This window comes from Microtetraspora sp. NBRC 13810, assembly GCF_030268685.1.
In the GTDB taxonomy this organism is placed as follows: Bacteria; Actinomycetota; Actinomycetes; order Streptosporangiales; family Streptosporangiaceae; genus BSRQ01.
In genome coordinates this window covers 53,190-108,857 of the sequence record NZ_BSRQ01000004.1, presented here as the reverse complement: position 1 = coordinate 108,857, position 55,668 = coordinate 53,190, and the positions used below count along the sequence as shown (strand labels likewise).

Annotated in this window: 56 protein-coding genes and 1 pseudogene (2 of these 57 running past the window's edge); 28 read left to right on the top strand and 29 right to left on the bottom strand. The window is 71.6% G+C overall.

Translation table 11 applies throughout. The features are described 5' to 3' along the window. The 5 genes and pseudogenes from QSK26_RS10140 to QSK26_RS10120 form a co-directional block, all read left to right on the top strand. A protein-coding gene (locus QSK26_RS10140) for a monodechloroaminopyrrolnitrin synthase PrnB family protein (protein WP_285774784.1) crosses the window boundary here: on the top strand, nt 1-191 show its 3' end. It extends 964 nt beyond the left edge of the window; the window shows 191 of its 1,155 coding nt (coding positions 965-1,155); its start codon lies beyond the left edge, outside the window; its stop codon occupies nt 189-191. Continuing rightward, the gene (locus QSK26_RS10135) at nt 176-1,420 is read left to right on the top strand and encodes an FAD-dependent monooxygenase (protein ID WP_285774783.1); all 1,245 of its coding nucleotides are present in this window, start codon (nt 176-178) and stop codon (nt 1,418-1,420) included. Before QSK26_RS10140 ends, QSK26_RS10135 begins: the two co-directional genes overlap by 16 nt. Further along, entirely contained in the window at nt 1,417-3,126 is a 1,710-nt protein-coding gene (locus tag QSK26_RS10130; RefSeq protein WP_285774782.1) for a type I polyketide synthase, read from the top strand. Before QSK26_RS10135 ends, QSK26_RS10130 begins: the two co-directional genes overlap by 4 nt. Further along, the gene (locus QSK26_RS10125) at nt 3,116-3,970 is read left to right on the top strand and encodes a cytochrome P450 family protein (RefSeq protein ID WP_285774781.1); all 855 of its coding nucleotides are present in this window, start codon (nt 3,116-3,118) and stop codon (nt 3,968-3,970) included. Before QSK26_RS10130 ends, QSK26_RS10125 begins: the two co-directional genes overlap by 11 nt. Nucleotides 3,971-3,991: 21 nt before the next feature. Further along, nucleotides 3,992-4,342, top strand: a pseudogene (locus QSK26_RS10120) (cytochrome P450); the annotation flags it as partial. Nucleotides 4,343-4,492: 150 nt separating this feature from the next. On the opposite strand, the gene QSK26_RS10115 reads toward QSK26_RS10120, so the two are convergent. Genes QSK26_RS10115 through QSK26_RS10105 form a run of 3 tightly spaced genes read right to left on the bottom strand, consistent with a single transcriptional unit; the run spans nt 4,493 to nt 6,964 of the window. Further along, nucleotides 4,493-5,311: an SDR family oxidoreductase gene (locus tag QSK26_RS10115; RefSeq protein ID WP_285774780.1), complete on the bottom strand. Its 819-nt coding sequence runs from the start codon at nt 5,309-5,311 to the stop codon at nt 4,493-4,495. A gap of 57 nt (nt 5,312-5,368) precedes the next feature. Next, nucleotides 5,369-6,325 (bottom strand): magnesium and cobalt transport protein CorA, encoded by a 957-nt coding sequence (locus QSK26_RS10110; RefSeq protein WP_285774779.1) that lies wholly within the window; start codon nt 6,323-6,325, stop codon nt 5,369-5,371. A 45-nt stretch (nt 6,326-6,370) separates the two neighbouring features. Further along, the gene (locus QSK26_RS10105) at nt 6,371-6,964 is read right to left on the bottom strand and encodes an NADPH-dependent FMN reductase (RefSeq protein ID WP_285774778.1); all 594 of its coding nucleotides are present in this window, start codon (nt 6,962-6,964) and stop codon (nt 6,371-6,373) included. A 143-nt stretch (nt 6,965-7,107) separates the two neighbouring features. On the opposite strand from QSK26_RS10105, the gene QSK26_RS10100 reads away from it, so the two are divergent. Next, on the top strand, nt 7,108-7,578 hold the full coding sequence (locus QSK26_RS10100) for a pyridoxamine 5'-phosphate oxidase family protein (RefSeq protein ID WP_285774777.1): 471 nt from the start codon (nt 7,108-7,110) through the stop codon (nt 7,576-7,578). 116 nt (nt 7,579-7,694) lie between these two features. Here the strand turns inward: QSK26_RS10100 and QSK26_RS10095 are convergent, their stop codons facing one another. The 4 genes from QSK26_RS10095 to QSK26_RS10080 form a co-directional block, all read right to left on the bottom strand. Then, nucleotides 7,695-8,519 (bottom strand): MBL fold metallo-hydrolase, encoded by an 825-nt coding sequence (locus QSK26_RS10095; RefSeq protein WP_285774776.1) that lies wholly within the window; start codon nt 8,517-8,519, stop codon nt 7,695-7,697. Between the two features lie 194 nt (nt 8,520-8,713). Next, complete coding sequence (locus tag QSK26_RS10090) at nt 8,714-9,961, bottom strand: MFS transporter (RefSeq protein ID WP_285774775.1); 1,248 nt, start codon at nt 9,959-9,961, stop codon at nt 8,714-8,716. Between the two features lie 61 nt (nt 9,962-10,022). Beyond that, the gene (locus tag QSK26_RS10085) at nt 10,023-10,796 is read right to left on the bottom strand and encodes an SDR family NAD(P)-dependent oxidoreductase (protein WP_285774774.1); all 774 of its coding nucleotides are present in this window, start codon (nt 10,794-10,796) and stop codon (nt 10,023-10,025) included. Between the two features lie 18 nt (nt 10,797-10,814). Then, a complete protein-coding gene (locus QSK26_RS10080; RefSeq protein WP_285774773.1) occupies nt 10,815-11,285 on the bottom strand; it encodes a MarR family winged helix-turn-helix transcriptional regulator in 471 nt (156 codons plus the stop codon). Nucleotides 11,286-11,413: 128 nt separating this feature from the next. Between QSK26_RS10080 and QSK26_RS10075 the strand changes: the two genes are divergently transcribed. From QSK26_RS10075 to QSK26_RS10065, 3 genes are read left to right on the top strand one after another with little or no spacing between them, the layout of a single operon-like run. Continuing rightward, complete coding sequence (locus QSK26_RS10075; RefSeq protein ID WP_285774772.1) at nt 11,414-14,638, top strand: efflux RND transporter permease subunit; 3,225 nt, start codon at nt 11,414-11,416, stop codon at nt 14,636-14,638. Between the two features lie 56 nt (nt 14,639-14,694). After that, nucleotides 14,695-16,125, top strand: a complete 1,431-nt coding sequence (gene purB / locus QSK26_RS10070; protein ID WP_285774771.1) for an adenylosuccinate lyase — start codon at nt 14,695-14,697, stop codon at nt 16,123-16,125. Beyond that, nucleotides 16,122-16,853, top strand: coding sequence for a GNAT family N-acetyltransferase (locus QSK26_RS10065; RefSeq protein ID WP_285774770.1), 732 nt, complete (start codon nt 16,122-16,124; stop codon nt 16,851-16,853). The genes purB and QSK26_RS10065 overlap by 4 nt, the downstream gene beginning before the upstream one ends. A 14-nt stretch (nt 16,854-16,867) precedes the next feature. On the opposite strand, the gene QSK26_RS10060 is transcribed toward QSK26_RS10065, so the two are convergent. Beyond that, the gene (locus tag QSK26_RS10060; protein ID WP_285774769.1) at nt 16,868-17,371 is read right to left on the bottom strand and encodes a GbsR/MarR family transcriptional regulator; all 504 of its coding nucleotides are present in this window, start codon (nt 17,369-17,371) and stop codon (nt 16,868-16,870) included. Nucleotides 17,372-17,558: 187 nt separating this feature from the next. Here QSK26_RS10060 and QSK26_RS10055 point away from each other — a divergent pair, with 187 nt between their 5' ends. Then, nucleotides 17,559-18,569 carry a DUF4037 domain-containing protein gene (locus QSK26_RS10055; protein ID WP_285774768.1) on the top strand — a complete coding sequence of 337 codons (1,011 nt, stop codon included), beginning with the start codon at nt 17,559-17,561 and terminating at the stop codon, nt 18,567-18,569. Nucleotides 18,570-18,592: 23 nt separating this feature from the next. Here QSK26_RS10055 and QSK26_RS10050 read toward each other — a convergent pair whose 3' ends face one another. Next, the gene (locus QSK26_RS10050) at nt 18,593-18,931 is read right to left on the bottom strand and encodes a DUF3817 domain-containing protein (RefSeq protein WP_285774767.1); all 339 of its coding nucleotides are present in this window, start codon (nt 18,929-18,931) and stop codon (nt 18,593-18,595) included. Between the two features lie 49 nt (nt 18,932-18,980). Then, nucleotides 18,981-19,763 (bottom strand): MerR family transcriptional regulator, encoded by a 783-nt coding sequence (locus QSK26_RS10045; RefSeq protein ID WP_285774766.1) that lies wholly within the window; start codon nt 19,761-19,763, stop codon nt 18,981-18,983. Between the two features lie 144 nt (nt 19,764-19,907). On the opposite strand from QSK26_RS10045, the gene QSK26_RS10040 reads away from it, so the two are divergent. The 3 genes from QSK26_RS10040 to QSK26_RS10030 are packed head-to-tail and all read left to right on the top strand — an operon-like array spanning nt 19,908 to nt 21,537. After that, nucleotides 19,908-20,207 (top strand): helix-turn-helix domain-containing protein, encoded by a 300-nt coding sequence (locus QSK26_RS10040; RefSeq protein WP_285775088.1) that lies wholly within the window; start codon nt 19,908-19,910, stop codon nt 20,205-20,207. A 54-nt stretch (nt 20,208-20,261) separates the two neighbouring features. Further along, the gene (locus tag QSK26_RS10035; protein ID WP_285774765.1) at nt 20,262-20,846 is read left to right on the top strand and encodes a sensor histidine kinase; all 585 of its coding nucleotides are present in this window, start codon (nt 20,262-20,264) and stop codon (nt 20,844-20,846) included. A 46-nt stretch (nt 20,847-20,892) separates the two neighbouring features. Beyond that, entirely contained in the window at nt 20,893-21,537 is a 645-nt protein-coding gene (locus QSK26_RS10030; protein ID WP_285774764.1) for a response regulator, read from the top strand. Nucleotides 21,538-21,572: 35 nt separating this feature from the next. On the opposite strand, the gene QSK26_RS10025 is transcribed toward QSK26_RS10030, so the two are convergent. The 6 genes from QSK26_RS10025 to QSK26_RS10000 all read right to left on the bottom strand — a co-directional run bounded on the left by QSK26_RS10025 (nt 21,573) and on the right by QSK26_RS10000 (nt 25,344). Continuing rightward, a complete protein-coding gene (locus QSK26_RS10025) occupies nt 21,573-22,631 on the bottom strand; it encodes a tyrosine-type recombinase/integrase (RefSeq protein ID WP_285774763.1) in 1,059 nt (352 codons plus the stop codon). A 173-nt stretch (nt 22,632-22,804) separates the two neighbouring features. Next, nucleotides 22,805-23,173: a peptidase inhibitor family I36 protein gene (locus tag QSK26_RS10020; protein WP_285774762.1), complete on the bottom strand. Its 369-nt coding sequence runs from the start codon at nt 23,171-23,173 to the stop codon at nt 22,805-22,807. A 60-nt stretch (nt 23,174-23,233) separates the two neighbouring features. Continuing rightward, a complete protein-coding gene (locus QSK26_RS10015) occupies nt 23,234-23,599 on the bottom strand; it encodes a hypothetical protein (protein WP_285774761.1) in 366 nt (121 codons plus the stop codon). A 236-nt stretch (nt 23,600-23,835) separates the two neighbouring features. After that, nucleotides 23,836-24,465, bottom strand: coding sequence for a hypothetical protein (locus QSK26_RS10010; protein ID WP_285774760.1), 630 nt, complete (start codon nt 24,463-24,465; stop codon nt 23,836-23,838). A gap of 130 nt (nt 24,466-24,595) precedes the next feature. Then, the gene (locus QSK26_RS10005; protein WP_285774759.1) at nt 24,596-24,772 is read right to left on the bottom strand and encodes a hypothetical protein; all 177 of its coding nucleotides are present in this window, start codon (nt 24,770-24,772) and stop codon (nt 24,596-24,598) included. Between the two features lie 179 nt (nt 24,773-24,951). Next, complete coding sequence (locus QSK26_RS10000) at nt 24,952-25,344, bottom strand: PPOX class F420-dependent oxidoreductase (protein ID WP_285774758.1); 393 nt, start codon at nt 25,342-25,344, stop codon at nt 24,952-24,954. Nucleotides 25,345-25,394: 50 nt separating this feature from the next. On the opposite strand from QSK26_RS10000, the gene QSK26_RS09995 reads away from it, so the two are divergent. The 4 genes from QSK26_RS09995 (at nt 25,395) to QSK26_RS09980 (ending at nt 29,812) form a co-directional block, all read left to right on the top strand. Continuing rightward, entirely contained in the window at nt 25,395-26,357 is a 963-nt protein-coding gene (locus QSK26_RS09995) for an aldo/keto reductase (RefSeq protein WP_285774757.1), read from the top strand. Between the two features lie 161 nt (nt 26,358-26,518). Beyond that, nucleotides 26,519-27,763, top strand: a complete 1,245-nt coding sequence (locus QSK26_RS09990) for a cytochrome P450 family protein (protein WP_285774756.1) — start codon at nt 26,519-26,521, stop codon at nt 27,761-27,763. A 44-nt stretch (nt 27,764-27,807) separates the two neighbouring features. Beyond that, the gene (locus QSK26_RS09985; RefSeq protein ID WP_285774755.1) at nt 27,808-28,785 is read left to right on the top strand and encodes an aldo/keto reductase; all 978 of its coding nucleotides are present in this window, start codon (nt 27,808-27,810) and stop codon (nt 28,783-28,785) included. 34 nt (nt 28,786-28,819) lie between these two features. Beyond that, complete coding sequence (locus QSK26_RS09980; protein ID WP_285774754.1) at nt 28,820-29,812, top strand: isopenicillin N synthase family dioxygenase; 993 nt, start codon at nt 28,820-28,822, stop codon at nt 29,810-29,812. A gap of 56 nt (nt 29,813-29,868) precedes the next feature. On the opposite strand, the gene QSK26_RS09975 is transcribed toward QSK26_RS09980, so the two are convergent. Next, nucleotides 29,869-31,212: an MFS transporter gene (locus QSK26_RS09975; RefSeq protein WP_285774753.1), complete on the bottom strand. Its 1,344-nt coding sequence runs from the start codon at nt 31,210-31,212 to the stop codon at nt 29,869-29,871. A gap of 265 nt (nt 31,213-31,477) precedes the next feature. Between QSK26_RS09975 and QSK26_RS09970 the strand changes: the two genes are divergently transcribed. Genes QSK26_RS09970 through QSK26_RS09960 form a run of 3 tightly spaced genes read left to right on the top strand, consistent with a single transcriptional unit; the run spans nt 31,478 to nt 33,979 of the window. Continuing rightward, the gene (locus QSK26_RS09970; protein ID WP_285774752.1) at nt 31,478-32,407 is read left to right on the top strand and encodes an ABC transporter ATP-binding protein; all 930 of its coding nucleotides are present in this window, start codon (nt 31,478-31,480) and stop codon (nt 32,405-32,407) included. Nucleotides 32,408-32,410: 3 nt separating this feature from the next. Next, nucleotides 32,411-33,169, top strand: coding sequence for an ABC transporter permease (locus tag QSK26_RS09965; RefSeq protein ID WP_285774751.1), 759 nt, complete (start codon nt 32,411-32,413; stop codon nt 33,167-33,169). Between the two features lie 9 nt (nt 33,170-33,178). Continuing rightward, nucleotides 33,179-33,979, top strand: coding sequence for an ABC transporter permease (locus QSK26_RS09960; protein ID WP_285774750.1), 801 nt, complete (start codon nt 33,179-33,181; stop codon nt 33,977-33,979). A gap of 13 nt (nt 33,980-33,992) precedes the next feature. Here QSK26_RS09960 and QSK26_RS09955 read toward each other — a convergent pair whose 3' ends face one another. Next, nucleotides 33,993-35,051, bottom strand: coding sequence for an aminotransferase class V-fold PLP-dependent enzyme (locus QSK26_RS09955; protein WP_285774749.1), 1,059 nt, complete (start codon nt 35,049-35,051; stop codon nt 33,993-33,995). A 53-nt stretch (nt 35,052-35,104) separates the two neighbouring features. On the opposite strand from QSK26_RS09955, the gene QSK26_RS09950 reads away from it, so the two are divergent. After that, nucleotides 35,105-36,106: a radical SAM protein gene (locus QSK26_RS09950; protein ID WP_285774748.1), complete on the top strand. Its 1,002-nt coding sequence runs from the start codon at nt 35,105-35,107 to the stop codon at nt 36,104-36,106. A gap of 67 nt (nt 36,107-36,173) precedes the next feature. Here QSK26_RS09950 and QSK26_RS09945 read toward each other — a convergent pair whose 3' ends face one another. From QSK26_RS09945 to QSK26_RS09925, 5 genes are all read right to left on the bottom strand, one after another. Further along, nucleotides 36,174-37,313, bottom strand: a complete 1,140-nt coding sequence (locus QSK26_RS09945; protein ID WP_285774747.1) for a L,D-transpeptidase — start codon at nt 37,311-37,313, stop codon at nt 36,174-36,176. 287 nt (nt 37,314-37,600) lie between these two features. Beyond that, nucleotides 37,601-39,832 carry an SF1B family DNA helicase RecD2 gene (gene recD2, locus QSK26_RS09940; protein ID WP_502888689.1) on the bottom strand — a complete coding sequence of 744 codons (2,232 nt, stop codon included), beginning with the start codon at nt 39,830-39,832 and terminating at the stop codon, nt 37,601-37,603. A 118-nt stretch (nt 39,833-39,950) separates the two neighbouring features. Then, nucleotides 39,951-40,622: a hypothetical protein gene (locus QSK26_RS09935; protein ID WP_285774746.1), complete on the bottom strand. Its 672-nt coding sequence runs from the start codon at nt 40,620-40,622 to the stop codon at nt 39,951-39,953. Nucleotides 40,623-40,628: 6 nt separating this feature from the next. Beyond that, nucleotides 40,629-41,516 (bottom strand): WXG100-like domain-containing protein, encoded by an 888-nt coding sequence (locus tag QSK26_RS09930; RefSeq protein WP_285774745.1) that lies wholly within the window; start codon nt 41,514-41,516, stop codon nt 40,629-40,631. Beyond that, entirely contained in the window at nt 41,507-41,830 is a 324-nt protein-coding gene (locus QSK26_RS09925) for a hypothetical protein (RefSeq protein ID WP_285774744.1), read from the bottom strand. The genes QSK26_RS09930 and QSK26_RS09925 overlap by 10 nt, the downstream gene beginning before the upstream one ends. A gap of 87 nt (nt 41,831-41,917) precedes the next feature. Here QSK26_RS09925 and QSK26_RS09920 point away from each other — a divergent pair, with 87 nt between their 5' ends. The 3 genes from QSK26_RS09920 (at nt 41,918) to QSK26_RS09910 (ending at nt 44,291) form a co-directional block, all read left to right on the top strand. Further along, nucleotides 41,918-42,307, top strand: a complete 390-nt coding sequence (locus QSK26_RS09920; protein ID WP_285774743.1) for a YbaB/EbfC family nucleoid-associated protein — start codon at nt 41,918-41,920, stop codon at nt 42,305-42,307. A 10-nt stretch (nt 42,308-42,317) separates the two neighbouring features. Continuing rightward, a complete protein-coding gene (locus tag QSK26_RS09915; RefSeq protein ID WP_285774742.1) occupies nt 42,318-42,698 on the top strand; it encodes a YbaB/EbfC family nucleoid-associated protein in 381 nt (126 codons plus the stop codon). 246 nt (nt 42,699-42,944) lie between these two features. Continuing rightward, nucleotides 42,945-44,291, top strand: coding sequence for a serine hydrolase domain-containing protein (locus QSK26_RS09910; protein ID WP_285774741.1), 1,347 nt, complete (start codon nt 42,945-42,947; stop codon nt 44,289-44,291). Here the strand turns inward: QSK26_RS09910 and QSK26_RS09905 are convergent. Then, nucleotides 44,274-45,485 carry a cysteine desulfurase-like protein gene (locus QSK26_RS09905; protein ID WP_285774740.1) on the bottom strand — a complete coding sequence of 404 codons (1,212 nt, stop codon included), beginning with the start codon at nt 45,483-45,485 and terminating at the stop codon, nt 44,274-44,276. The genes QSK26_RS09910 and QSK26_RS09905 overlap by 18 nt on opposite strands. Nucleotides 45,486-45,591: 106 nt before the next feature. Here QSK26_RS09905 and QSK26_RS09900 point away from each other — a divergent pair, with 106 nt between their 5' ends. After that, nucleotides 45,592-46,272: a response regulator transcription factor gene (locus tag QSK26_RS09900; RefSeq protein ID WP_285774739.1), complete on the top strand. Its 681-nt coding sequence runs from the start codon at nt 45,592-45,594 to the stop codon at nt 46,270-46,272. An 8-nt stretch (nt 46,273-46,280) separates the two neighbouring features. On the opposite strand, the gene QSK26_RS09895 is transcribed toward QSK26_RS09900, so the two are convergent. Together QSK26_RS09895 and QSK26_RS09890 are read right to left on the bottom strand one after the other, a co-directional pair. Further along, nucleotides 46,281-47,078, bottom strand: coding sequence for an ArsR/SmtB family transcription factor (locus QSK26_RS09895; RefSeq protein WP_285774738.1), 798 nt, complete (start codon nt 47,076-47,078; stop codon nt 46,281-46,283). A 79-nt stretch (nt 47,079-47,157) separates the two neighbouring features. Beyond that, nucleotides 47,158-47,871, bottom strand: a complete 714-nt coding sequence (locus tag QSK26_RS09890) for a TetR/AcrR family transcriptional regulator (protein WP_285774737.1) — start codon at nt 47,869-47,871, stop codon at nt 47,158-47,160. Nucleotides 47,872-47,982: 111 nt separating this feature from the next. On the opposite strand from QSK26_RS09890, the gene QSK26_RS09885 reads away from it, so the two are divergent. Together QSK26_RS09885 and QSK26_RS09880 are read left to right on the top strand one after the other, a co-directional pair. Further along, a complete protein-coding gene (locus QSK26_RS09885) occupies nt 47,983-49,773 on the top strand; it encodes an ABC transporter ATP-binding protein (RefSeq protein ID WP_285774736.1) in 1,791 nt (596 codons plus the stop codon). Further along, nucleotides 49,770-51,530 carry an ABC transporter ATP-binding protein gene (locus tag QSK26_RS09880; protein ID WP_285774735.1) on the top strand — a complete coding sequence of 587 codons (1,761 nt, stop codon included), beginning with the start codon at nt 49,770-49,772 and terminating at the stop codon, nt 51,528-51,530. The genes QSK26_RS09885 and QSK26_RS09880 overlap by 4 nt, the downstream gene beginning before the upstream one ends. A 3-nt stretch (nt 51,531-51,533) precedes the next feature. Here QSK26_RS09880 and QSK26_RS09875 read toward each other — a convergent pair whose 3' ends face one another. Beyond that, nucleotides 51,534-52,439 (bottom strand): LysR family transcriptional regulator, encoded by a 906-nt coding sequence (locus QSK26_RS09875; RefSeq protein ID WP_285774734.1) that lies wholly within the window; start codon nt 52,437-52,439, stop codon nt 51,534-51,536. A 78-nt stretch (nt 52,440-52,517) separates the two neighbouring features. Here QSK26_RS09875 and QSK26_RS09870 point away from each other — a divergent pair, with 78 nt between their 5' ends. Further along, nucleotides 52,518-53,231 carry a CTP synthase C-terminal region-related (seleno)protein gene (locus QSK26_RS09870; RefSeq protein ID WP_285774733.1) on the top strand — a complete coding sequence of 238 codons (714 nt, stop codon included), beginning with the start codon at nt 52,518-52,520 and terminating at the stop codon, nt 53,229-53,231. 841 nt (nt 53,232-54,072) lie between these two features. Here the strand turns inward: QSK26_RS09870 and QSK26_RS09865 are convergent. After that, on the bottom strand, nt 54,073-55,044 hold the full coding sequence (locus QSK26_RS09865; protein ID WP_285774732.1) for an NUDIX hydrolase: 972 nt from the start codon (nt 55,042-55,044) through the stop codon (nt 54,073-54,075). 403 nt (nt 55,045-55,447) lie between these two features. After that, nucleotides 55,448-55,668, bottom strand: the 3' portion of a protein-coding gene (locus QSK26_RS09860; protein WP_285774731.1) for a hypothetical protein. 169 nt of this gene lie beyond the right edge of the window; only the last 221 of its 390 coding nucleotides appear in the window; the start codon falls outside the window, past its right edge — the gene reads right to left on this strand; its stop codon occupies nt 55,448-55,450.

Genomic DNA, 55,668 nt, shown 5'->3' with positions numbered 1-55,668 from the left:
AAGCCTACGCGGAGGAGATCCGGCTGTACCCCCTGGGCAGCGGAGGCGGCAGCGTCGCCCTCCTCGACCAGGTGATGCGCCTCACCAGGGCCAACGCCGGCCTGGTCAGAAGGTCGTTCAAGACCGGCCGCCGTCCCCTCACGCCCGGCGACGACGCCACCGGGGAGGTGAGGGCATGCCGCGGATCCTGATCGCGGGCGCCGGAATCGGCGGGCTGACCACCGCGCTGAGCCTGCACGCGCACGGGATCGGAAACGTCCGCGTCGTGGAGGCGGCACCGGCCATCCGTACCGCCGGCGTGGGCCTGAACCTGCTGCCCAACGCGGTGCGCGAACTCGCCGCCCTGGACCTGTCCGAAACCCTCGCCGCCCAGGGGGTCTCGGCGCGGCGGCTGGCGTTCTACAACCGGCACGGGCAGCTGATCTGGCAGGAACCCCGCGGCCTGGCGGCCGGCCACCGCTGGCCGCAGCTGTCGGTGCACCGCGCGGACCTGCTGGCGACCCTGGCCGCGGCGGTCCGCAACCGGCTCGGCGCCGCGGCCCTCCGCACCGGCGCCCGGCTGACCGGCTGCGCGCCCACGGCGGGCGGCCGGGTGCGGGCCGAACTCGCCCACCCGGCCGGCCCGCCCACCGTGACCGAGGCGGACATCCTGATCGGCGCGGACGGCATCCGCTCCACGGTACGGGCGGCGCTGTACCCCGGGGAGGGGCCGCCGCCGGGCAACGGCATGGTGATGTGGCGCGGGACCACCTGGGGCGAGCCGTTCCTGACCGGCGACACGATGATCGTCACCGGTGACGACGTGCGGCGTGTCGTGCTGTATCCGATCCGGCGGGATCCGTCGTCCGGCCGGGTCCAGATCAACTGGGTGGCGGCCAGGCCGGCGCGATCCCCCGGCCGCGACGACTGGAACCGCGGGGTGCCCGGGTCGGCGGTCCTGGCGCACTTCGGGGACTGGCGGTTCGACTGGCTCGACATCCCGGCCGTCCTCGCCGCCGCCACCGAGGTGTACGAGTACCCGATGGTGGACCGCGACCCGCTGCCCCGCTGGACGTTCGGCCGGATGACCCTGCTCGGCGACGCCGCCCACGCGATGTACCCCATGGGCTCCAACGGCGCGACCCAGGCGATCGTCGACGCGGCCGTGCTGGCCCGTGCCGTCGCGACCCACGGCGACGCCGCAGCCGCCCTCGCCGCCTACGAGAACGCCCGCCGCCCGCCGATGACACGGCTGCAGGCGAGCAACCGGCGGATGGGCCCGGAGATCGTGATCAGCATGGCCCACCGGCGTGCCCCGGACGGCTTCGCCGACGTCCACGACGTGATCCCCGCCGCGGAACTCGCCGCGATCTCCGCCCGGTACGCCGCGGCCGGCGGATTCGACGTCGACACGGTCAACAACCGGAAGGATCCGCCATGACGCCCAGACCCGAGCCGATCGCGGTGGTCGGCATGGCCTGCCGCTTCCCGGGCGCGAACGGCGTCGACGCGTTGTGGGAGGTGCTGCGCGACGGGATCGACGCCACCGGGGACACGCCGCCGCTGCGCTACTCCACCGACGCCCTCTACTCCGCCGTGCCCGCGCCCGGCAAGGTGATCAGCCGCAGGTCGGGATACCTCGACGGCGCCGACCGGTTCGACGCCGGGTTCTTCGGCATGGCGGCGGAGGAGGCCGCGGCCCTGGACCCGCAGCAGCGGCTGCTGATGACCACGGCCTGGGAGGCGCTGGAGGACGCGGGGATACCCGCCGACCGGCTAGGCGGCAGCCGTACCGGGGTCTACGTCGGCGCGGTGCACCTGGACTACTGGGACCTGCTGGCCAGGCGCGGCCTGGAGTCGATCACCGGTTCGGCCGTCTACAACAACCGCAGCGTGCTCTCCGGGCGCCTGTCCTACCTCTTCGACCTGCGCGGCCCGAGCATCTCGCTGGACACCGCGTGCTCGTCGTCGCTGGTCGCGGTGCACCTGGCCTGTCAGAGCCTGCGCACGGGGGAGACCACCCTGGCCCTGGCGGCGGGGGTCAACCTCAAACTCATCCCCGACCAGGACGTCATGCTGTCGCAGATCCCGATCCTCGCCCCGGACGGGCGGTGCAAGTTCGGCGACGCCTTCGCCGACGGGTTCGCCCCCTCCGACGGCGTCGGCGTCGTGGTGCTCAAACCGCTGGCCCGTGCCGCCGCCGACGGCGACCGGATCCGCGCCGTCGTCCTGGGCGGCGCCGTGACCAACGACGGCGCCAGCAGCGGCTCCCTGCTGGCCCCCTCGGTCGAAGGGCACGCCCAGATGCTGCGCTGGGCGTACGAGAACGCGGGCGTGCCACCGGCCGATGTCGACTTCGTCGAGGCACACGGCACCGGGACGCCGATGATCGACCCGGTGGAGTTCGCCGCGCTCGGCGACGTGCTCGGCGCGGGGCGTCCCGCGGGCCGGCCGTGCTTCGTCGGGTCGATCAAGACCAACATCGGCCACACGGAAGGAGCCGCCGGGGTCGCCGCGCTGATCAAGACCGTTCTGTGCCTCGAACACCGCCAGGTGGTGCCGAGCCTGCACTTCCGCACGCCCAACCCGGCGATCGCCTGGGACCGGCTGCCCCTCGTCGTGCCGACGAGGGCGGAGCCGCTGCCGGACACCGGACGCCCGGCCGTCGCGGGCGTGAGCGGGCAGGGCATCTCCGCGGTCAACACCCACCTGGTGATCGGGGAGGCGCGCAGACCGCCCCCACCGCCCCCCTCCGAAGCGCGGGCACGGCTGCTCGTCCTGTCCGCCCGCTCCCCGCAGGCGCTGGACGACCTCGCCCGCGCCTACCTCCGCCACCTCCGACCGGGCGGCGCCGGGCACGGGCACGACCTGCGCGACGTGTGCCACAGCGCGGCCACCCGCCGCCAGCACCACCCCCACCGTCTCGCCGTCCCCGCCGACTCCCGCGACACGGCGCTCCGCGCACTGGCCGGCCATCTGGACGGCGTCCCCCGGGCCGAGCCGACCGGCCTCGCCCGCCGCTACCTGGCCGGGGAACCGGTGCCCTGGCACAGCCTCACCGAACCGGACGCCCGCTACGTCCCGCTACCCACCTATCCCTGGCAGACCCAGAGCTACTGGCTGGAAACGGACCCTCGTGACCACTGACTTCAATCCCCTCGACCATCCCGAGGCCGACCATTCCGCAGCCGGCGGGCCCGCAGTCGGCGGGCCCGAGGCCGAGCGCCGTGAGGCCGGTGGGCCGGTGAGCCGGGTACGGCTGGCCGACGGCCGGACGGCCTGGCTGCTCACCGGCCACGCCGACGTGGTGCGGGTCCTCAACGATCCGCGTTTCAGCCGCGCGGCCGCCGTGCTGCCCGCTCCCCGGGCGACGCCGGACGTGGCGATCCGGTCCTCGCCGGACGCGCTGATCAACATGGACCCGCCCCGGCACACCGCCGTCCGCCGGCTCATCACCGCGGGACTGCCCCGCCGGGTGCGGGCGATCAGGCCCCGCCTCGCGCGCACCGCCACCCGGCTGCTGGCCGGCATCGCCGCGGACGGCCCGCCCGCCGACTTCGTCGCCCGGTACGCCCTGCCGCTGCCGACGATCGCCATCTGCGACCTGCTCGGCGTCCCGGAGGAGGACCACCACCTGTTCCACGCCTGGGCGAGGGTGCGTTACCTGGACGCCGAGCACACTGCGGAGCAGGCCACCGAGGCGTTCGACCGGCTCAGGGACCACCTGTCCGCGATCATCGCCCGGCGGCGGGCCGAACCCGCCGAGGACCTGGTCAGCGACATCGTCCGGGCCTCCGAGCAGCCGTCGGAGGGCGAACTGCTCACCAACCTGCTGGCGTTCGTCATCGCCGGGCACAACAACTCCGCCACACTGCTCGCCACCGGCCTGCTCACGCTGTGCCGCCACCCGGCCCAGCTCGGGCTCCTGCGACGGCGGCCGGAGCTGCTGCCCGGCGCGGTGGAGGAGACGCTGCGGCACACCCGCTTCTAGGAGTCCGGCTTCCCCCGGGTCGCCGTCGAGGACGTGCTGGTGAACGGCACGCTCATCCGCGCGGGGGAGACCGTCGTCGCGCACACGGACATCGCCGACCGGGACCCGGGCGTCCATCCCCGCCCCGGCGTCTTCGACATCGCCCGGCACGACCCGGCGCCCGCCCTCGTCTTCGGTCTCGGCGCGCACGCCTGCCCGGGAGAGGCGCTGGCCCGTGCGCAGTTCGAGGTCACGCTCGGCCGGCTCGCCACCGGGTTCCCCGGGCTGCGGACGGCGGTGGCCGACGCCGGACTCGACTGGAAACCCGCCGCCCCGTTACACGCGCTGCGCACCCTCCCCCTCACCTGGACCGCCGACCCCGGCGAGGGATGAGGGGAGGGGGCCGTATCGCCGCATCACCACGCGCTTCGTGGCGACGTCGCCCGCGGCGCGACTCGCGCCCGATCGCCCGAGCGTGACCCCGCCGGATCCTCCGCAAGCGCGACCGGCGCGCGATTCGCCCGGAGCGCGGCCCGTGCCGGTTCAGTCGCGCCAGGCGCCTCGGGCGGCGGCGTCGGCGGCGTAGGACTCGAAGCTCTTCGCCGGGCGTCCGGTGATGTGTGGCACGGTGTCGGTGGGCTCGGCGTCGCCGAGGGCGCGCAGGGCGGCCCACGCGGCCGCCTGGGCTTCGGCCTGGGCCGGGGGAGCGCCGGCGGCGGCCTGCTCGGCCAGGTAGTCCGCGGGCTCGCCGTGGAAGCGGATCTTGCGGCCGGTGGCCCGGCCGATGATGTCGAGGGCCTCGGCGAACGGCAGCGCCCGCGGGCCGGTCACCTCGTAGGTGCGGCCCGCGTGGCCGTCCTGGGTCAGGGCCGCGGCGGCGACGGCGGCGATGTCGCCGGCGTCGACGAACACCTGGTGCTGCTCGCCCAGGGGCAGGCTGAGCTCGCCCGCCATGATCGGCGCGCGGAAGAAGCCCTCGTCGAAGTTCTGGTCGAACCAGTCGGGGCGGACGACGGTCCACTCGGCGCCGGACTCGCGGACGGTGCGCTCGGCGGCCAGCAGCCGCTCGTCGCCCATGACCTCGATCGCCCGGCTGGACAGCAGGACCACGCGCCGCACGCCCTGGCCGGTGGCCTCGGCGACGAACGCCGGGTCGACGGGCACCCCGTCGGGAGCCATGAGATACAGCCGTGTGGCGCCGGCGAGGGCGGGTTTCCAGGTGGCCGGGTCGGCCCAGTCGAAGCGCACCTCACCGGAGCGGGAGGCGGCGCGCACCGGATGCCCCGCCTCGCGCAGGATGGCCGTCAGCCGCCGCCCGGTCGAACCGGTCGCCCCCAGGATCAGAGTCGTTTGAACGTCCATGTCCGCAGTCAAGCATCCGCCACCGACAACTCTACTTTGTAAAGACGCCGGGGCCGGTCAGATCCACCGGTTGCGCTTGAACACCACGTAGATGACGACGGAAAGAGCCAGCATCAGCAGCAGCACCCCCGGGTACCCGTACCTCAGGTGGAGTTCGGGCATGCTCGCGAAGTTCATCCCGTAGATGCCGGTGATCACGGTCGGTACGGCGAGCACGGCGGCCCAGGCGGAGATGCGCCGCATGTCGTCGTTCTGCCGGGTGCTGACCCTGGCCAGGTGGGCGTTGGCCACCGAGTTGAGCAGCTCGTCCATGCCGTTGATCATGCCGTCGACGCGGCGGATGCGGTGGGCGGCGTCGCGCAGGTAGTGGCGGACCTGTCCGGGCAGGTCTTCGCCGAGCAGGTCCTCGGTGATGGGCACGAGCGGTTCCACGGCGTCGTTGAGCTCCAGCACGGCGCGTTTGAGGACGTAGATGTCCTGGCTGAGGTCGCTGCGGCCGGGCGCGAACACCTGCTCCTCCAGGTCGCGCAGCTCCTGGCGGAGCTCTTCCGCGATCTGCTCGTAGGCGTCCACCACGCTGGAGATGACGACGTAGACGACTCCGGAGGTGCCCTGCCGTACCAGCTCGGGATGTCGGGTCAGGCGGTCCCGGGCGGTGGCCAGGGTGGCGGTGTCGTCGGTCACGGTGACCACGACCTTCCGCCCGGCGAGCACCCGGACGGCGGCGGCGCAGACGTCGGAGCCCTCGCGGTGCACGCTTCTGAGCACCAGGTAGAGCTGCTCGCCGGCGCGCTCACGGCGGGGCCGGGAGGAGCCGTCCACGGACTCGCGGACGGTCAGCGGATGCAGGCCCAGCGCGTCGGTGAGGGCGTGCAGGGCGTCCTTGTCGCCCGCGGGCGTCTCGATCCAGGCGAATTCGTGCTCGGTGAGCCGGCCGGCCCGCTCCACGATGCCGTCCATGTCCGCGGAGAACGGCTGGACCCGGCCGTCGAGGCTGTAGATCAGGCACTCCATGAGGCCATCCTGCTCCACCGGCCGGGCGGACCGCTCACCGAGGCGTCACGCGGCGTAGGGATCGATATGCCTGGCCTCGCGAAGGGCCCGGGCCCACCAGGAGAGCCGGTCGAGCAGGATGGTGGCGGCGTTGTCGCACTCCTCGGCGTGCACGGGGGTGCCGTCCACGCCGAAGTGGCCGTGCGCGTTGTGGAAGCTGACGGTGTCGCGGATCGTGACGGCGTGCAGTTCGGCGAAGACGGGGCGGAGGTGTTCGACGGCGCGCAGGCCGCCGCTGACGCCGCCGTAGGAGACGAAGGCGACCGGTTTGGCGTGCCACTGGTGGTTGTGCCAGTCGATCAGGTTCTTCAGCGGGGCGGGGAAGCTGTGGTTGTACTCGGGGGTCACGACGACGAAGGCGTCGGCGGCGGCGAGCCGCGGGGTGAGGGAGGCGAGCGTGCGGGCCGCCTGTGCGGGCGGCGTGGATCCGAAGCCCGGCAGCACCAGGGGCAGCGGGTGGTCGGCCAGGTCGATGAGGTCGACGTTCAGATCGCCGTGCCGTCGGGCGCGGTCGGCGAACCAGTGGGCGACCGTGGGGCCGAAGCGGCCCTCCCGGACGCTGCCGAGGATGACGGCGAGCTGGAGCGGCTTGTCGGGCATGGCGGTCCTTCGCTGGGGTCCGGTGGTTGCGGTGGCGGCGCTTCGCCGTACGATCATCGTGGTGTCTGAACCATGGTTCAGGTCAAGGGGATCGGTCCGTGTGAGGGGTGGGTTCTGTCGGTGCGGGCTGTCAGCATGGGCTGGTGGCTTCATGGCAGGAGTTCGAGCGGGCGGTGCCGGAGTTCGCCGCGCGGGCGCGGGCGCTGCTCGACGCGCACCGGCACAAGACGATGGCGACGTTGCGGAAGGACGGTTCGCCCCGGATCAGCGGCACGGAGCTGGACTTCCGGCAGGGGGAGGTCTGGCTGGGGTCGATGGCGGGCGCGGTGAAGGCGCTGGATCTGCGGCGCGATCCCCGGGTGGCGGTGCACAGCGCTTCGCCCGATCCCGGGCCCGATGGCGCGTGGGCGGGGGACGCGAAGTTCTCCGGCCTGGCGGTGGAGATCACCGACAAGGAGGCGCTGGCGGAGTTCGCGTTGCCGGGGAAGGGGTCGCACCTGTTCCGGATCGATGTGGCGGAGGTGGTGCTGACCAGCGTCGACCCCGCCGGGGAACTGCTGGAGATCGAGATATGGCAGGAGGGTCGAGGGCTGCGGAAGGCCGTCCGCCAGTAGAACTTACTTTGTAAAGCCGGTCGGCTGGTCGACCAAGATCACACCCTGACCACAAGCAACACCCACACCTGGACACCGGCCTGCGTCTCCGCCGCGGGCCACGGCCGGCGCGGTGGCTAGCGTCGCCGCAGGGCTGGGCCCGGCAGGGAGTAGGTCTCACCGCGGGCGAGGGGATGGACCCGGTCGGCCAGGCCGGCGCGCTCGGCCTCGCGCAGGAAGTCCGCCAACGGCGAGGTGAACACCGTGTAGTCGTCGTGGTGCACCGGCAGCACGTGCCGCGGTCCCATGCCGGCCAGCCAGCGGGCCCCCTGGCTGCCGTCCATGGTCACCAGCAGCAGGCCAAGGAGTTTGGTGCCGCCGAGATGCACGATGCCGAGGTCGATGTCGGGGAAGCGGCGCGGTATCTCGGCCAGGACCGGGTCCATCAGCGTGTCGCCGCTGATGTACAGCCGCAGGTCGGTGGCGCCGTCGGCGGCGCCGAACTCGAGCATGCCGCCCATCACCGGCGGCAGCAGGGCTCGGGCCGGCCCGGGGGCGTGCCGGCCGGGCAGGGAGGTGATCCGCAGCACGCGGTCCTCCTTCCGCAGCAGCCGGTCCTCCCAGGTGTTCAGCCCGTCCGCGTGCGCGAAACCCTGGTGGCGCAGCCGGCGCGCGGCCTGGGGGGTGGTCAGAACCGGTACCCCTCTGTCCAGGCCCCGCCGGGCCACGCGGTCCCAGTGGTCGCCGTGGAGATGCGACAGCACCATCGCGTCCAGCGGCGGCAGCCCGTCGACGCCGATGGCGGGATCGGTCAGCCGCCGGGAGCTGAGGCCGTACCCGAGGTAGGCCCGCTGGCCGCGGTGCAGAAAGTTGGGATCGGTCAGCAGGGTGAAGCCGCCGTAGCGGATCAGCGTCGTGGCGTTGCCGATGAAGAGCACCCCCGACTCGGCCGGGTGGAACATCGCGACCTCCCTGGGGCCGACGGACCGTTCCCTGTGGCCGCTGCCCCGGGGACCGGGAAGCAATCCACTTCTCCTGGGCGGGCGGCCGGTGGCGTGGACGATCCCGGGCGCCTGCCGTGGCCGGTGCCGCGGCAAAGGGTCCGGGTCGCTCGCCCCGCTGATCGGCCGCCGCCGGTATGGCGCGGCGTCGGGGGTCAGGGGGTGGCCGGAGGCGGTGGTCCGGTGGAGGGCAGGGGGGTGGGTGGGCGCAGGGCGGTGGCGGCGGCGGCCATGTAGAGGGCGAGGGCGGCGGGGATGGCGAGCGCGGCGGTGAGTCCGGTGAGTTCGGCGGTGGCGCCGATGATGACGGGGCCGAGGACGAGGCCGGTGTAGCCGAGGGCGGCGACCTGGGCGATGGAGGTGCCGGCGCGGGCGGGGTCGCGGTTGCCCGCGGCGGAGAAGACCTGGGGGACGATCGTGGACAGGCCGAGGCCGAACAGGGTGATGCCGGCCATGGTGACGGCGATGTGGCCGGAGAGCAGGCCGGTGCCCAGGCCCGTGGCGGCGATGAGCCCGGACCAGCGGACGAGGCGGACGGCGCCGAGGCGGGTGGCGAGGGTGTCGCCGGCGAGGCGGCCGGCGGTCATGGCGGCGGAGAAGAGGGCGAAGCCGGTGGCGGCGAGGGCGGGTGAGGCGCCGAGATCGTCGTGGAGGTGGACGGCGGTCCAGTCGTAGGCGGCTCCTTCGCCGACGAGTCCGGCGAAGGCGACGGTGCCGATGAGGAGGATGGCGCCGTTCCAACGGCGGTGGCCGCGGGGTCGCCGGTCGTGGCCGTCGTGGTGGCCGTCGTGGTGGTCGGGACGCGCGTGGTGGTGGGGATGCGCGGGGTGGTGGGGGTGCGTGGGGTGGTGGGGGTGGCGGCGGGTGGGGAGGAGGTGGCGACCGGCGGGGAAGGCGAGTGCGGCCAGGGGCAGGCAGGTGGCGGCGAATGCGGTGCCGGGGGTGAGGCCGAGCCAGGCGGTGAGGCCGCCGAGGGCGCCGCCGGCGAGGCCGCCGATGCTGTACATGGCGTGGAAGGAGGACATGAGGGGGCGGTGGTGGGCGCGTTCGACTTCGACGCCGTGGGTGTTCATGGCGACGTCGAGGCAGGCGTTGGCGATGCCGTAGAGGTAGAGGGCGGCGATGAGGGTGGGGAGGGTGGGGGCGTAGCCCGCGGGGATGAGGGCGAGGCTGACGCCGGCGGCGGCGGGGACCGTGACGCGGGCGCTGCCGTGGCGGTCGGTGACGCGTCCGGCGAAGCGCATGCCGGTGACGAGGCCGGCGGCCAGGGCGAGGAGGGCGTAGCCGAGTTCGCCGTCGGTGAGGTCGAGGGTGTTCTTGATGGCGGGGATGCGGGCCGCCCACAGGCCGGAGAGGAGTCCGAGGAGGGTGAAGTAGAAGGAGACGGCGTGACGGGCTCGCATGGGGCTGGTCGCGGGCACGGTCCCCCGTTCGCTGGTGGTGAGTTGGTGGGTGGACGGGTGGTCAGTGGGCGGAGAAGCCGCCGTCGACGCAGATGGTCTGGCCGGTGAGGAAGGCGGCGCCGGGGCCGGCGAGGAAGACGGCGATGCCGGCGTAGTCGGCGGGCAGGCCGTTGCGGCCGATCATGTGGCGGGCGGCGAGGGCTTCGGTGCGGCCGGGGACGGCTTGGGCGGTCTCGGTGAGGGGGGTGAGGACGAAGCCGGGGATGACGGTGTTGCTGGTGACGCCGTGCCGGGCCCAGGCTTCCGCCTGGGATCGGGTGAGGCCGGTGAGCCCGGCTTTGGCGACGCCGTACGCGCCGCTGTCGCCGAAGGCGCGGATGGACTGTTGTGAGCCGATGTTGATGATGCGGCCGTGGCCGCGGGCGGCCATGCGGGGGCCGAAGTGCTGGCCGAGGAGGTAGGGGGCGGTGAGGTTGACGGCGATGGTCTGGGTGTAGTCGTCGTCGGTGAGTTCGGCCATGGGGCGGCGGATGTTGTTGGCGGCGTCGTTGACGAGGATGTCGATGTCGCCGAAGAAGCCGGTGGCCTTGTGGCAGAGGTGGTCGACGGCGGTGCGGTCGGCGAGGTCGGTGGGGATGGCGGCGGCGTGGACGCCGTGTTCTTCGAGTGCGTGGACGGCGTCGTCGAGGGGGCGGGGGCGGCGGGCGGCGAGGACGATGTTGGCGCCGGCGCGGCCGAGGGCTTCGGCGATGGCGTATCCGATGCCGGAGCTGCCTCCGGTGACGAGGGCGGTACGGCCGTGGAGGGAGAAGAGGTCGTGGAGGTAACCGGACATGTCGGTGAACCTATCATCCTACCTTTTGGGCTGGATGGCTTCCTCGGCATGGAGTTCACCGGCGACTTCGCAGATTCTCCGGGTGACGTGTTCGAGCTGGCGCAGGGTGTCGAGGTCGAGGTGTTCCAGGAGGCGGCGCCAGCCGGTGAGGCCGGCGTCGGCCATCTCGCGGGTGAGCTCGACGCCTTCGGGGGTGAGTTCGACGCGGCGGATGCGGCGGTCGTGCGGGTCTTCCCTGCGGGTGACCAGGCCGTGGCCGACGAGGCGGTCGACGATGCCGGTGACGGTGGCCAGGCCGACGCCGAGGTTGTGGGCGAGGTCCTGGCCGGAGGCGGAGCCGAGTGAGGAGAGGATGACCACGACCTTGAGCTGCCGCATGGTCAGGTTGGAGGCGAGCAGCGGGAGGGAGCGGTCGCGGGCGAAGGCCCGGCCGAGGTCGCGCTGCATGTCGCCGATGCGGTGGATCAGCTCGTCGCGTTCGTCGCTCACGTTCACCTCTTGCTTTCCTGAGAAGGTTATCAGGATTGCACAACGCGGCTAAATATTCGTAACGTGCGAAGTGTTAGTCTGGGGCGGAATTTTACGTATTGAATGTTCCTTGATGAGGAGCCCACCCCGTGACCGCTCTGGCAAGGTTGAGCCTAGCCAACCGCAGCCTCGTCATAATGATCGCGATCGTGCTCAGCGGCTTCGGCCTCTTCGCGATCCCCTCGCTGAAACAGCAGCTGCTGCCCTCGCTCTCCTTCCCAGGGGCGTTCGTGGTCGCCCCCTACGCCGGCGCCTCCCCTGAGATCGTCGAGGAGCAGGTCACCGAGCCGATCGAGAACAGCTTCCAGGGACTCGCCGGGGTCACCGAGACGACCTCCACCTCCCGTGAGGGCATGGCCCAGATCCAGGTGGCGTTCGAATACGGCACCGACATCGACGAAGCCGTCGGCAAGATGCAGCAGGCGGTGTCGCGGATCGGCGCCCAGTTGCCCGACGGGGTGGACCCCCAGGTGATCGCGGGCAACACCGACGACCTGCCCGTCCTGGTCCTGGCCGTCGGCGACGGCGGCGACGAGCAGGCGATGGCCGAGAAGCTGGAACGCGTCACCGTCCCCGAGCTGCAGAGCATCGAGGGCGTGCGCACGGCCGAGGTGACCGGTACCCGCTCGGAGACCATCACCATCACCCCCGACCAGAAGGAACTGGCCTCCCACGGCCTGTCCGCGGCGGCCATCGGCGACGCGCTGCGCGCCAACGGCACCCCCGTCCCGGCCGGCAGCCTCACCGAGGAGGGCAAGTCGCTGACCGTGCAGGTCGGCGCCCGGCTGAACACGCTGAAAGACCTGGAGAACCTCTACCTCACCCCGCCCGCCGCGCCGCCGGCGGCACCCGCCCAGGCCGCGCCGCCCGGGCAGCCGGGTGCGGCCCGCGCCGGGCTCGGCCAGGCGCCGCCGCGCCCGCAGGCGCCCAAGCCGGTGAAGCTGGGTGACGTCGCCGAGGTCGAGCGTGGTCTGGCCGAGGCCACTTCGCTGACCCGGACGAACGGCAAGCCGAGTCTGGGTGTGTCCATCACGATGACGCCGGACGGCAACGCGGTGGCGATCTCGCACGCGGTGCGTGATGACATCCCCTCGCTGGAGAGCGCGCTGGGCGGCGGCGCCCAGGTCACGGTGATCTTCGATCAGGCGCCGTACGTCGAGCGGTCGATCGAGGATCTGACCACCGAGGGCCTGCTGGGGCTCGCGTTCGCCGTGATCGTCATTCTGATCTTCCTGTTGTCGGTGCGTTCCACCGTGGTGACGGCGATGTCGATCCCGTTGTCGGTGGTGATCGCGCTGATCGCGCTGTGGCTGGGTGACTACTCGCTCAACCTGCTCACCCTGGGCGCGCTGACCATTTCCATCGGCCGTGTGGTGGACGACTCGATCGTGGTCCTGGAGAACGTCAAGCGGCATCTGGGGTACGGCGAGCCGAAACGCAAGGCGATCTTGTCGGCGGTGCGTGAGGTGAGTGGCGCGGTCACCGCCTCGACGTTGACGACGGTCGCGGTGTTCCTGCCGATCGCGGTGGTGGGCGGCATGGTGGGCGAGTTGTTCGCGCCGTTCGCGATCACGGTGACGGTGGCGTTGCTGGCCTCGCTGGTGGTGTCGCTGACGGTGGTGCCGGTGCTGGCGTACTGGTTCCTGAAGGCTCCGGTGCTGACGCCGGAGGAGGCCAGGCGGACCAGGGAGGAGGCCGAGGCGAAGGAGTTGCGTTCTCCGTTGCAGCGTGCCTACCTGCCGGTGCTGCGGTTCGCCACCCGCCGCCGCCTGGTGACGGTGCTCGTGGGCGTGATCGTGTTCGTCGCGACGATGGGCCTGGCGGGGCGGCTGGAGACGAACTTCATCGACTCCTCGGGGCAGGACACGCTGTCCATCAGCCAGAAGATGCCGGTGGGCACCGACCTGGCCACCACCGACGCGGCGGCGAAGAAGGTCGAGGAGGTGCTGGCCGGCACCGAGGGGGTGGCGTCGTACCAGGCGACCATCGGTTCCGGTGGCGGCGGCCTGTTCGGCGGCGGTGGGGGCGGCGGCGCGGACAGCGCGTCGTTCTCGGTCACGATGGACTCCGACGTGGACGCCTCGGCGGTGGAGGCGCGGCTGCGCGGGGAGCTGGACGGTCTGCGGGACGCGGGTGAGGTCACCGTGGGCGGGCAGCAGGGTGGCGGCCTGGGTTCCAACCAGATCCAGGTGATCGTCCAGGCGTCGGACGCCGACACGCTCGCCGCCGCGAGTGACACCGTGCGCACGGCGATGACCGGCATGGACGGGTTGCGGGACGTGTCCTCCAACCTGGAGTCCAGCGCGCCGCGCATCGAGGTCGACGTGGACCGGGAGGAGGCGGCCGAGCGTGGCCTGACCGAGGCGGGTATCGGCCAGGCGGTCGCCCAGGCGTTCCGTGGCGCTCCGCTGGGTCAGGTGACCTTGGACGGGCGGTCGAGTGACCTGGTGCTGCGTGGTGACGACGCGCCGGAGGACGTGGAGGCGGTGCGGGATCTGGAGCTGCCGACGGCGGCGGGTCCGGTGAAGCTGTCGCAGGTGGCGGAGGTCGAGGAGGTGGCCGGGCCGACGCAGGTGACGCGCATCGACGGTGAACGCAGTGCCACCGTCTCCGGTACGGCTACCGCCAGCGATCTGGGTGCGGTGAGCGCGGCGCTGACGGAGAAGCTGGACGGGCTGAAGTTGCCGGCCGGGGCGTCGTACTCGCTGGGTGGGGTGAGCGCCGATCAGCAGGACGCGTTCGCCGATCTGGGTGTGGCGATGGTGGCGGCGATCGCGATCGTCTTCATGATCATGGTGGCGACGTTCCGGAGTTTCGTGCAGCCGTTGATCCTGCTGGTGTCGGTGCCGTTCGCGGCGACCGGTGCGATCGGGTTGCTGCTGGCGACGGGTACGCCGCTGGGCGTGCCGGCGATGATCGGCCTGTTGATGCTGATCGGTATCGTGGTGACGAACGCCATCGTGCTGATCGACCTGATCAACCAGTATCGCGATCAGGGGATGGATGTGGTGGAGGCGGTCATCGAAGGCGGTCGCAGGCGGCTGCGGCCGATTCTGATGACGGCGGTGGCGACGATCTGCGCGCTGACGCCGATGTCGCTCGGGTTGACCGGGTCGGGCGGGTTCATCTCCCAGCCGCTGGCGATCGTGGTGATCGGCGGCCTGATCTCCTCCACGCTGCTCACCCTGGTGCTGGTGCCGACGCTGTACACGATGGTGGAGCGTACGAAGGAGCGGCTGCGCCGTACTCCGAGGTCCGGGCGTGGCCCGGCGGTGAAGGTGTACGAGGAGCAGGAGCTCTCACCCGCCAAGTGAAAATGATGATCCCCCGTGCCGGGTCTGCGGCGGCACGGGGGATACACTGCGGGAACGTGACAGACAAGCCGCGTATCCCGAACGTCCTGGCCGCCCGCTACGCCTCGCCGGAGCTGGTGCGCCTGTGGTCCCCGCAGTACAAGGTGGTCGCCGAGCGGCGCCTGTGGCTGGCGGTGCTGAGGGCTCAGGCCGATCTGGGGATCGCGGTGCCCGGGCAGGCGGTCGACGACTACGAGAAGGTCGTCGACCAGGTGGATCTGGAGTCCATCGCGGCGCGGGAGCGGGTGACCCGGCATGACGTGAAGGCCCGGATCGAGGAGTTCAACGATCTCGCCGGGCATGAGCAGGTGCACAAGGGTATGACGTCGCGTGATCTGACGGAGAACGTCGAGCAGTTGCAGATCCGGGACAGTCTGCTGGTGGCCCGTGATCGGTGTGTGGCGTTGCTGGCCAGGCTCGGTGAGCTGGCGGCGCGGCACGCCGGCACGGTGATGGCCGGCCGTTCGCACAATGTGGCCGCGCAGGCGACGACGCTGGGCAAGCGTTTCGCGTCGGCGGCGGAGGAGTTGCTCGTCGCCTTCGACCGGGTGGAAGAGCTGGTTGCCCGTTATCCGCTGCGCGGGATCAAGGGTCCGGTGGGCACCGGTCAGGACATGCTGGATCTGCTGGGCGGGGACCGGGCGCGGCTGGCCGAGCTGGAGGACCGGGTGGCCGCCCATCTGGGGTTCGCGCGGCGTTTCACGAGTGTCGGGCAGGTGTATCCGCGGTCGCTGGACTATGAGGTGGTGTCCGCGCTGGTGCAGCTGGGTTCGGCGCCGTCCAGTCTGGCCAAGACGATCCGGTTGATGGCCGGGCACGAGCTGGTCACCGAGGGGTTCGCCGAGGGGCAGGTGGGGTCTTCGGCGATGCCGCACAAGATGAACACGCGTTCGTGTGAGCGGGTCAACGGGCTGATGGTGATCCTGCGCGGTTACGCGTCGATGGCGGGGGAGCTGGCGGGGGACCAGTGGAACGAGGGTGATGTGTCGTGTTCGGTGGTGCGCAGGGTCGCGTTGCCGGACGCGTTCTTCGCCTTCGACGGGCTGGCGGAGACGATGCTGACGGTGCTGGCGGAGTTCGGCGCGTTCCCGGCGGTGATCGGTGCGGAGCTGGACCGGTATCTGCCGTTCCTGGGGACGACCAAGATGCTGATGGCGGCGGTGCGGGCCGGGGTGGGCCGGGAGACCGCGCATGAGGTGATCAAGGAGCATGCGGTGGCGTCGGCGCTGGCGATGCGCTCTTCCGGTTCGGGGAACGCGCTGCTGGACCGGCTGGCCGCCGACGACCGTTTCCCGCTGGGCCGGGCCGAGTTGGACGCGCTGCTCGGTGACCGGATCTCCTTCACCGGTGCGGCGGCCGAGCAGGTGGCGGGGGTGGTGGCGCGGGTGGAGGAGGTCGTCGCCCGTCATCCGCGGGCCGCGGGCTACGTTCCGGGCGCCATCCTGTGATCGGGGAGTTCGCCTCCGCGGTGGAGTTGGCCGCCGCGTGTGGTGGTGATGACCTGCTGATGTGGGGGGCGCAGGATCTGCGGGGGCGGGCGCGGGCGTGGTGGCTGGGGGAGGCGGTGGCGGTGGCCTGCCCGGGGTTGTACCTGCGTGACCGGCTGGTGGTGTCCGGTCCTGTCGCCGACGCCGAGCGGTTGGTCAAGCACGGTCTGGCCGAGTGCGGGCCGTCGTTCGGCGTGTACGGCGACGCCGGTCTGGTGGCCGGGTTGTCGGAGCTTTGCGGGGGGCGGGTGACGGCGTTCTCCTGGATGTCGGCCGCCGCCGCGCCGCGTCCGGCCGGTCCGGGGCCGGGTGTGCCGGCGTGGCTGGAGGAGCGGGCGGGTGGTGAGGTGGCGGCGTTGCTGGCGGCGCATCATCCGGCTTCGTATGCGGTGCCGGGCGGGGTGGGGGTGCGGCGGTGGGCGGGGGTGCGTCTGGACGGTGAGCTGGCCGCGGTGGCCGCCGACGCGTGGAGTACGTCCGGGGTCGGGTTCCTGGCGGGGGTGGCGACGGCGGCCGCGTGGCGGGGGCGGGGGCTGGCTGAGCGGGTGTGCAGGTTCGTCACCCGGGAGTTGGTGGCCGGGCATGGGCGGGCGGCGTTGATGGTCGATGACGACAATGTCGCGGCGATCGGGGTGTATGTGCGGTTGGGGTTCGGTCGTCGGGCGGTGGCGGTGGTCCGTCCGGTGTGAGGGCCGGTGGTGGGTCAGGGGGTGCGTTCGTGTTTGTGGCGTCGCCAGGCGTCGAGCAGGTCGCCCATCTGGTCGGAGACGAACTGGAAGAAGTCTCGCATTTCTTCGAGGCGGTGGCCGCTGATGGTGTCGCGGCCGCCGAGGGCGGTGATGCCGGCTGCTGACACCTCGGCCAGCCGGTGGTAGATGCCTTCGGTGACCAGGCTGTCTTCGTACCAGGTGGTGTCCAGCAGGCGGAAGTGGTCGCGGCGGTCGCCGGCGGCGGGTTCGCGGCTGATGAGGCCGAACTGCTGGAGGTAGCGGACCGCGCCGGAGACGGCGGCGGGGCTGACGCCCAGCCGGGTGCCGATGTCGGCGGCTGTGAGGGTTTCCTGCTCGGCGGTCATCATGACCATGAGGACGCGGGCGGCCATGCGTGGCAGGCCGCCTTCGGCGAGCGTCATCGCCATGCGCTCGACGAACAGGCTGACCGCCGGTTCGTTGCGGCCGTCGCTCACCGGGCTCGCCTGGGTCGCCACAACGAAGCCTTTCCGCCTGGATCTTCACCGTCGGGCCGCATAGTACAACAGCACATCATGTTCGCGCTGCTGAGCACCACCTCTGACCAGGCAAAACCGTACATTTCCGGAGAAGCAGGAAAACCGGGTGCGGTTGGCCGCGGGCGCAGGCAGAGTGGATGCAATGATGTCCGTTTTCATGCCAGGCATGCAACTTTCCCGTGCCTTCTACACCGACGTCGTACGCCCCCTCCTGGCCGGCGTACCGCACAGCGCCGCCCTCATCGGCCCGGGCTCAGAAGTCCTCGACTGCGACACCGAGCGCTCCACCGACCACGACTGGGGCCCCCGCGTCCTGCTCTTCGTCCCCCGAGGACACACCGCGGCCGTGTCCGACACCGTCACCGCGCACCTGCCCGACACCTTCGCCGGCTACCCCACCGTCTTCGGCTCCGACCGCAGCCCCCCACGCCACGGCGTCCACGTCACCGACACCGCCACGTGGTTCCGCGACCGCCTCGGCTTCGACCCCGCACAACCCCTCACCACACTCGACTGGCTCGCCACCCCCTGGCAACGCCTGGCCGAGGTCACCGGGGGAGAGGTCTTCCACGACGGCCTGAACCTGCTCGAACCGGCCCGCGCCACCCTCCGCTGGTACCCCGCCGACCTGTGGCGCTACATCCTCGCCTGCCAGTGGGACCGCATCGCCGAATCCGAGGCGTTCCCCGGCCGGTGCGGCGAAGCCGGCGACGACCTCGGCTCAGCCGTCCTCACCGCACGACTGGCCGCCGACCTGCAACGCCTCACCCTGCTCATGCGCCGCCGCTACCCGCCCTACGCCAAATGGCTGGGCACCGCCTACACCCGGCTCACCGGCACCGCCGAAACCGGCGAAGCGCTGTCCCGCGCCACCGCCGCCACCGGCTGGCGCGAACGCGAACACCACCTGAGCCTCGCCTACGAACGCACCGCCGCCCTGCACAACCGGCTCAACCTCACCGCGCCCCTGGACCCGGCGGTGCGCCCCTACCACGACCGGCCCTTCCAGGTCCTCGGCGGCCACCGCTACGCCACCGCCCTGCGCGCCGGCATCACCGACCCGGCCACGGCGGCGCTGCCACCGGCCGGATCCATCGACCAGTTCTGCGACAACACCGCCGTGCTCACCGACCCAGCCCGCGCCCGCACCGCGGCGCGAGCCGTACTCGGACTGTGAAACCCCTCAGGCTGTGAAACCCTTCAGGCGACCGGCGCCGCGTCCTGCCGCCCGGCCGGAACCGCCGCCAGATGCCGGGCGATCATCCGCCGCTCGAACCACACCGACGTGAACGGCGGCACCGCGCACGCCAGCCCCAGCACGACCACCCCCGCCCCCCAGCCCGCCGCCCGCGCCGCCGCGAACACCGCCACCACGTACACCACGAACAGCCCGCCGTGGATCGGACCGAAGATCTGCACCCCGATCTCGTTGCCCACCACCACGTACTTGAAGAACATGCCGACCAGCAACCCGGCCCACGAAAACGCCTCGGCGATCGCGGCGAACCTGAACAACTGGAGCGTCTTGGGCAGCGGCACGGACGAGCCTCTCTTCAGATGTGTCGAACGGGAGAAGACGACAGCAACCCTAAAGGGCGCCCCCGCCGGTCCCGCCTCCGGCCCGATCGGCGTTGGCGTGGATCGCGTCCCTGATGTACCGGGACAGGCCCTCGGCCAGCGGCTCGAAGTTGGCCGCGAACCGCGGATCGTCCGCGTACATGTCGCCCAGGCCCCGGTGCAGCTCGTACGAGCAGTCATAGCACCACCGGACGAGGTGCGCCCGGTGCTCCTCCGCCAACTCCATCGCCCGCGCCGAATCGGCCGCCAGCCCGCCGGTGTAGGCCAGCGCGAACGCCTCGGTCGTCGCCTCCGCCTCCGCCCTGAACCGCACCCAGTCGGCCTTCGTCATCCGCGCCATCCGCTCGCTCGACTGCCGGTAGGCCTCCGTGTCACCCCAGCGCTCCCGCGCCTCCCGCTCGTGCTCCTCAGGCCGGAAGTCGCCGAACACCTCCAGCCGCTCCTGCGCGGTCAGCCTGATGTCCATCGTGTACGCCTCCATCGCTCGCTCGACCGCCGCCGCCATCGCCTCCAGCCGCCCGATCCGCTCCCGCAGCAGCTCACGCTGCCTGCGCAGGTGCGTCATGCGATCGGCGCCCGGATCGGCGAGGATGGCCGCGATCTCCTCCAGGGGAAACCCGAGCTCCCGGTAGAACAGCACCTGCTGCAACCGCTCGACATCCGGCTCGGTGTAGGACCGGTAACCGGAACGGGTCCGCTCGCTCGGCCGCACCAGCCCGATGTCGTCGTAGTGGTGCAACGTCCGCACGGTGACCCCGGCCAGCCGCGACACCTCTCCCACCGCGATACCCACGGGAATCCCTCCCTTCCGCGACCAAGCCTGGACTCTCACGTTACGTAAGGCTCAAGTGAATAGGCGGGGGAGTGGCGCACCCGCGGTTGCGGCCTCCCCAATACTTATACCGGTATTCTTATCATGGTTGATAGGATCGCCGGCATGGTGCGCACCCCGCTGACCCAGTCCGAACGCGAACGCGGAGAACTCCTGGGCACCCTGCTCCGCCAAGCCCGAGGCGAGCGCAGCATGACCCAGATCGCCGTCGCCGCCGGCCTTTCCCCCGAAACCCTCCGCAAGATCGAAACCGGCCGCATCCCCACCCCCGCGTTCTTCACCGTCGCCGCCCTCGCCACCGCCCTGGGCATCTCCCTCGACACCCTCGCCGCCGTCTGCACCCCCGACCCGGCACCCCCGCATCCCCCCACCCCACCGGGCGACCGCCTCCTCACCCGCGCCTGAAACCGTACTTTCGGCCGGTGCCCCCGCAAGGAACCCGCTCCTAACCTGGACGCCGTGCGTGCACCCGACCGGCTCAGAACCGCGGCCGACGCCGGGCTCGCCGCCGGCCTCACGACCGCCGGCTCCGAAGCCCTGGCCGCCACCCGCCGCGTCGTCGGCCTCCTACGCGACACCACCCCCGCCCCTCCAGGGCCACCGCCCGGCCGCGAACACCCCGGCCGGCTCAGCGAACTGCTCGAACGCTTCCAGACCCACGGCCCGCCGGCCCACCTGCGCCTCGCCGCCGAACCGGCCCGCTGGCCACCCGAGGTGAGCAGCACCGTGTACCGCGTCGTACGCGAATCCCTGACCAACATCTCCCGCCACGCGCCGGGCGCCCGCGTCGTCACCGTCGACATCACCCAGGACGACCACGCCGTCACCGTCGAAATCCGGAACGACGCCCCGCAGCCACCCGCCCGCCGCCACCACCGCCCCGGATACGGCCTCATCGGCATGCGCGAACGCCTCGAAGCCCTCGGCGGCACCCTGACCGCCGGCCCGCACCCCGCCACCGGCTGGTCCGTCCGCGCCACCATCCCCACCACCGGCCGCACAGCCCCACGCACCCCCACCGCCTCCGGCGGCGAACACCGATGACCCCGCCACCCGCCACCGCCGAAACACCGCCCCCGGGGGAGCGCGGATGACCATCCGGGTACTCCTGGCCGACGACCAGGCCATGATCCGGGCCAGCCTGCGGATCATCCTGGAGAACCAGCCCGACATCACCGTGGTCGCCGAGGCGTCCGACGGCGTCGAGGCCATCGAAGCGGCCCGCGCCACCCACCCCGACGTATGCCTCGTGGACATCCAGATGCCCCGCCTCAACGGCATCGAAGTCGCCCGCGCCCTGGCCACCGCCCCGCCCCGGGTGGTCATGGTCACCACCTTCGACCTCGACGACTACGTCCACGGCGCACTGCGCTGCGGCGCGGCCGGGTTCGTGCTGAAGGACGCCGGCCCCGCCCTGCTGGTCGAAGCCGTACGGGCCGCGCACGCGGGGGACGCGCTCATCTCCCCGTCGATCACCCTGCGGTTGCTGCGCCACCTGTCCGCCGGCGGCGCCCTGGCCGACCCCCGCCCGCCCGCCCAACCCCTGACCGCCCGGGAGCTCGAAGTCGTCCAGGCGCTCGCCAGGGGACACACCAACCAGGAGATCGCCGGCGAACTGTTCATCTCACTGAGCACCGTCAAAGGCCACGTGTCAGGCATCCAGGCCAAGCTCGGTGTACGCAACCGGGTCGGAATCGTGGCCTGGGCCTGGGAGAACCGCATCGTCGGCCCCTGAGGGGGAGCGGCTCGGGCACCGGCGGCGCGTGCCCGTCACCCGCCGGGCCGCTCCCGCAGCAGCGGATGGGAACGCATCGCCACCTCCAGCTCACCGGGCAACTCGTCACGGTAACGCCCCAGCGTCGCCAGATCGCTGTGCCCCAGCACCCGCCGCACCGCGTCCATGTCCACCGCGTCGGCCAGCAGATGCGTCGCCGTCGTATGCCGCAACCCGTGCGGCGTCACCGCCCGCCGCTGCTCCGGGTCGACCCGCCGCTGCACCCGGTCGATCACCGCCTGCACGTCACCCCGCGCCAGTCGCCGCCCCCGCCACGACAACAGCAACGCCTTCTCCTGCTCACCGCCCGCCGGCACCGCCCGCCCCTCGGCGAGATACACCTCCAGCACCCGCGCCACGTCCCGCGGCACCGGCACGTCCCGCGTCTTGCCGCCCTTGCCGAAGATCCGCCAGTAACGCACCCCGTCGTTGGTGTAGAAATCCTCCACGTTCGCCCGCACCAGCTCCGACACCCGCGGGCCCATCGTCGACAGCAGCAGCACGATCAGCGCGTCCCGCAACCCGGTCTGCTGGTCACGCCGCCGCGAACCGTCCTCCGCCTCCACCTGCGCCACCCCGCCGCCGAGCCGCCGCGCCGCCCCGATCAGGCCCTGCGCCTGCTCCCTGGTCAGCGCCCTGCGCTCGGCCCGCAACCCGCCGCGCTCCCTGGCCGTCACCGTCGCCGCCGTCATCGGGTTCACCTGCACCCACCCGGCCAGCGTCGCGTGCTTGAACAGCGCCGACACCGACCGGCGGAACCGCGCCTGGGAGGAGGCGCTCTGCCGCGCCCCCCGCCCCGGCTTCTCGCCGTCGGCGCGGCGGCGCTCGTCGGGTTTGCGGGCGAAGGCCAGCAGCACCGCGTCCAGGTCGGCGCCGTCGAGGTCGTCCAGCACCCGGCCGGCCCCCGCCAGCCGCACGAACGTCGCCACGTCGCGCGCGTAGACCTCGGCGGTCGCGGGGGAGAGGGCCCCGGTCACCGTTTTGGCCCGGACAAGCTCGACATACCGATCGGACGCCTCCGCCACGGTGAGACGTTTCAGCTCCGCAGGCCGCATGATCTTGAAGGGGTCCTTTCTCGATCACCCGAACCTACCGCCGCCCACCGACAATCCCGGGCCCGCTGCACCGTTTCGGCACCGGCTCGGAACCGCCGGGGGAGTGGCGACGGCCTCGCCCCCGGCGGGCGGAGACTCGCCGGGGCGGGCACGGCAGGGAAGGGATGCGACGACTACCTGAGCGAACTCGCCTTGTTATCGAAATTGTTGTTGCTGAAGTCCTCGTCCTCGCTGTCGGGATTGGCCGTGTAGCCCACCGCGCCCGTGCAGTTACTGCTGTCGTACAGCCTTACGGTCCGGCCAGTCGAATTAATCATCGAGCTCGCACTGTTGTTCATCGGGCCGTCAATGGTTTGACAGGTTCCGTTCACCCGGAACATGACCCACTCCCCGCCGTAGAAGTTGTGTTCGTCGTGCTGGTACAAGCAGAACTGAGCACAGTAGGCGGCGGTCGAGGCGGCCTGAGCGGTCACGTTCGAGTTGAACAGGGTCGTGGCGCTCAGCAACAGAGCGCCGACGGCCAGGGGAGTCCTACGCTTCACGTGTCATGCTCCAATCGATTGATTCACCACGGCACCCCGCACGTGGATCGACGGTGCTGATCAGCTTTGCCAGGGGGAGCAGGAACCGTCTTCCTCGCACACCCGGATTCCGGATACGGGGCCCGGGGCGTTGCCTATGGCATGGTCACCGTCCGCACTGCGATCCCACAGGCTGTATGTGCGCGTCTGGGCCTTCTGAGAATCCCACCACCTGACCTGCCCGACGACATCCAGGCCATCGTTCTCGCCGTCGTTCACATAGACCGTTTCGGAGGCGATCCAGACGACGGCGGTGTCGGACCCGTGTACGGCCCTGTAGGTGTCTTGCGCCGACGCCGACGCTGTTCCCTGCACCGCAGTCGTCGCCAGCAGCACGGATGCCAGGGCGACGGAACTCCGGACGGCTCGGGACATCACATTTCTCATGGTGCTCCTTCGGTTCGCCGAATGACGGTCAGGCTTCTGGCGCTGATTCCGTATCGCAGCCCAAGGCCGAGACTCACATCCGTAGCTGAAATCGCGTCGAAATCACGATGAAAGGGCAGCGCGCGCATCTCGCGAGATGGACCTGTGGAAACACGGCCGAAGATCGGTCATGGAAAGGTCTGAGTCATACCAAACAGAATTCACCTTCTGTCTGGTATGGGATATTCTGTCCCGGTTCAGGGGGTGTCGGAGGGCTGAAGGGAGTCGACGAAGGCGACGGCTTCGGCGTGGCTCATGCCGGTCTCGCCGCGGACGAGGAAGATCGCCTGTTCGGTGTGGCCCTCGGCTTTCAGGGTGCGGGCGCGGCCGGCGAGGTCAGGTGCCGGAGTGATCGCGTCCGGGGTGGCCGGTGACAGGACGGCTCCGGCGTGCAGGGCTTCGACGAGGTCTTTCGCCTGTTTGAGGCCCAGGCCCGGGATCCGGGCCCGCGCCACCTTGATCGCTTCGATCCTGCGGTTCTGCGCGCACAGGCGCAGGAGCTGTTCGCGCAGGTCGGCGGGGACGGCCTGGACGGGCGGCGGGCGGTGTCCGGTACGGGTGAGCGCCGCCTCCAGCGTGCTCCCGGCCTCCAGCGCCTCCACGGCGTCCTTGGCCTGCCTGAGGCCGAGGCCGGGCGTCCGCTGCCGCAGCACCTTGATCGCCTCGATCTTCCTGCCGTGCGCGCACAGCCACCGCAGGTGATCTTCGAGGCCGCCCGGCGGCGGACCGGCGGGCGGCTCGACTCCGCGCCCGCCGCGCACGGCCACGGCGGTGATCGCGGCGGCCACGACGAGCAGGACGACGATGACGAGCAGCGCTGAGGACACGTCCCGATCTTACCGTCGCGCCCTGTTTCGCCAGGTGATCCGCGGCGTTCGCCGCGGATTCCTGATTGCTCGATAATGTACATTATGTCAAGTAGTGTGGTTTTGACGGTGTCCCCCGGGGTCGTGTGGTTCAGGCCGGTGGGGTTTCCCGTGTCGCCAGGGCGCGGACGAGCGGGGCGAGCCCGGGGCTGGCCGCCGCTTCGGTGAGGGCGTCCTTCAAGGTGGCGTCCTTCATGGTGGCGTGGCGGGTCGGCCGGGCCTCGGCGGGCAGCCCTCTCCCCCTCGGGTGCCGGATGCGCGTCGTCACACGTGGGCGTGCGGGAGCGGGATCGAGAGGGGCCGGTCGGCGGTGCCGTACCGGCGATGCTCGCCGAGGCGCTCCTCCCCCGCGGCGCCGGCGCCTGAGGCGGTCAAGAAGGTTTCGGGGGGCCGCTCCCCCGCCGGTGGCGTACGGCGGGCCGGCCCCCCGGGGTGTTCAGGCCGTGGTCATTGGCCGGTGCTCTTGGTGACGGTCATGACGAGGATCACGCGGTCGGGGCTGTCGGGCGGGGGCTGCTGGTCGGGGTTGCCGTATCTGCGGCCCAGGCGCACGTAGAAGGCGCCTTCGAGGTCGGGCACGATCTCCTCCAGCGTGCCTCGCACCTCGAGGTAGCGCAGCGGGTTCTCCGGGTCGATGACGAGGAGGCTCATCGCCGGGTTGCGGCGCAGGTTGCGGTATTTGGCGCGTTTGGTGGTGTGGGTGAACCGGATCTTGTCACCGTCGTACTCGAACCACATCGGGTTCACCTGCACGGTGTCGTCGGTCCTGACCGTGCCGAGGCTGCCGTAGAGCGGCCGTTCGAGCAGGTCCACGAGTTCTTGTGAGATCTTTTCCGTCACGACCTGCTTAACGCCGCCCTGTGGCCGGGTGATTCCGCAGGCGTGGGAGGGTGTGCGTCGTGACGACGACAGATCTTCGAAACCACCGGGTGTTGTACGGCTGCATGGGCCTGGGCGGGGGCTGGGACGCGGAGCCGTACGGGGCGGCGGACATCGACGCGGCCGAGGCGGCGGTGCGGGCCGCGCTGGACAGCGGGATCACCGGGTTCGACCATGCTGACATCTACCGGTTCGGGAAGGCCGAGGCGGTGTTCGGTGAGGTGCTGGCGCGTGCGCCGGGGTTGCGTGCGCGGATACTGGTGCAGACGAAGTGCGGCATCCGGGTTCCCGACGGGGAGCGGCGCGGGATGTATGACCTGCGGGGGGCGAGCATCGTGCGGCGGGTGGAGGAGAGTCTCGCCCGGTTGCGTACCGATGTGATCGACGTTCTGCTGTTGCATCGTCCCGATCCGCTGGCCGATCCGGATGAGGTGGCCCGGGCGCTGACGTCGTTGCGTGATCAGGGGCTGGTGCGGAGTTTCGGGGTGTCGAACATGGGTGCCGCGCAGATCGCGGCGCTGCAGTCGCGTCTGGGGTTCCCGTTGGTGGCCGACCAGTTGGAGATGAGCCTGGGGCGGCGGGACTGGCTGGAGGCGGGGGTTGTGGTGAACACGGCCGAGGCCGCGGCGAACGGTTTCCCGCTGGGTACGATCGAGCACTGTGTGGCGAACGGTGTCCAGTTGCAGGCGTGGGGGTCGCTGGCGCGGGGGCGTTTCACCGGGCGTCAGGAGACGGCGGCCGAGCAGGCCACCGCGCGGCTGGTGGCGGCGCTGGCGGAGGAGAAGGGCACCACGCCGGAGACGATCGTGTTGTGGTGGTTGCGTCGTCATCCGGCCGGGGTCGTGCCGGTGGTCGGGAGTGCGAGGCCGGGGCGGATTCGTGCGTGCCGGGATGCCGTGGTGCGTGATCCGGAGCTGACGCATGAGGAGTGGTACGGGTTGTGGGTGGCGGCGCGGGGGGCGGATCTGCCGTGAGGGTGGTGGGGTCTGGCGGTGGCGTGAAGATTCGGTGAAATGGGCCGGTTCGGTGGGTGGGCGTGACATCCTGGATCATGATCCACGCGGCATGGGTATGGGGAGTTCGTCCCTTTCCGGCATGCTGTGAAGCCTCCTTGCGACGCACCGGGAGTTGATCCATGGAATCCGAGCACTCAGGTCCGGTCATCACGTTGGACGGGACGGGCCGCGACATCCACGGCGAGGCGGCGCGGGTCCGCGACGCCGGGGCCGCGGTCCGGGTGGAGCTTCCCGGCGGGGTGTCCGCGTGGGCGATCGGCAGGCACGAGTTGCTCAGGCAGGTGCTGGCCGACCCGCGGGTGTCCAAGGATCCGCGGCAGCACTGGCCGGCTTTCATGGCCGGGGAGATCCGGCAGGACTGGGTGTTGTACTCGTGGGTGGCGGTGACGAACATGTTCACCGCCTACGGTTCGGATCATCGGCGGCTGCGTTCGCTGATCTCCAAGGCGTTCACGTTGCGTCGTACGCAGGCCATGCGGCCCGGGGTGGAGGCGATCGCGCAGGGGCTGCTGGGTGAGTTGGAGGATGTGCCGGCCGGTGAGGTCGTGGATCTGCGGGAGCGGTTCGCCTATCCGCTGCCCACCCGGGTGATCGGCCGGTTGTTCGGTCTGCCCGACAGTGCGCGGGAGGATCTGCGGCGGATCGTGGACGGGGTGTTCGCCACGTCGGCGGATCCGAAGGACGCCATGGAGCTGATGGGGTTCGCGCATGCGACGCTGAGCGGGCTGGTCGCGGCCAAGCGGGAGTCGCCCGGTGATGACCTGACCAGTGATCTGATCGCCGCGCGTGACGGTGAGGGGGCGGGGTCGCGGCTTGAGGAGACCGAGCTGATCGACACGCTGTTCCTGATGATCGCGGCGGGGCACGAGACGACGGTCAACCTGATCGACAACGCGATCGTGGCGTTGCTGTCCCATCCGGGTGAGCTGGACCGGGTGCGGTCGGGGGCCGCTTCGTGGGATGACGTGATCGGTGAGACGTTGCGCTGGCAGGCGCCGGTGGCGAATCTGCCGTTGCGGTATCCGACGGAGGACATCACGGTCGGCGATGTGGTGATCCGTGCCGGGGAGCCGATTCTGGCCGGGTATGCCGCCGCGGGGCGTGATCCGGAGCAGCACGGGCCGGACGCGGACCGGTTCGATCTGGCCCGTCCCACCCGTAACGACCATCTCGCGTTCGGTCATGGTGTGCATTACTGCCTGGGTGCTCCGCTGGCCCGGCTTGAGGCGGGGGTGGCGCTGCCGGCGGTGTTCGAGCGGTTCCCCGACATGGCGCTGGCCGTGCCTGCGGGTGATCTGGCGCCGATGGATTCGTTCATCGCCAACGGGCACCGGACGCTGCCGGTGGTGCTGCGGCCGGCGTAGGGGGCGGGCCGGAGCGGGGTGGCGGGAGCCGTACGATCTGGCGTGTGGAACAGCGTGCATTGGGCAGGACGGGCAGGCAGGTCGGCGTGGTCGGCCTGGGGGCGTGGCAGCTGGGCGCGGACTGGGGTGAGGTCTCCGAGGACGAGGCGCTGGCGACGTTGCACGCCGCGGTCGATGCCGGGGTCACGTTCGTGGACACGGCGGATGTGTACGGCGACGGCCGCAGCGAGCAGCTCGTGGGCAGGTTGCTGAAGGAGCGGCCGGGGCTCACCGTGGCCACGAAGATGGGCCGCCGGGTGCCGCAGGAGCCGGCGGCCTACAACCGGGACAACTTCCGTGCCTGGAATGACCGGTCGCGGCGGAACCTGGGTGTGGACACCGTCGATCTGGTGCAGTTGCACTGTCCGCCGACGCCCGTCTTCGAGGACGAGGCCGTGTATGACGCGCTGGATGAGATGGTCGGTGAGGGGCGGATCGCCGCCTACGGCGTCAGTGTGGAGACGTGTGAGCAGGCGCTGACGGCGATCGCCCGGCCGAACGTGGCGACGGTGCAGATCATTGTGAACGCGTTGCGGCTCAAGCCGTTGGAGCGGGTGCTGCCGGCGGCGGCCGGGGCGGGGGTGGGGATCATCGCCCGGGTGCCGCTGGCGAGCGGGTTGCTGTCGGGTCGTTATGACCGGGCCACCCGGTTCGGGGCCGATGACCATCGCAACTACAACCGGGACGGGGCGGCGTTCGATGTCGGGGAGACGTTCTCCGGTGTGGACTACGACACCGGTCTGGCCGCGGTGGAGCGGTTGCGGCCGCTGGTGCCGGAGGGGATGACGCCGGCGCAGTTCGCGTTGCGGTGGGTCGTCGATCAGCCGGGGGTGAGCGTGGTGATTCCGGGGGCGCGTAACCGGCGGCAGGCGGAGGCGAACGCCGCGGTGGCGGGGTTGCCGGCGCTTTCGGAGCCGGTGCGGGCGGCGGTGGCGGGGGTCTATGACGAGCTGATCCGTCCGCTGGTGCACGACCGCTGGTAGCCGGCGGGGGTGGGGTGTGGGAGGCGGGATGGGTGTGGACGGTCTGCCGGTGATCGACGTGGGGCCGTTGGTGGGCGGTGGCGCGGGCAGGGAGCGTGTCGCGGGTGAGATCGAGGCGGCGTGCCGGGACAGCGGGTTCTTCTATGTCACCGGTCATGGTGTGCCCGAGGAGCTCGCGGCGCGGTTGGACGCGGCGTGCCGGCGGTTCTTCGAGCTTCCCCTGGCGGAGAAGCTGGAGATCTCGATGGCGCGGGGCGGGCGGGCCTGGCGGGGGTTCTTCCCGGTGGGTGCCGAGCTGACGTCGGGGCGGCCGGATCTGAAGGAGGGTGTGTACTTCGGCGCCGAGTTGCCGGCCGATGATCCGCGGGTGGTGGCCGGGGTGCCGTTGCACGGGGCGAACCTGTTCCCGGCGGGGGTGCCGGAGTTGCGTGAGGCGGTGCTGGCGTGGATGGCGGCGCTGAGCGGGGTGGCGCAGGCGGTGCTGGGCGGGGTGGCGTTGAGCCTGGGGTTGGAGGAGGATTATTTCTCCTCGGGGTGTACGGCTGATCCGACGGTGTTGTTCCGGGTGTTTCACTATCCGCCCGCTCCCCCGGTGGCGCCGGGTGGCGGGGTGGCCGGGTGGGGGGTCGGGGAGCACACCGACTACGGGTTGCTGACGTTGCTGGCCCAGGATTCCCATGGCGGGTTGCAGGTGGCGACGCCGCGTGGCTGGGTGGATGCTCCGCCGTTGCCGGGGGCGTTCGTGTGCAACATCGGTGACATGCTGGATCGGCTCACCGGGGGCTGGTATCGCTCGACGCCGCATCGGGTGTTGAACGTGAGTGGCCGGGAGAGGTTGTCGTTCCCGTTCTTCTTCGATCCGGGGTGGGAGGCGGAGGTGCCGCCGTTGCCGTCGCGGGGTGCGGCGGTGGGTGGCCGGCCGCGGTGGGACGGGCGGGATCTGCGGGCGTTCGACGGGACGTATGGGGAGTATCTGCTGGGCAAGGTGTCGAAGGTGTTTCCGCAGTTGGGTGGCGAGGTGTTGTAGGTGGTGGGGAGTTGAGGGGGCCGCCGGTGTGTCCGGCGGCCCCTTTTTTTGTGTGGTCAGGTGTGGCGGGCGGTTTCGAGGACGCGGGCGGAGTCGCGTTCGAAGGAGGCGCGGGCGGTGAGGGTGAGGACGCCGCCGAGGAACATCGGGACGATGAGGACGTACATGGCGGTGAGGAGGGAGCCGCTGGCGTCGGAGGCGATGCCGACGACGAGTGGGCCGAAGGCGGTGCCGAGGGTCATCAGGAGTTGCAGGACGGCGAAGGCCAGGCCGCGGGAGGTGGCGTCGACGACGTCGGCGAGGCTGGCGGTGAGGTTGGGGATGGCGGTGCTCATCAGGATGCTGGACAGGCCGGTGAGCAGGACGAACGTGGTGACGTCGCCGGCCAGGAGGGCGCCGCCGAGGACGAGGGAGCCGGTCGCGATGCCGGTGCCGCCGACGAGGAGGCGGCCGCCTTTGCGTATGCCGTGCAGGTGGCGGCCCAGGCGGGCGCCGATGAGGGTGCCGGCCAGGACGCCGACGATGCTGATGGTGCCGCTGATGGTGCCCGCGGTGCCGGCGCCGAGGCCGAAGTCGCGGACCATGAGGGAGGGCAGCCAGTAGTAGACGCCGGTGAGGCCGAAGGTGAGGAGCATCAGGCCGATGGACACCATGAGCAGGGTGGGGATGCGCAGGACCTGGCCGGCTTGGCGGATGAAGGGGATGTGTGGCCTGGTCTGTTGTGCGGCGGGGCGGGTGGTGGTGGGGGTGGCGCCGGCGATGATGCGGTCGAGTTCGCCGCGGGAGGGTTCGCGCAGGCGCCAGCAGATCCAGGCGGTGAGCAGGCCGGGGATGACCATGACGAGGAACGCGGTGCGCCAGCCGTACGCTTCGCCGATGACGCCGCCGATGACGGTGCCGATGCCGCCGAGGTAGGTGGTGATGCGGGTGAGGCCGTAGGCCTGGGCGCGGGTGGCGGGTGGGTAGTAGTCGGCCAGGAGGCTGCCGGAGGCGGGGTTGTCGATGTTCTCGGCGGCGGCGAGGAAGACGCGCGTGAGGTAGAAGATCGCGAAGCCGGTGGCCAGGCCGGAGCCGAGGGTGGCGATGGCCCAGCAGAAGACGACGACGGTGATGATGCGGGTGCGGTTGTGGCGGTCGGCGAGGTATCCGGCGGGCAGGGAGACGATGGCGGCGGCGAGGGCGGCGGCGGTGGGGATGGAGCCGGCGGCGGTGTCGCTGAAACCCCATTCGGCTTTGAGGAGGGGCAGGACGCCGGACAGCAGGTTGTTCTCGATGCGGTCGACGAGGCCGACGATGAACAGGACGGCGAGCGGTGCCCAGCCGTAGGGGTTGGGGTTGGCGGCGTCGATTCCGGCGGCGGGGGGTGCTCCCAGTTTTCTGCGCTCGCGGGTGAGGGCCATCGCGTTCCTCCGCTGTGGTGCTCCCCCGGGCCGGCCGGGGGCGTGCGGCATGGGGACAGTTCTTAGAACTCGTTTCTAAAACTGTGTTCGGTGTCAGAGTGTCACAAGTCACAGGGGATCACCAGAGGGTGGCGGTGGCGGTGCGAGCACACGGGGTGACCGGCCGCGCGAGGGTGGTCGGGGCCGCCGCGGGTGGGCGTGGCCGGGCCCGGCCGGGGAAAAGGCGTTGCATTACTGTCGGTGGCGTTGGCTAGTGTCATCGGTCGTGTCAGAGCAACCTTTGATCCAGGCGCGAGGACTGGTGAAGCGCTTCGGCGACTTCACCGCGGTGGACGGGATCGACGTGTCGGTGGCGCCCGGCGAGGCGTTCGGGTTCCTGGGGCCCAACGGCGCGGGCAAGTCCTCCACGATGCGGATGATCGCGTGTGTGTCGATGCCGACGGCCGGGGAGCTGCGCATCCTGGGGAAGGACCCGGCGGTGCACGGCAGCGAGATCCGGGCCCGGCTGGGCGTGTGCCCGCAGCTGGACAACCTGGACCCCGATCTGAGCGTGCGGGAGAACCTCACGACCTATGCGCGGTATTTCGGGCTGTCCCGGCAGGAGGCGCGGCGGCGGGCCGAGGAGCTTCTGGAGTTCGCGCAGCTGACCGAGAAGGCCGCGAGCCAGGTGGAGCCGCTGTCGGGCGGGATGAAACGGCGGTTGACGATCGCCAGGGCGATGGTCAACGACCCCGACCTCGTGCTGCTGGACGAGCCGACCACCGGCCTGGACCCGCAGGCCCGTCACCTGCTGTGGGAGCGGCTGTTCCGGCTCAAGCAGGAGGGTAAGACGCTTGTCCTGACCACCCACTACATGGACGAGGCCGAGCAGTTGTGCGACCGGCTCGTGGTGATGGACGGCGGGCGGATCGTGGCCGAGGGGTCCCCGCGGGCGCTGATCGAGCGGTATTCCACGGCCGAGGTGGTGGAGTTGCGGTTCGGGGTGCTGCGGCCGGCGGATCTGGTGGGCAAGCTGGAGGGCGTCGGTGAGCGGGTGGACCCGCTGCCGGACCGGATCCTGGTGTACACCGGTGACGGCGACGCGGCGGTGGCCGAGGTGCACCGGCGGGGGCTCGCGCCTTCCAGCGTCCTGGTGCGCCGTTCCTCCCTGGAGGACGTGTTCCTGCATCTGACCGGCCGAAGGCTGGTGGACTAGGCGATGGCGCATCCGACGCTGGCCGTGCTGGAGCGCAACCTCCTGCTGTACCGGCGGTTGTGGCGGGCCTCGGTGTTCTCCTCCGTGGTGTTGCCGGTGTTGTTCGTCCTCAGCATCGGCCTGGGGGTGGGTGGTTACGTCGGCGGGATCGGCGGGACGGACTATTTGTCGTGGATCGTGCCGGGTGTGCTGGCCTCCACCGCCTTCCAGATCGGCGTGGGCGAGTGCACCTACACGGTCCTGGGCGACTTCCGGTGGGTGCGGTCCTACCACGCGATGCGGGCCACGCCGGTGGACATCTGGGACATGCTGCGCGGCTGGTTGCTTTATGTGCTGCTGCGGGTCGAGGTGGCGGTCGTGGTGTTCCTCGTGGTGAGTGCGGCCTTCGGGGCGTTGCATTCGCCGTGGGCGCTGGTCACGCCGCTGGTGTGCGCGCTGCTGGGGCTCGCGGTGGCCGCGCCGGTGACGGCGTTCGCGGCGACGGTGGAGCATGACAGCTATTTCGCGCTGCTGTTCCGGTTCGTGATGATCCCTTCGACGTTGTTCGCCGGGGTGTTCTTCCCGGTCGAGCAGTTGCCCGGGCTGGTGCGCCCGCTGGCCTACGTCTCGCCGCTGTGGCACGCGGTGGAGCTGTGCCGGGCGGCGACGCTGGGTGGCGCTCCCCCGTGGCCGGTGGCCGCGCATGTGGCGTGCCTGGCGGTGTTCGCGGTGGCCGGGCTGTGGTGGGCCAACCGTGCTTTCCGTAAGCGACTTGAGGACTGAGGCGCCGTGGTGACGACCTTGCTGGCGATGCGGATCTCCCCGGTGCGGGTCGGGGCGGTGATCGGCCGCAACGTGGGGGCGTTGCGGTCGGGGCCGTCGTACTGGCTGGTGCTGGTGTCGGGGTTCTTCGAGCCGTTGCTGTACCTGTTGTCGATCGGCGTGGGCGTGGGCGCGCTGGTGGGCGAGGTGCCGCTGGACGCGGACCGGATGGTGCCCTACGCGGTGTTCGTGGCTCCGGCGATGCTGGCGGTCTCGGCGATGTCGGGGGCGCTGTCTGAGACGACGTTCAACTTCTTCTTCAAGATGAAGTACATGAAGACCTTCGAGGCGGTCCTGGCCACCCCGGTGCGGCCGATGGAGATCGCCTTCGGGGAGCTGGTGTGGGCGCTGGTGCGCGGGTCGCTGTACACCGGGGTGTTCCTCGGGGTGATGGTGGCTCTGGGGCTGGCGGCGCCGTGGTGGGCGCTGGCGGCGTTCCCGGTGACGATCCTGGTGGGGCTGGCGTTCGGGGCGGCGGGCATGGCGATCTCGACGCTGATGCGCGGCTGGCAGGATTTCGACCTGCTCAGCACGGGGCAGTTCGCGTTGTTCCTGTTCTCGGGGACTTTCTCCCCGGTGGCGGACTATCCGGGGGTGCTTCAGGTGGTGGTGTGGGCCACGCCGTTGTACCAGTCGGTGGAGCTGGTGCGCGGGGTGGTGCTGGGCGATCTGGGGTGGGGGCTGCTGGTGCATGCCGGTTATCTGGTGGTGATGGCGGTGGCCGGGCTGGTGTTCGCGGCGCGGCGGCTGGAGCGGCTGCTGCTGCCCTGAGCGCCGGAGTGGTTCAGGTGAGGGCGTTCAGGGCGAGGTCCACGTCGGCCTGGGTGGAGTAGAGGTGGAAGGAGGCGCGGAGTCGTCCGGCCCGTACGGCGGCGCGTACTCCGGCGTTGCGCAGGCGTTCCTCGGCGTCGGGGATGTCGGCGGTGACGATGGCGCTGCCGGTGGCGCTGCCGGTGGCGCTGTCGGTGGCGCTGTCGGTGGGGGGCAGGCCGAGTTCGTGGCGGAAGCGGGCGGCCAGTGCGGTGTTGTGGGCGTGGACGTGCTCGACGCCGATCCGGCCGAGGAGTTCCAGGGTGACGGCGGCGCCGACCTGGCTGAACCAGGCGGGTGACAGGTCGAAGCCGGCGGCGTCGTCGCGCAGCCGAAGCGGGGGGCCGTAGTAGGAGCCGCCGGGGTCTGCTCCGGCGTACCAGTTGGCGGCGATGGGGCGCAGCCGTTCGCGCAGGCGGGGGGCGAGGTAGGCGTAGGCGGCGCCGCGCGGGGCCATGAGCCATTTGTAGGCGGAGCAGACCAGGGCGTCGAAGCGGGTGGCGTCGACGGGGAGCCAGCCGACCGCCTGGGTGGCGTCGGTGACGACGAGGGCGTCGTGGTCGCGGGCGGCGGTGAGGATGTCCTGGACGGGGGCGATCTGGCCGGTGGCCGACTGGACGAGGCTGAAGGCGACCAGGGTGGTGCCGGCGTCGATGCTGTCGGCGACGCGGTCCAGCGGGACGGTGCGCAGGTGGGCGGCGACGGCCCAGGGGAAGAGGTTGGAGGTGAACTCTTCCTGCGGGGCGAGCACGGTGGCGCCGGCGGGCAGGGCGGTGGCCACGGTGGACAGCATTTGGGAGGTGGTGGCGCCGAGGGCGATGTCGGCGGCGGGTGCGCCGGTGAGGGCGGCGAAGGCTGCTCTGGCGCGGTGGGTGGAGGTGTCCCAGGTGTGCCAGTCGGTGCTGCCGTGGTGCCATTCGGTGAGGACGCGGCTGAGCTCTTCGAGGGTGGTGCGGGGTGGCAGGCCGTAGCTGGCGGTGTTGAGCCAGCCGGGGGTGGGGTTCCAGAGCCGGCGTGCCTGTTCGAGGTCCATGTGATCACTTTATGCGGCACGGTTGGTGGCGAAACGCTTGCCCCGGGAGTCGAATGCGTGTTCCACTGGTGCGCATGCATGGGGACGCGCTTCCGCTCCTTGAGGTCCGTGACGACCGGCCGCGGATCGAGCGGCGGGCGACGGTGCGGCGGGCGGAGGGCACCACCTTCTACGAGGTGCGGGCCCGGTCGGCGATCGAGCGGGTGCCTGCGGAGACGGGGCTGCCGCAGGAGTGGGCGGTCAACCCTTACCGCGGGTGCGGGCACGCGTGCCGGCATTGCGGCGCGCGGAGCGGTCATCGCCGGTTGGGGTTGGACACCGGGAGTGGTTTCGAGACCGGCATCGTGGTCAAGACCGATGTCGCGGCGCGGTTGCGTGCCGAGTTGGCCGCCGATGGGCGGGGGCGGGCGCTGGCGGTGGGGGTCAGCGGTGACTGTTATCAGGTGGCCGAGGAGCGTTATCGGCTGATGCCCGGGGTGCTGGCGGCGTTGCGGGATGCCGGGGCGTCGTTTCGGGTGTACACGAAGAGTTCGCTGGTGTTGCGGGATGCGGAGGTGCTGGCGCAGGCGGCGTCGGTGGCCGATGCGGCAGTGTCGGTGTCGGTGGCGTTCGTGGACGAGCGGATCCGGCGGGTGGTGGAGCCGGGGGCGCCGAGCGCGCAGCGGCGGTTGGAGTTGTTGTCGGCGCTGGCCGAGCGGGGGGTGCCGGCTGAGGCGGTGATGGGGCCGATCCTGCCGTTGCTGACCGATTCGCCGGACCAGTTGGCCGCCACGGTGCGGCGGATCGCGGCGGCGGGGGCGGGTGGGGTGAGGCCGGTGGTGCTGCGGCTGCCGCCGGGGACGCGGGAGTGGTACATGCGGTGGCTGGAGGCCGATCATCCGGGTCTGGTGCCGCGTTATGCGGAGTTGTATGACCGGGTGGGGCGGCCGGATGCCGCGTATGCGGAGCGGGTGTGTGCGGAGGTGGCCGCGCTGGCCCGGGTCTACGGGCTGGGTGTCGCGCGGCCGGTGGTTCCGCCGGCGGGGCCGCGTTTTCCGCAGCTGGCGTTGCTGTGAGCGTGTGAGAAAGAAAAGGGGGGAGGCCCGCGACCGGGCCTCCCCCCTTTTTTTGGGTGTCAGGGTGTCACAGGGCGCTGCCCTTGGCCCATTGCTTGAAGGACATCTGCCAGAAGCCCCAGCCGTTGTTCCATTCCAGCTCGCGGTCGGTGCCGGTGATGATCACGACGTCGCCGCGCTGGTAGTTCTCGTAGAACCACTTGGCCTGGTCGGGGCGGGCGTTGATGCAGCCGTGGCTGACGTTCTGCCGGCCCTGGGCCCAGACGTTGTTCTTGGCGTGCACGTACTCGCCGGAGTTGGAGATCCGCACGGCGTGGTCGATGAGCTCGTCGTAGTATTCCGGGTCGCCCTTCTTGCGGCCGGGTGAGATCATCCGTACCGGGTTGGCCCGCTCCATGGTCAGGTGGACGCCGCTGGTGGTGGTGTATTCGCGGGTGTTGGCCTTGCCGGCGCTGATCAGCATCCTCTGTACGGTCTTGCCGTCCCGCTTGACGATCATGGTGTGTTTGCGGGTGTCGACGGTGCTGATCTGCTTGGCGCCGATGGTGATGACGGTCTTGGTGTCTTTGACGCCGTACATGTCCTTGGCGGCGCGGACGCCGGCGAGGTCGGCGGTGAAGGTGACCTTCTGGTGGGCGGGCCAGTACTTCTCGGTGCGGTAGATCGCCTGGTTGTCGCCGATCCACCGCCAGGCGCCCTTGACCGGCTTTTCGGCTTCGACGTGCAGTGCCTTCTCCACGGCGGCTTTTTCGGCCACGGGCTGGCTGAAGGTGACGATGATCGGCGCCCCCACGCCGACCTCCTCGCCCTTCACGTTGGGGGTCACGTCGGCGATCGTCAGTTGCCTGGCGGGTTTGAGTGTGGTGAAGGCGCTGGTGGCCTGTGCGGGGCCGCCGGTGCCTTCGGCCGTGGCGTTCACGGTGTATTCGGTGGAGGGCTGGAGTGTGCCGCTGGATACCCAGCGGGTCTTGCCCTCGTCGAAGCGGCCTTCGATCTCTTCGTCCCCTGCGGTGAGGGTCACTTCCTGCAACGCGCCGCCCGCGGCGGTGACGACGACCCGTTTGTCGGGGCGCACCTTCGTGGCGCCCTCGGCGGGACTGATCTTGATCGTGGGTGCCGGGGAGGTGGTCTCCTCCGAGGCCGCTGGGGTCGTCGCCGCCGGGTCGCCCGCCGAGCATGAGGCGGTGAGCGTCACGGCGACGGCCAAGGCAACCCCGGCCAGTGGCCTCTTCCAACGATCAAGTGTTATCACGACTACTCCCCCACTAAGCCAAAGGTGCTCTAAAACCCTAATGGGGACCCCTGCGCTCGCGCACACCTTATGTGGGCTTTTGAGCGCGTATTCGGTGGGCCGAAACCGGGAGGTCGATCCGCCGTCGGCCACCGGGCCCGCGTCGACGCCCGGCACCCTCGGAGGGTCCCCTTAAAGTAGACGCCTCAACCGTCCCAAAGGTTTACAAAGAAGCGCCTTTTTCTGGGGCGGGGCCGGCGATGTCACAGGGTGTGCACGCGGTGGGTGAGGCCGGTGTGGCGGCGGCCGGCGCCCTTGGTGCGCACGGCCTGGGTCAGCGCGCGGCGCGAGCCGACGATCACCACGAGGCGCTTGGCCCGGGTGACCGCCGTGTAGAGCAGGTTGCGCTGGAGCATCATCCAGGCGGAGGTGGCCAGCGGGACGACCACGGCGGGGTATTCGCTGCCCTGGGAGCGGTGGATGGACACCGCGTAGGCGTGGGCCAGCTCGTCGAGTTCGTCGAAGGCGTAATCGACGTTCTCGTCCTCGTCGGTGCGGACGGTCAGGGACTGGTCGTCGGGGCGGATGTCGGTCACCACGCCGACGGTGCCGTTGAACACCCCGGCCGTGCCCTTGTCGTAGTTGTTGCGCAGCTGGGTGACCTTGTCGCCGATGCGGAACACCCGCCCGCCGTAGCGGCGTTCCGGCAGGCCCTCGCGGGCGGGGGTGATGGCCTCCTGCAGCGCGTTGTTCAGCGCGCCGGCGCCGGCGGCGCCGCGGTGCATCGGGGCGAGCACCTGCACGTCGCGGCGCGGGTCCAGGCCGAACCTGCGCGGGATGCGGCGGGCCACGACGTCGACGGTGAGTTTGGCGATCTCCTCGGGGTCCTCGCAGGGGAACAGGAAGAAGTCCTCCATGCCGGCCAGGATCGGGGACAGGCCGGTGTTGATCCGGTGGGCGTTGACGACGACGCCGGACTGCTGGGCCTGGCGGAAGATCTGGGTCAGCCGGACCCTGGGGATCTCCTCGGCGGCCAGCAGGTCGCGCAGGACCTCCCCGGCGCCGACGGAGGGGAGCTGGTCCACGTCGCCCACGAACAGCAGGTGCGTTCCGGGCGGCACGGCCTTGACGAGCTTGTTGGCCAGCAGCAGGTCCAGCATCGACGCCTCGTCGACGACGACGAGGTCGGCGTCCAGCGGGTTGTCCCGGTCGAAGGAGGCGTCGCCGCCGGGGCGCAGTTGCAGCAGCCGGTGCACGGTGGTGGCCTCGTGGCCGGTCAGCTCCGACAGCCGTTTGGCGGCCCGGCCGGTGGGCGCGGCCAGGATCACCTTGGCCTTCTTGGCCTGGGCCAGGGTGACGATGGAGCGCACGGTGAAGGACTTGCCGCAGCCGGGGCCGCCGGTCAGCACCGCGACCTTGGCGGTCAGCGCCAGCCGTACGGCCTGGGCCTGCTCGGGGGCCAGGTCGGCGCCGGTCTGGCCGCGCAGCCAGGCCAGGGCGCGGTCCCAGTCGACCCCGGTGAAGGCGGGCAGCCGGTCGCGGCCGGTGTTGAGCAGCCTGAGCAGCGAACCGGCCAGTGACAGCTCGGCCCGCTGGAAGGGCACCAGGTAGACCGCGGGCACCGCCCCCTCGGCCACCGGGATCTCCTCGCGGACCACGCCCTCGTCGGCGACCAGCTCTTCCAGGCAGGAGGCGACCAGGTCGGCGGGCACGTCGAGGATCTTCACCGCGTCCCCGGTCAGGTTGGGCGCCGGCAGGTAGCAGTGGCCGTCGTCGGCCGCCTGGGACAGCGTGTACCGCAGCCCGGCCTTGACCCGCTCGGGGCTGTCGTGCGGGATGCCGACGGCCTGGGCGATGGTGTCGGCGGTCTTGAAGCCGATCCCCCACACATCGTCGGCCAGCCGGTACGGCTCGCCGCGTACGACGTCGATGGACCGCTCGCCGTACTCCTTGAAGATCCGCACGGCGATCGAGGTGGACACGCCGACCCCCTGGAGGAAGATCATCACCTCTTTGATGATCTTCTGTTCCTCCCAGGCGGCGGCGATCATCTTGGTGCGTTTGGGGCCCAGGCCGGGTACTTCGACGAGGCGGGCCGGTTCCTTCTCGATGACGTCGAGGGTGGCGGTGCCGAAGTGGTCCACGATGCGCTCGGCCATCTTCGGGCCGATGCCCTTGATCAGGCCGGAGCCGAGGTATCGCTGGATGCCCTGCACGGTGGCCGGCAGCACGGTCACGTAGGACCACACCTCGAACTGCCTGCCGTAGCGGGGGTGGGAGGTCCACCGGCCGGTCAGCCGCAGCGACTCCCCCACCTGCGCGCCCAGCAGCGGCCCCACCACGGTCACCAGCTCCGCCCCGCCGCGCTCGGTGGCCACCCGGGCGATGGTGTACCCGGTCTCCTCGTTGGCGTAGGTGATGCGTTCGAGCACCGCGGCCAAGTTGGTACCGGGCTTCTCGGGGCCCGCGTCCCGGCTCTCCTCTGACCTGCCCACGCAGACGAGAGTAGGGCAGATCTTGATTTCCGCGACACCTTCCGCGAGTCGTGCCCAGCGCGAGCGCGCGGTCCCGGAACGGTGGGGCGGGTGCTGACGGCCTGCCCCACCGGCGGCGCTACCCCTGGAACCTCCTGAGCTGCCACTGTGCGAACGAACTGATCTCCTCGTCGCGCACCCTGGCGGCGTGGCGCAGCAGCGCCGGGTCGTCCTCGGCCATGCGCGCCGCGATCGCCGCGGCGAACAGCCGGGCCACCGGGTCGTCGCCCTCCATCCCGGCGACCACCTCGCCCGGGTCGGGGTCTTCGGTGTCCGAGGCGACCAGCCCGGCCGTGAGCCGCCCGACCTCGAGGTCGGCCAGCCGCGAAAGCCCGGCCATGAGCTGCTCGGTCGAGGCCATCGTGAGGAAGTGCAGGACCTTCCACCGGATGGCGGTATCGGAAGCCCGGCTCAGGGTGAGGGCCTGGGCGATGATGCCGGCGTGCCGCTCGTCCGCGGCGAGCAGCACGAACTCGACGGCGAAGAACCGCACCTGGCGCCGCGGGTGGGCCAGCAGGCCGGGGACCTCGTCCAGCAGCGGCTCGGCCTGCTCACCCAGCTCCGACAGCAGCCAGGCCCCGGTCTGCACGGCGTCGTCGTCGCCGCTGTGTAGCAGGGTGCGGAGGTTCTCGACGGGGTAGCCGCCGAACAGCTCGTTGAGCAGGTCGTTGGCCGCCTGCCCGAGGACCCCGTCGTCGGCGGGGCGGGCGAGGATGCGCGCCATCAGGTCGTCGCCCGTCTGTGTCTGCATCTCGCGTTACTTCCCCTCGTCGGCCTTGCGCTCGAGCTCGGCCAGGAGCTTTTGCTCCTCTTCCAGCCTCGCCGCGTGTCCGGGGTCCCGGCCGAGACGGGCCTCGTTCATCTTCCGCGTGAGGATGCTGTCCTTGACTTGCGCCGCCGCCTGTCTCGCCTGCTCCGGTGTCATGTTGCTCACAGCGCCGCTGTTGGGCAACCTGCCGTGCATCCGCTGCGCAGCGGCGTCAAAGCTCGCCGGGGAGTTCGAGTCGTAGCCGCCGCCTTTACCGCCGCCCCCTTTGCCGCCGCCACCCCCGCGCTTGCGTCGGATCTGGAGCATGCCGTCGCGGGCGTGCGGCCGTTTCTCCATCTCCTTCATGATGCGGCGCATGGTTTCGGTCACCCGGCCCTGCAGGGCCGGGGCCAGCCCCCTGGCCGTGCCCTCCGCGCCTTCGAGCGCCGCCTTGCCCACGGCGTGGCGGGTCATCTGCATGCGTGCGAGGGCGAGCATCCCGCCCGCCGCGCCGCCGAACAGCAGCGCCTGGGTGGTGGCGGTCAGCCCGAACGCGGCCTGCGTGCCCACGGCCAGCTTCACCGCGCTGACCACGTTCGCGGTGCCGTCAAGGACGGTCGGTGCGAACTTCGCCGCGGAGGTGGCCTGGGAGATGTGGCCGCCGCCGTCGCCGACCTGGTTCCAGTGGGCCGCCAGCTGCGTGGCCGAGTCGCCCTGGTAGGTCTGCTGCGTGCGGCGGACCGTCTCGTCGGCCGCCGCGCCCTGTGCCGACGATGCGGCGAGGACGACGCGCCAGTCGTCCGCCTCCAGGCGCCACTCGTCCTCGTTGTCGTTCGGCCAGGGGAAGCCGATGAGGTTGAGGAAGCTCGCCACCTGCGGGTCGAGCGTCACCGCCATGTGGGGCCCTCGAAGCTCTCGAAGCTCTCGACGTTGGCGCTCTCCGCCGCCCGGGTGTTCCTCGCCACCATGCGCAGTCCCTCGCCGGTCTCGGCGATCTCCCCGCCGATTCCCGTCAGCGCGTTGAGCGAGACCTGCAGGCATTCGTTGTAGGTCCCTGTGATGGTGGCGAACAGCCCCTCGCCGCCGAAGGTGCGAGCGCCGCTGCACCGTTGTCGTAGCCGCATGACCGCGGCGTCGTACTCCGCCCCGTGGCCGCCGACGTGCGTGCCGTCGCGTCCCACCGCTCCCGAGGCGATCTCAAATCCCGTCATGTTCAAGGAGGATATCCAGCCACATTGCGACACAGACACTACGTTTACACTGAAACGCTCACCCGCCCTTGACTGACGGAGGTCGCCATGCGTTCACCTGCGCCGGAGGACGACGCCGAGTACCTGCGCCAGTACGTTGCCCAGAGCCGCCGCGCCATCCGCGCGATGCACGACGCCCGGGCGTCCATCGGTCAGGTGGAGGGCCGCGCCAAGAGCGACGACGGGCTGATCGAGGCGGTCGCGAACGGCCACGGCGCCCCCACCCGCCTGCGCATCGACCCGCGGGCGCTGCGGCTCGGCGAGGCCGCGCTCGGCGGAAAGGTCGCCGAGGTGCTGCGGGCCGCGCAGGACGACGCCGGGCGGCAGGCGCGGGAGATCGCCGACGGGGTGCGCGACGTCGCCGCGGCCCTGCCGGCGCCGCTCGACGAGACCTTCGTACGCGCCCGGGTCGAGCAGGCACTCAACGACCTTTATTAGGAGGCGAAGCGTGTTCGGGCCGGAAATCGACCCCGCCAACATCAGCGAACGGAAGCTGGATGAGGCCGCCCTCCGGGGCGAGCGCATGCTGGCCTGGCTGGAGTCGGCGCAGGAGGAACTGCGGGCCGTCACCGGCACCGGGGAGGGGCCGTCGGGCCACGTGCGGGTGACCGTCGAAGCGGACGGGCGCGTCCTCGACGTCCGCTACGACCAGCATGCCCTGCGGCTGGGCAGCCAGGACCTGGCCGAGGAGACGCTCGCGGCGGTGCGGGCGGCGGGCGCCGACGCCCAGCGGCGCACCCATGACCTTATGCGCGAGGCCATCCCCGGCTACGACCCGGTCCAGACGCAGGCCGAGCTGGAACGGCTGCTCGGCTCCGAGTGGGGGTGAACAGCTGGTTCAGTCTGTTCCCGACGTCTCTCTATGATCATTCTCGGCGCCGATGGCTGTATCGGACGGGCCTGGCCGGTGACGTAGATCGTCAGTGGCGGTAGATCGTCAGTGGCGTACGTGCCGAAGCGGCTGAGTGGCGAGCCGTGGCCGCCGCGGGGCGCATTATGGCTCGGCTTACGGCGTGGGCGGCGGGTGCGGGGCTAAGGTCGTCTCCTGTACGGACGGCGTCGGGAAGGAGAGCCGATGGGGCGGGTGCTGGAGGCCACGGCGGGGGCGTTGCTGCGCAGGATCGCCGTTGAGCAGGCCGGGTGCCGGGTGCCGTCGCTGGCGGCGGCGATCGTCCGCGACGGGGAGCTGGCGTGGTTCGGCGGCCGGGGGACGGTGGACGGGCGGGCGCCCACGCCGGACACGCAGTACCGGATCGGGTCGATCACCAAGACGCTGGTGGCGACGGTGGTGATGCGGCTGCGTGACGAGGGCCGGCTGGATCTGCTCGACCCGCTCGGCAAGCACCTGCCGGGCACCGCGGTCGGCGAGGTGTCGATCGCCCAGTTGCTGTCGCACACCGGCGGGCTGACCGCCGAGTCCCCCGGCGCGTGGTGGGAGCGTTCGGCCGGGACGGGGGTGGAGACGCTGCTCGGCTCGCTCGGCGAGGATGCCGCCAGGCACCGGCCCGGGCGCCGCTACCACTACTCCAACGTCGGATTCGCGCTGCTGGGCGAGCTGGTGGCGCGGCACCGGGGGGTGCCGTGGGAGGAGGCGGTGCGCCGGGAGGTGCTGGAGCCGCTGGGCATGACCGGCACCACGCCGCGCCCGCGCCCCCCGCACGCCACCGGGTACGCGGTGCATCCGTGGGCCGACGTGCTGCTGCCCGAGCCCGAGCACGACGCGGGCGCGATGGGCCCGGCCGGTCAGCTGTGGTCCACGCCGGCCGACATGGCCAGGTGGACGGCGTTCGTCGGCGGCGACACCGGCGGCGTGCTGGACCCGGCGACGCTGGCCGAGATGCGCGAGCCGGCGATCGTGGACGACGGCGACATGTGGACCAGCGGGTACGGGCTGGGGTTGCAGCTGGCCCGCTCAGGCGGGCGGCGGCTGGCCGGGCACACCGGGTCGATGCCCGGATTCCTGGCCACCGTGTGGGCCGATCCCGACGAGGGGCTGGGCGCGTTGTTCCTGGCCAACACCACCTCCGGGATGAGCCGCACGCTGCTGGGCGACCTGCTGGCGATCGTGGCCGAGCGCGAGCCGAGGCTGCCGGTGGAGTGGGTGCCGGTCTCCGCCGACCCGGAGCTGCTGGCGCTGACCGGGCCGTGGTACTGGGGGCCGGCCCCTTATGTGCTGCGGCTGCTGCCCGAGCGCGGGCTGTCGCTGACGCCGCTGGGCGGCGCGGGCCGTTCCTCGCGGTTCGTGGCCCAGCCCGACGGCACGTGGCTGGGCCTGGACGGCTACTACGCCGGGGAACGGCTCCGCGTGGTCCGCCGTGACGGGGCCGTGTCGCTGGACCTGAACACGTTCGTGTTCACCCGCGAGCCCTACGATCCGGCCGCGCCGATCCCCGGCGGGGTGGACTCAGCCGGCTGGCGTTAGCTCGGCCAGCGCCTCCACCAGGCGGCTCGCGTCGGAACGGTCGTTGTAGTGGACCAGTCCGGCGCGGACCGCCGACCCCTCCTCGCGGATGCCGAACGCGGCGGTCACCTCCCAGGCGTAGCAGTGCCCGTCCCACACGTTGACGCCCCGCCGCGCCAGGTGCTCGGCCACCTGGAGCGGGGTGTGGCCGGGCACGGTGAGGTAGACGGTCGCGGTACGGCGGGCGGGTGAGCCGACGAGGCGCACGTGCGGCAGTGCCGCCAGTTCCTTGAGCAGGTGGTCCAGTTCGGCCTGCTCGTAGGCTTCCACGGCGGCCATGGAGGTGAGGATCCTGCGCCGGCGGGTGCCGGTGGCCTCGGCGTCCAGGGCGGCCAGGTGCTCGACGGCCGCGGTGACTCCGGCCAGGTCGGCGAAGGGCAGGGTGCCGGTCTCGAACCGGTCGGGCACGTCGTCGGGGGAACTGGCCAGCTTGTCCGGGCGCAGCCGGTCCAGCAGGTCGGGGGCGGCGACGACGGCGCCGATGTGCGGGCCGGACCACTTGTAGGCGCTGGTGGCGTAGAAGTCGGCGCCCAGGGCGGTGACGTCGATCGGGTTGTGCGGGGTGGCGTGCACGCCGTCGATGTAGGTGAGGGCGCCGGCGGCGTGCGCGAGGCGGGTGATGCGCGGCACGTCGGGCATGGTGCCCAGCACGTTGCTGGCGGCGGTGAGGGCCACCAGGCGGGTGCGCTCGCCGAGAAGGTCCTCGTACTGCGTGGCGGGTAGTTCGCCGGTGGGCACGTCGACCTCGGCCCAGCGCACGCGTGCCCCGGCGCGTTCGGCCGCCTGCACCCAGGGGCGTACGTTGGCGTCGTGGTCCAGGCGGGACAGCACGATCTCGTCACCCGGTCCCCAGTCCTTGGCCAGCGTGGCGGCGAACCGGTAGGTGAGGGTGGTCATGTTGGGCCCGAAGACCACTCCCTGGGCCTGGCCGCCCACCAGGTCGGCGACGGCCTGGCGGGCTTCGGTGACGATGGCGCCGGATCTGGCGCTGGCGGGGAAGGCGCCGTGGGTGTTGCCGATGCCCGCCCGGTAGGCGCCGGCGATCGCCTCGATCACCGAGTGCGGGGTCTGGGTGCCGGCGGCGGCGTCCAGCCAGGCGCGGCCGTCGGCGAGGGCGGGATACATGGCGCGGACCCGCGCGACGTCGAAACTCATGATCACATCATCCCGCTATCTGGACATTTCAGACAAGAGGGAGGAGGTGTGCCGAGTGCCACCCGGACTTCCGTTCCGCGGGGCGCGGCCTGGTTAGGCTGGCCGTATGAGCCTCTCCCAGCCGCCGGCGGTCGGCGTGCTCCTGGTGGACGACGACCCGCTGGTGCGCGCCGGGCTGGCGATGATGCTGGGCGGCGCCCCGGACCTGCGCGTCCTCGCCCAGGCCGGGGACGGCACCGAGGTCCTGCCCCTGGTGGAGCGGCACTCCCCCGACGTGGTCCTGATGGACGTCAAGATGCCCTCGATGGACGGTCTGGCCGCCACCGAGGCGCTGCGTGCCCGCCGTGACGCGCCGGAGGTCATCATCCTGACCACCTTCGACGCCGACGAGCACGTGCTGCGCGCGCTGCGCGCCGGCGCCGCGGGGTTCCTGCTGAAGGACACCCCGCCGGAGGAGATCGTCACCGCGGTGCGCCGGGTGGCCCAGGGGCATCCGGTGCTCTCCTCCGCGGTCACCCGGCGGCTCATCGCCCGGGTCGCCGACGGCGGCCGCGACCGCCGCCGCGCCGAGGCCCGGGAGCGGCTGGCCCTGCTCGGGGACCGTGAGCGGGAGGTGGCCCTCGCGGTCGGCGAGGGCCGCTCCAACGCCGAGATCGCGGCCCGGCTGTATCTCGGGCTGCCCACCGTCAAGACGCACGTCTCCAGCGTCCTGGCCAAGCTGGGGCTGAACAACCGCGTCCAGATCGCCCTGCTGGTGCATGACGCGGGGCTGCTGGACGAGCGCTGAGCCGGGGGTCAGTCGCCGGGCGGGGCGGGCAGGGTCTGGCCGGTCTCCAGCAGGGTCTTCAGGTCCGACAGCAGGTGCGGCCAGCCCGTGCCGACCTGCCCGAGGACGGCGCTGCCGGGGTCGAAGCCGTCGTGCACGACGGTCAGCTTGACGATCGGGCCGGCCGGCTCGATGTCGAAGGTGACCTTCGAGCGGCGCTCGGCGGCCATCCGGGCCACCAGGTCTTCCTCGAACCCGTGGGCCTTGCCGAACTCGGGGGTGAAGGTGTGCCAGGTGTAGGACAGCCGGCGGGGCGGGTCGGACTCCAGGACGACCTGGGCGGGGTCGGCGATCGTCACGCCGTCCAGCACCCAGGTCATGGTCGAGCCGGCGGCCCAGTCCGACTCCAGGGCGAGCCCCCAGTAGCGGCGGGTGAAGGCCGGGTCGGTCAGCGCCTGCCACAGCCGCTCGGGGGTGGTGTTGATGTAGGTCGTGTAGACGAATTCGGGGTTGCCCATGGGTTCGTGCTCCAATGCCGTCTTCAGGTCCGCCAGCGCGCGTACGCGCTCGCGGTCGTACCGGTCGATCCAGCGTTCGGCGATGGCGTTGATCGGCGCGGCGTTGAGGTAGTGCAGCTTCTCCCGGCCGCGCCACACGGTGGTCACCAGGCCGGCCGCCTCCAGCACCGTGAGGTGCTTGCTGACGGACTGCCGCGCCATGTCCAGTCCGGCGCACAGTTCGCGCAGGCTCTGGCCGTTGCGGTCGTTGAGCCTGTCGAGCAGCCGGCGTCGGCTGGCGTCGGCCAGCGCCTTGAAAACCTCGTCCATTCCCCCGCCACCTCGGACATGCAGCCGTTTGGCTGCCTTAAATTTATGCAGCCTTCTGGCTGCATGTCAAGGATGTCGCTCAGATGCCGAGCCGGGCCGCGATGCCGTCGAGCACGGCGGCCAGGCCGAGCTCGAACTGCCAGTCGGTGTCGTCCTTCCTGGTGCCGGACCTGATGTAGCGCTCGAAGGCGGGATAGCGGCCGGAGTCGAGGAACCACGCCATCCGCGGGGCGTAGGCGGTGCGCAGCTCGTCCATGGTGGCCACGCCCTCGCGGGCCAGCAGCCGGGCCAGGTGGATCTGCGCGTCGGCGATGCCGCTCACGTAGGAGGTGAGGGCGGTCACGACGGCGTACTTCGTGTCCTCGTCCAGGTCGAGGCCGGACATGGAGGCCAGCAGCCGGTCGGCGTAGGCGACGTAGCCGGGCGTCAGCGGCGCGCCGGCCTCGGTCAGCCAGGGGTGTGCCAGCCGGATGCGGCGCATCTGCCGTCCGGCGGCCGCCAGGGCCTCGCGCCAGCCCGCGTCCGGCGCGAGGGGCTCCCATTGGCCGTAGACGCGGTCCACCATCAGCTCGACGACGTCGTTCCTGCCGCGCACGTAGCGGTACAGGCCCATGGTCGCGATGCCCAGGCGGTCGGCCAGGCGGCGCATCGAGACCGCCTCCAGCCCCTCGGCGTCGGCGATCTCCACGGCGGCGTCGGCGATCTGCCCGTGGGTCAGCTGCACCCGCGGCGCCGGCCGGGGACGCTCCAGCCGCTGCCAGATGGACTCGCGATCCTTCTCGTCCCGTTCCACGGTGCCGCCTCTCTCCCGCCGGTTCCGCGTACATCGTATCGGACTTGTACGCCGTACGCTGGTCTGCGTACGCTGTACAAGCCATATACGCCGTACACAGCAGAAGGGACCTTGTCATGTCCGCAAACCGCCGGCCCCGCGGGCGGTGAGGGCGTCGTGCTGACCGCGCTCCTCCGCGACCACGCCCGCCCCTACCGGGCGGCGATCGCCCTGGTGGCCGTGCTGCAACTGGCGCAGGCCCTCGCGGCGCTGTCGCTGCCCACCCTGAACGCCCGGCTCATCGACGACGGTGTGAGCAGGGGGGACGCCGGCGCCGTCCTGGACGCCGGGGCGGTGATGCTCGCCGTCGTCGTCTTCCAGCTGGGCTGCGCGGCGGGCGCCGGATACGCCGCCGCCCGGGTCGCCGCCTTCGTCGGGCGCGACCTGCGGGCCCGGGTCTTCGAACGGACCCTTGGCTTCTCGGCCCGCGAGATGGCCCGCTTCGGCGCCGCCACCCTGCTCACCAGGACCACCAACGACGTGCAGCAGGTGCAGACGCTGCTGTACCTGGCGCTGACCGGCCTGGCGGTGCCGGTCATGATGTTCGCCGGGGGCATCGTGACAGCCGTCGGGCTGGAGCCGCGGCTCTCGGGCCTGATCCCCGCCGTCCTGCTCGCGCTGCTCGCCGTCCTCGGGGTGATCCTGTACCGGTTGCGCGGCCCGTTCGCGGCCATGCAGGACCGGCTGGACCAGGTGAACCGGGTGCTGCGGGAGCAGATCGGCGGCGTCCGGGTCATCCGGGCGTTCGTCCGCGAGGAGCACGAGCGCGCCCGCTTCGCCGAGGCCAACACCGGGCTGGCCGCGGTGTCGGTGCGGGCCGCCCGGCTGATGGCCACGATGTTCCCCGCCGGGATGCTGGTGGGCAACCTGGGCGCGGTCGCCGCCGTCTGGTCCGGCGGCCACCTCGTCGGCGCCGGCACCGGAACCGCGGGCACGCTCATCGCCTTCCTCAACTACCTGGCGCTCATCATGGGCTCGGCGCTGCTGGCCACGTTCACCGTGCTGGCCGCCCCGCGCGCCCAGGTGAGCGCCCGGCGGATCGGCGAGGTGCTCGCCACCCGCACCGCCCGCGCCCTGCCGGCCCCGCCGGTGACGACGCCGCCCGCCCGCGCCCTGCTGACCGTCCGCGACGTCGTCTACACCCACCCCGGGGCGCAGCAGCCGGTGCTGAACGGCGTGAGCCTCATCGCCCGCCCCGGCGAGACGACCGCGATCATCGGCTCCACCGGGACCGGCAAGACGACCCTGCTCAACCTGATCGCCCGGCTGGCCGACCCCGACGGCGGAACCGTCCTCGTCGACGGCGTCCCCGTGCGCGACCTGGACCCGGCGGCGCTGGTGCGCACGGTCGGGCTCGCCCCGCAGCGGGCCTACCTGTTCTCCGGCACCCTCGCCGCCAACCTCCGCTACGGCCGGCCGCAGGCGAGCGACGCCGAGGTGTGGCACGCGCTGGAGGTCGCCCAGGCCCGTGGCTTCGTCGAGGCGCTGCCGCACGGCCTGGACACCCCGGTGAGCCAGGGCGGCGGCAACTTCTCCGGCGGCCAGCGGCAGCGGCTGGCCATCGCCAGGCTCCTGGTCGCCCGCCCGCTGGTCTACCTCTTCGACGACTCCTTCTCCGCGCTGGACCAGCCCACCGAGCGGGCGCTGCTGACCGCGCTGGCCGCGGAGACCGCCGGCGCCGCCGTCGTGATCGTCGCCCACCGGGTCGCCACCGTCCGCCACGCGCACCGCATCGTCGTGCTGGAGGCGGGCAGAGAGGCGGGCAAGGTCGCCGCCACCGGCACCCACGAGGAGCTCATGGCCGCCAGCGCCACCTACCGGGAGATCGTGTCATCGCAGTACTCCGAGGAGGAGGCGGCATGAAGGACGTCCGTCCGGCCAGGCGGCTGCTCGCCACGGCGCGGCCCGAGGCGCCGCTCGCCGCCGCCGCGCTGCTGTCCGCGGCCGCCGCGGTGGCGCTGACCGTGACCGTGCCGCGGCTGCTCGGCATCGCCACCGACCTGGTCGTCGGCGCCGCCGGCCGCCCGAGCCCCTTCGCCGAGCCGGCCGGGCCGCTGGCCGCCGCCGCGGCCTGCTGTTCGGCCGCGTTCTGCGCCGCCGCCCTCCAGCAGCGGCTGACCGCCGCGATCGTGCAGCGGCTGGTGTTCCGGCTGCGGGAACGCGTGCAGGGCAAGCTCGCCCGGCTGCCCATCGCCTACTTCGACCGCACCCCGCGTGGAGAGGTGCTCTCCCGGGCCGCCAACGACGTCGACAACCTCGCCCAGACCCTCCAGCAGGTGCTCGGCGTCGCGGTGCAGGCGGTGCTCACCCTGGTGGGCGTGCTGGCGATGATGGTGTGGATCTCGCCGCTGCTCGCCCTGGTGTCACTCGTCGTGGTGCCCTGCTCCGTCGTGGCGGCCCGGCTGATCGGCCGGCGGGCGCAGCCCGGGTTCGCCGGGCAGTGGGCCTCCGCCGGGCGGCTCAACGCGCACGTGGAGGAGATGTACACCGGGCACGCGCTGGTCACGGCCTTCGCCAGGCAGGCCGAGGCGGAGGAGGTGTTCGCCGGGCACAACCGGGAGCTGACCCGGGCGGCGTTCCGGGCGCAGTTCCTGTCCGGGCTGATCGGGCCGGCGATGATGCTGCTCGTCAACCTCAACTACGTGCTGGTCGCCGTCATCGGCGGGCTGCGCGCCGCCGCCGGGACGCTGTCCATCGGCGACATCGTGGCGTTCCTGCAGTACTGCTACCAGTTCGGCCAGCCGGTCAACCAGACGGCCGCCATGGCGGGCCTGGTCCAGTCGGTGCTCGCCTCGGCCCGCCGCGTCTTCGAACTGCTGGAGGAGGACGAGGAGGCCGCCGATCCCGAGACCGCCGAGCAGCAGCGGACGGGGGCGGTGAGCGGGCGGGTGGCGTTCGAAGGGGTGTCCTTCCGTTACGAGCCGGGCACGCCGCTCATCGAGGACCTGTCGCTGGTGGCCGAGCCGGGGCGGACGGTGGCGATCGTCGGGCCGACCGGGGCCGGGAAGACGACCCTGGTCAACCTGCTCATGCGGTTCTACGAGCCGGCCGGCGGGCGGATCACCGTGGACGGCGCCGACACCGCCCGCATGCCGCGCGCCGAGCTGCGCCGCCTGGCCGGCATGGTGCCACAGGACATCTGGCTGTTCGCCGGGACGATCGCCGACAACATCGGCTACGGCGCGGCCGGCGCCTCCCGCGCGGACATCGTCCAGGCGGCGCAAGCCGCCGGGCTGGACCGGTTCGTCCGGACGCTGCCCGGCGGGTATGACACGGTGCTGGACGAGGAGGGCGGCAACCTGAGCGCGGGTGAGAAACAGCTGATCACCATCGCCCGGGCGTTCCTCGCCGATCCGCGGATCCTGGTGCTCGACGAGGCCACCAGTTCCCTGGACACCCGTACCGAGATGCTGATGCAGCGTGCCATGACCTCGCTGCGGCGTGGCCGTACCAGTTTCGTCATCGCCCACCGGCTGTCCACGATCCGCGAGGCCGGGCTGATCGTGGTGATGGAGGCGGGCCGGGTCGTCGAGCAGGGCACGCACGAGGAACTCGTCGCCGCCGGTGGCGCGTACGCGCGGATGCTCGCGGGCCGGCTGGGCGCCACGCGCGCCTCGTGATCCTCAGCCGGCCGGGGCGAGTGCGGCGGCCAGGTCGGCGGCGGGGCCGGGCGGCAGGGTGGCGTGCAGCAGTTCGACGCGGTGGACCAGGCGCGGCGCGGTGAGCCGTACTCCGGTGGTGCCCGGGCCGTAGGGCCACGGCGTGCCGGCGGTGGCCGGCAGCAGCGTCAGGCCGTGCCCGGCCGCGACCAGGGCGGCCAGCGTCGCCACGTCCGAGCCGGTGTAGGCGAGGCCGGGGCGGAAGCCGTCGGCGCCGGCCACCTCGCGCAGCCGGGTGAGCGGGGCGCCCAGCGCGGGGGCGTCGATCCACAGCGCGTCCACCAGGTCGCCCAGCGCGAGCCCGGCGGCGCCGGCCAGCGGGTGTTCCCGGGGCAGCGCCACCGCCAGGTCGCGGTGGGCGACGCCGCGCGCGGTGAGGTGTCCCGCGGTCGCGGCGGCCACCGGGAGCGGGTCGGTGGGGGCGGCGAGGCCGTCGGCCAGGCCGAGTTCCGCCTCGCCCGCGGCGACCAGGCGGGCCACCTCCGGGGCGCCGGCCAGGCGCACCTCCACCTCGGCGCGCGGCCGGGCGGCGCGCAGCCGCATCAGCGCCGCGGGGAGCCCGGCCGAGGCCGCGCCCAGGGCGGTGGCGGCGACGGTCAGGCGGGCGGCGGGCGCGGCGGCGGCGCGGGTGACGTCGGCCCTGGCCGCGGCCAGCCGCAGCAGCAGCGGCCCGGCGTGCTCCAGCAGCCGCTCGCCGGCCTGGGTCGGCTCGACGGGGCGGCGGCGCAGCAGCGCGACGCCGAGCTCGGCCTCCAGGGCGGCGATCTGCTGGGAGACGGCCGACTGGGTGTAGCCGAGCGCGCTCGCGGCGGCGGAGAAGGAACGATGCTCGGCCACGGCGACGAAGGTGCGCAGCAGGTGCGGATCCACCCTCCATCAGTATCACTTATCGCATGGCCACCAATCATCGTTGGCGCTTAACGAGGTGCCGGTGCCACGATGAACGGCATGAACGCAGCCCCACCGATTCCGAAGATCGCCCTGGTCGGAGACCGTTCCCCGGGCGTCCGGGCGCATGCCCGCATCCCGTCGTTGCTGGAGGCGCTGCGCCGGCGTGAGGGGCTGGTGCTGGACGCCTACTGGATCCGCACCGACCAGGTCGGCGATCTCGGCGGCTTCGACGGCGTGTGGCTGGCGCCCGGCAGCCCCTACCGCAGCGAGGCGGGCGCGCTGGCCGCCGCCCGCACCGCCCGCGAGCGGGCCGTCCCCTTCCTGGGCACCTGCGGCGGCTTCCAGCACGCGCTGCTCGGCTACGCCCGCGAGGTGTGCGGGCTGGAGGTGGGCCACGGCGAGAGCGGCGCCGGCGGCAACCTGCTGATCACGCCGCTGGCGTGCTCGCTGGCCGGTCACGAGGGCCTGGTACGGCTGGCGCCGGGTTCGGCGATCGAGCAGATCATGGGCGTGGAGTCCAGCGTGGAGCGCTACCACTGCTCCTACGGCCTCAACCCCGCCTACCTGCCCGAGCTGGTGGCCGGCGGGTTGCGGTTCACCGGCTTCGACGAGGCGGGCGAGGTACGGGTGGCCGAACTGCCCGCACACCCGTTCTTCCTGGCCACCCTGTTCCAGCCGGAACTGGCCGGGGACGGCGACCGCCCGCACCCGGTGATCTCCGCCTTCGCCGCCGCGGTCGCGGCCCACGCCGGGACGCCGGCGGCCGGGTGACTCGGCGCGTGGGGCGGGGGCCCGCGCGGGGCGAGCGGCACTCTGTCCACAGCGCGCCGCACGGCGGCGTCCAGGGGTCTGAGGAACATCGGAACCGGATCGTGCGCTAAGCCCTGGCTGGGCAGGTCAGGGCCGTGCGGCCTTGCGGCAGCTCCGCTCTCGAAGGATTGACCGCAGATACTTGCCGAATATCTGCGAGAGTGTCGATGCCTTCCTGGAGGAATGCCCTCGCTCGGCAGGGACCAGACTCCATGGTTATCTGCGATAGAGCGCGGAGGCGGTCGTGGGAGTGGTCGATAAGATCGGGGTCGAACGGCAGACGCCGGTGCTCAAGGACGCGGTCCAAGGCTTCCTGGCCGGAGTGTCCAACCCCAACACTGCCCGGTCCTACGCCACGGCGCTGCGTGCCCTGACCGAGAAGTTTGGCTCCTACACCCCGGTGAGTTCGCTGGAGGGTGAAGTGGCGGCCGACCGGGTCGCCGCCTGGTTCATCGGGCAGTGGGGGGCGCGCTCGGCGGCCACCGTCAACGCCCGGATGAACGCATTGTCCTCGGCGAGTGGGTCGTGGCGGGATCAGGGCTGGATCACTGAGGACCCGTTGCGTCGGCTCAAGCACCGCCCGGTCGAGGTCGACCTCACGCGGTCGCTGGACCGTGCCGAGGTCGCCGAGTTGCTCGGCCGGGATGGGATTGCGCTTCGTGAGCGGACCTTGTGGCGGCTGTTGTACGAGTCCGCGGCACGGGCTTCCGAAGTCCTGGCGCTCGATGTCGACGAACTGGACTTGCGTAACCGAAAGGCCCGGGTGCGGCGTAAGGGCGGCGCGGTGGACGCGGCCGGGCGGTCATCTGGCCACGTCTGCGGTGTCGAGGATGCCGACCCGGCGCAGCCACCACCTCCACACGTCCTCCAGGCCGGGGGAGGCAGCCCACTCGGTCTCGGTGACCTTGCCGCGAGCGTAGGCGGCGGTCCGGTCGGCCAGCGCCTGAAGCTCGGCGCCGGTCACCCAGCGGGCGACGCGCGTCTTGTCGGCGGATGGGGCCGGCTCGCCGGTGACGATGGCGCGGTAGATGGTCCAGTGGTGGCCGGGCGTGCGTCCCTGGCGGACGAGGCGGCAGCACTGGTTGGGCCGCCACCCGCCGGTCATATGCTCCAGTTGGCCGATGGTCAGTCCGGTCTCCTCGGTGACCTTTTCGCTGGCGGTCTTCCCCGGGTTACCGTGGTCGTCGACATGCGCAGCCGGCAGAGCCCAGGCGTGCGGGTACTCGGCCCGTTCGATCAGCAGATACCGGCCGTGCTCGTCGGTGACGATGACACCGACGGAGGTGTGGTCGCACACGTCGCGGGCGCGCGTGTCCTGCCCGCACACCCAGCGCTCCAGCGGGGACGGGCCGGCGGCCTCCAGAGCGCGCAGCCGGGACTGAGCGGTGGCCCGGTTCGGCGCCCCGGCCGCGTTGCTCAGGCCCATCGCTGAGGCGATCTCGGCGTAGCTGGCTCCCTCTGCTTTCCAGCGGCGCAGCGTGGCGGCCTGGATCGCCTCCAGGCGCGGGATGAGGTCGCGGGCCAGGGCGTGCACGGTGTCCGCCATGCGCTGACGCCGGCGGACGTCAGGGCGTTCATCACCGTGCGGGTCTTGGGTGTGGTCCCAGGCGCCCGCGCGCAGCTCTGCCATGGCGCGCAGAGCGGTGTCCAGGCCGGCGGCCAGGTGCAGTGCGGCCTCGCCGAGCTGTACGGTCTCAGCGACGCCGAGCCGCAGGTGGATCTCGGAGCCGCCGTGGGTGGTGATCTGCTCGTAAGCCAGGTGGGGGTTGGTCATCAGACTCTCCTTTGTATGAAACATCATCCACTATGTATTGGATCTCATACAGAGTCAAGAACATTGGGACCCCGTAGATCTTCAGAATCTCTGAAGCCTCATCAACACCTAGAGAAGTCGGAGCGCCAGCACATAAGCCCAGGCCCTGCCGGGTTCGAGAACTTCGAACGGCATGTCGTGCCAGCCGGGAAAGTGGTCAACCGCACCGCGAACGACATCGTGGCGTGGGTGTTCTCCCGAAGTGCTTCGAGCGGGACCTGCGCACGGTGCTGCAGCAAACATCACCGAAATCCTTGGCGGCTTGCCCGATCGTCGACTGCTCGTCCAAGACGGCCTTGACGACCTCGTCCTTGAACTCCTCTGAATAGTTCTTCCCCGCCACGAACCCTTCCTTCCAGACCAGTCAGCACCCTACTTGGCACCGTGTCCGGAAGATCAGGGGCACCTCATCCAGAGCGTCATCGACCGACCGGGTGGTCAGATGCACCACGGTAGCCAGCAGCGTGGCGAGCTTGCGCTCGGCACCGTGCCGATCGATCAGCGTGGCCTTGCCGTCCATGCCGTAACGCCACAGCTCGGCCATCCGCCGCGGCGGGATCACCGACACATCCACCTCACCGACGC

Bases quoted from the DNA above. Each gene is read 5' to 3' on its own strand.
- QSK26_RS10135 (WP_285774783.1), top strand. From the start codon at position 176: ATGCCGCGGATCCTGATCGCGGGCGCCGGAATCGGCGGGCTGACCACC.
- QSK26_RS10130 (WP_285774782.1), top strand. From the start codon at position 1,417: ATGACGCCCAGACCCGAGCCGATCGCGGTGGTCGGCATGGCCTGCCGC.
- QSK26_RS10115 (WP_285774780.1), bottom strand. From the start codon at position 5,311: ATGGACGTTCAAACGACTCTGATCCTGGGGGCGACCGGTTCGACCGGG.
- QSK26_RS10110 (WP_285774779.1), bottom strand. From the start codon at position 6,325: ATGGAGTGCCTGATCTACAGCCTCGACGGCCGGGTCCAGCCGTTCTCC.
- QSK26_RS10105 (WP_285774778.1), bottom strand. From the start codon at position 6,964: ATGCCCGACAAGCCGCTCCAGCTCGCCGTCATCCTCGGCAGCGTCCGG.
- QSK26_RS10095 (WP_285774776.1), bottom strand. From the start codon at position 8,519: ATGTTCCACCCGGCCGAGTCGGGGGTGCTCTTCATCGGCAACGCCACG.
- QSK26_RS10090 (WP_285774775.1), bottom strand. From the start codon at position 9,961: ATGCGAGCCCGTCACGCCGTCTCCTTCTACTTCACCCTCCTCGGACTC.
- QSK26_RS10085 (WP_285774774.1), bottom strand. From the start codon at position 10,796: ATGTCCGGTTACCTCCACGACCTCTTCTCCCTCCACGGCCGTACCGCC.
- QSK26_RS10055 (WP_285774768.1), top strand. From the start codon at position 17,559: ATGCAACTTTCCCGTGCCTTCTACACCGACGTCGTACGCCCCCTCCTG.
- QSK26_RS10040 (WP_285775088.1), top strand. From the start codon at position 19,908: ATGGTGCGCACCCCGCTGACCCAGTCCGAACGCGAACGCGGAGAACTC.
- QSK26_RS10030 (WP_285774764.1), top strand. From the start codon at position 20,893: ATGACCATCCGGGTACTCCTGGCCGACGACCAGGCCATGATCCGGGCC.
- QSK26_RS10025 (WP_285774763.1), bottom strand. From the start codon at position 22,631: ATGCGGCCTGCGGAGCTGAAACGTCTCACCGTGGCGGAGGCGTCCGAT.
- QSK26_RS10015 (WP_285774761.1), bottom strand. From the start codon at position 23,599: ATGAGAAATGTGATGTCCCGAGCCGTCCGGAGTTCCGTCGCCCTGGCA.
- QSK26_RS09990 (WP_285774756.1), top strand. From the start codon at position 26,519: ATGGAATCCGAGCACTCAGGTCCGGTCATCACGTTGGACGGGACGGGC.
- QSK26_RS09975 (WP_285774753.1), bottom strand. From the start codon at position 31,212: ATGGCCCTCACCCGCGAGCGCAGAAAACTGGGAGCACCCCCCGCCGCC.
- QSK26_RS09965 (WP_285774751.1), top strand. From the start codon at position 32,411: ATGGCGCATCCGACGCTGGCCGTGCTGGAGCGCAACCTCCTGCTGTAC.
- QSK26_RS09955 (WP_285774749.1), bottom strand. From the start codon at position 35,051: ATGGACCTCGAACAGGCACGCCGGCTCTGGAACCCCACCCCCGGCTGG.
- QSK26_RS09950 (WP_285774748.1), top strand. From the start codon at position 35,105: ATGCGTGTTCCACTGGTGCGCATGCATGGGGACGCGCTTCCGCTCCTT.
- QSK26_RS09935 (WP_285774746.1), bottom strand. From the start codon at position 40,622: ATGCAGACACAGACGGGCGACGACCTGATGGCGCGCATCCTCGCCCGC.
- QSK26_RS09930 (WP_285774745.1), bottom strand. From the start codon at position 41,516: ATGGCGGTGACGCTCGACCCGCAGGTGGCGAGCTTCCTCAACCTCATC.
- QSK26_RS09925 (WP_285774744.1), bottom strand. From the start codon at position 41,830: ATGACGGGATTTGAGATCGCCTCGGGAGCGGTGGGACGCGACGGCACG.
- QSK26_RS09920 (WP_285774743.1), top strand. From the start codon at position 41,918: ATGCGTTCACCTGCGCCGGAGGACGACGCCGAGTACCTGCGCCAGTAC.
- QSK26_RS09910 (WP_285774741.1), top strand. From the start codon at position 42,945: ATGGGGCGGGTGCTGGAGGCCACGGCGGGGGCGTTGCTGCGCAGGATC.
- QSK26_RS09905 (WP_285774740.1), bottom strand. From the start codon at position 45,485: ATGAGTTTCGACGTCGCGCGGGTCCGCGCCATGTATCCCGCCCTCGCC.
- QSK26_RS09900 (WP_285774739.1), top strand. From the start codon at position 45,592: ATGAGCCTCTCCCAGCCGCCGGCGGTCGGCGTGCTCCTGGTGGACGAC.
- QSK26_RS09895 (WP_285774738.1), bottom strand. From the start codon at position 47,078: ATGGACGAGGTTTTCAAGGCGCTGGCCGACGCCAGCCGACGCCGGCTG.
- QSK26_RS09880 (WP_285774735.1), top strand. From the start codon at position 49,770: ATGAAGGACGTCCGTCCGGCCAGGCGGCTGCTCGCCACGGCGCGGCCC.
- QSK26_RS09870 (WP_285774733.1), top strand. From the start codon at position 52,518: ATGAACGCAGCCCCACCGATTCCGAAGATCGCCCTGGTCGGAGACCGT.
- QSK26_RS09865 (WP_285774732.1), bottom strand. From the start codon at position 55,044: ATGACCAACCCCCACCTGGCTTACGAGCAGATCACCACCCACGGCGGC.